The sequence below is a fragment of the Nocardiopsis flavescens genome (genome assembly GCF_900141985.1).
In the GTDB taxonomy this organism is placed as follows: domain Bacteria; phylum Actinomycetota; class Actinomycetes; order Streptosporangiales; family Streptosporangiaceae; genus Nocardiopsis; species Nocardiopsis flavescens.
The window spans coordinates 938,223-985,279 of sequence record NZ_FQZK01000001.1 but is presented as its reverse complement, the minus strand read 5'-3'; the positions used below and the strand labels follow the sequence as shown (position 1 = coordinate 985,279).

General features: G+C 74.0%; 46 protein-coding genes and 1 CRISPR repeat array (1 of these 47 only partly in view). Of the genes, 22 read left to right on the top strand and 24 right to left on the bottom strand.

The annotated features are described in order from the left end of the window. On the bottom strand, positions 1 to 1,205 hold a 1,205-nt coding region (locus BUE45_RS04475), incomplete at its 3' end, for a DEAD/DEAH box helicase (RefSeq protein ID WP_073375484.1). A 237-nt stretch (positions 1,206 to 1,442) separates the two neighbouring features. After that, positions 1,443 to 1,646, bottom strand: coding sequence for a cold-shock protein (locus BUE45_RS04470; RefSeq protein ID WP_017542737.1), 204 nt, complete (start codon positions 1,644 to 1,646; stop codon positions 1,443 to 1,445). Between the two features lie 741 nt (positions 1,647 to 2,387). On the opposite strand from BUE45_RS04470, the gene BUE45_RS04465 reads away from it, so the two are divergent. Together BUE45_RS04465 and BUE45_RS04460 are read left to right on the top strand one after the other, a co-directional pair. Continuing rightward, positions 2,388 to 2,639 (top strand): hypothetical protein, encoded by a 252-nt coding sequence (locus tag BUE45_RS04465; RefSeq protein WP_073375153.1) that lies wholly within the window; start codon positions 2,388 to 2,390, stop codon positions 2,637 to 2,639. A gap of 372 nt (positions 2,640 to 3,011) precedes the next feature. Beyond that, positions 3,012 to 4,388: a UDP-N-acetylmuramoyl-tripeptide--D-alanyl-D-alanine ligase gene (locus tag BUE45_RS04460; protein ID WP_073375151.1), complete on the top strand. Its 1,377-nt coding sequence runs from the start codon at positions 3,012 to 3,014 to the stop codon at positions 4,386 to 4,388. 3 nt (positions 4,389 to 4,391) lie between these two features. On the opposite strand, the gene BUE45_RS33195 is transcribed toward BUE45_RS04460, so the two are convergent. Continuing rightward, positions 4,392 to 4,538 carry a hypothetical protein gene (locus BUE45_RS33195; RefSeq protein ID WP_245832763.1) on the bottom strand — a complete coding sequence of 49 codons (147 nt, stop codon included), beginning with the start codon at positions 4,536 to 4,538 and terminating at the stop codon, positions 4,392 to 4,394. Between the two features lie 690 nt (positions 4,539 to 5,228). Between BUE45_RS33195 and BUE45_RS04455 the strand changes: the two genes are divergently transcribed. Next, on the top strand, positions 5,229 to 5,768 hold the full coding sequence (locus BUE45_RS04455) for a GNAT family N-acetyltransferase (protein ID WP_073375149.1): 540 nt from the start codon (positions 5,229 to 5,231) through the stop codon (positions 5,766 to 5,768). Positions 5,769 to 5,792: 24 nt separating this feature from the next. Here BUE45_RS04455 and BUE45_RS04450 read toward each other — a convergent pair whose 3' ends face one another. The 4 genes from BUE45_RS04450 to BUE45_RS04435 form a co-directional block, all read right to left on the bottom strand. Further along, positions 5,793 to 7,190, bottom strand: coding sequence for a DedA family protein (locus BUE45_RS04450; RefSeq protein WP_073375146.1), 1,398 nt, complete (start codon positions 7,188 to 7,190; stop codon positions 5,793 to 5,795). An 82-nt stretch (positions 7,191 to 7,272) separates the two neighbouring features. Continuing rightward, positions 7,273 to 7,635: a metallopeptidase family protein gene (locus BUE45_RS04445; RefSeq protein WP_084736886.1), complete on the bottom strand. Its 363-nt coding sequence runs from the start codon at positions 7,633 to 7,635 to the stop codon at positions 7,273 to 7,275. Between the two features lie 213 nt (positions 7,636 to 7,848). Continuing rightward, the gene (locus BUE45_RS04440) at positions 7,849 to 9,456 is read right to left on the bottom strand and encodes a hypothetical protein (protein ID WP_073375144.1); all 1,608 of its coding nucleotides are present in this window, start codon (positions 9,454 to 9,456) and stop codon (positions 7,849 to 7,851) included. 163 nt (positions 9,457 to 9,619) lie between these two features. Continuing rightward, positions 9,620 to 10,570 (bottom strand): NmrA/HSCARG family protein, encoded by a 951-nt coding sequence (locus BUE45_RS04435; RefSeq protein ID WP_073375142.1) that lies wholly within the window; start codon positions 10,568 to 10,570, stop codon positions 9,620 to 9,622. A gap of 202 nt (positions 10,571 to 10,772) precedes the next feature. On the opposite strand from BUE45_RS04435, the gene BUE45_RS04430 reads away from it, so the two are divergent. Next, the gene (locus tag BUE45_RS04430) at positions 10,773 to 11,132 is read left to right on the top strand and encodes a MerR family transcriptional regulator (RefSeq protein ID WP_073375140.1); all 360 of its coding nucleotides are present in this window, start codon (positions 10,773 to 10,775) and stop codon (positions 11,130 to 11,132) included. 162 nt (positions 11,133 to 11,294) lie between these two features. After that, positions 11,295 to 11,691: direct repeats of the CRISPR family, unit length 30 nt; unit sequence GTAAGCCCCGCGCACGCGGGGATGGACCGG. Positions 11,692 to 11,953: 262 nt separating this feature from the next. Here the strand turns inward: BUE45_RS04430 and BUE45_RS04425 are convergent. Next, positions 11,954 to 12,616 carry a TetR/AcrR family transcriptional regulator gene (locus BUE45_RS04425; protein ID WP_073375138.1) on the bottom strand — a complete coding sequence of 221 codons (663 nt, stop codon included), beginning with the start codon at positions 12,614 to 12,616 and terminating at the stop codon, positions 11,954 to 11,956. Positions 12,617 to 12,729: 113 nt separating this feature from the next. Here BUE45_RS04425 and BUE45_RS04420 point away from each other — a divergent pair, with 113 nt between their 5' ends. Together BUE45_RS04420 and BUE45_RS04415 are read left to right on the top strand one after the other, a co-directional pair. Beyond that, entirely contained in the window at positions 12,730 to 13,455 is a 726-nt protein-coding gene (locus tag BUE45_RS04420; RefSeq protein ID WP_084736884.1) for a hypothetical protein, read from the top strand. 125 nt (positions 13,456 to 13,580) lie between these two features. After that, positions 13,581 to 15,158 carry an alpha/beta hydrolase gene (locus BUE45_RS04415; RefSeq protein WP_084736882.1) on the top strand — a complete coding sequence of 526 codons (1,578 nt, stop codon included), beginning with the start codon at positions 13,581 to 13,583 and terminating at the stop codon, positions 15,156 to 15,158. Between the two features lie 139 nt (positions 15,159 to 15,297). On the opposite strand, the gene BUE45_RS04410 is transcribed toward BUE45_RS04415, so the two are convergent. Continuing rightward, positions 15,298 to 15,939, bottom strand: coding sequence for a TetR/AcrR family transcriptional regulator (locus BUE45_RS04410; protein ID WP_073375475.1), 642 nt, complete (start codon positions 15,937 to 15,939; stop codon positions 15,298 to 15,300). 253 nt (positions 15,940 to 16,192) lie between these two features. On the opposite strand from BUE45_RS04410, the gene BUE45_RS04405 reads away from it, so the two are divergent. The 3 genes from BUE45_RS04405 to BUE45_RS04395 all read left to right on the top strand — a co-directional run bounded on the left by BUE45_RS04405 (position 16,193) and on the right by BUE45_RS04395 (position 21,155). Beyond that, positions 16,193 to 18,448 (top strand): glycoside hydrolase family 3 C-terminal domain-containing protein, encoded by a 2,256-nt coding sequence (locus BUE45_RS04405; protein ID WP_073375133.1) that lies wholly within the window; start codon positions 16,193 to 16,195, stop codon positions 18,446 to 18,448. Between the two features lie 1,637 nt (positions 18,449 to 20,085). Further along, on the top strand, positions 20,086 to 20,544 hold the full coding sequence (locus BUE45_RS04400) for a hypothetical protein (protein WP_073375131.1): 459 nt from the start codon (positions 20,086 to 20,088) through the stop codon (positions 20,542 to 20,544). Positions 20,545 to 20,618: 74 nt separating this feature from the next. Next, complete coding sequence (locus BUE45_RS04395) at positions 20,619 to 21,155, top strand: hypothetical protein (protein ID WP_143173255.1); 537 nt, start codon at positions 20,619 to 20,621, stop codon at positions 21,153 to 21,155. A gap of 254 nt (positions 21,156 to 21,409) precedes the next feature. Here the strand turns inward: BUE45_RS04395 and BUE45_RS04390 are convergent, their stop codons facing one another. The 7 genes from BUE45_RS04390 to BUE45_RS32400 form a co-directional block, all read right to left on the bottom strand. Continuing rightward, positions 21,410 to 22,000, bottom strand: a complete 591-nt coding sequence (locus tag BUE45_RS04390; RefSeq protein ID WP_073375129.1) for a GNAT family N-acetyltransferase — start codon at positions 21,998 to 22,000, stop codon at positions 21,410 to 21,412. Next, on the bottom strand, positions 21,997 to 22,596 hold the full coding sequence (locus BUE45_RS04385; protein ID WP_073375126.1) for a TetR/AcrR family transcriptional regulator: 600 nt from the start codon (positions 22,594 to 22,596) through the stop codon (positions 21,997 to 21,999). The genes BUE45_RS04390 and BUE45_RS04385 overlap by 4 nt, the downstream gene beginning before the upstream one ends. 1,545 nt (positions 22,597 to 24,141) lie before the next feature. Continuing rightward, the gene (locus BUE45_RS31675; RefSeq protein WP_143173254.1) at positions 24,142 to 24,462 is read right to left on the bottom strand and encodes a hypothetical protein; all 321 of its coding nucleotides are present in this window, start codon (positions 24,460 to 24,462) and stop codon (positions 24,142 to 24,144) included. Continuing rightward, complete coding sequence (locus BUE45_RS32405) at positions 24,462 to 24,638, bottom strand: hypothetical protein (RefSeq protein ID WP_178378440.1); 177 nt, start codon at positions 24,636 to 24,638, stop codon at positions 24,462 to 24,464. The genes BUE45_RS31675 and BUE45_RS32405 overlap by 1 nt, the downstream gene beginning before the upstream one ends. 73 nt (positions 24,639 to 24,711) lie before the next feature. Beyond that, positions 24,712 to 24,912 carry a BldC family transcriptional regulator gene (locus BUE45_RS04380; protein WP_073375124.1) on the bottom strand — a complete coding sequence of 67 codons (201 nt, stop codon included), beginning with the start codon at positions 24,910 to 24,912 and terminating at the stop codon, positions 24,712 to 24,714. After that, the gene (locus BUE45_RS04375) at positions 24,909 to 25,142 is read right to left on the bottom strand and encodes a helix-turn-helix domain-containing protein (RefSeq protein ID WP_084736877.1); all 234 of its coding nucleotides are present in this window, start codon (positions 25,140 to 25,142) and stop codon (positions 24,909 to 24,911) included. Before BUE45_RS04375 ends, BUE45_RS04380 begins: the two co-directional genes overlap by 4 nt. A 288-nt stretch (positions 25,143 to 25,430) precedes the next feature. Next, complete coding sequence (locus BUE45_RS32400) at positions 25,431 to 25,856, bottom strand: ATP-binding protein (protein ID WP_084736875.1); 426 nt, start codon at positions 25,854 to 25,856, stop codon at positions 25,431 to 25,433. Positions 25,857 to 26,168: 312 nt separating this feature from the next. On the opposite strand from BUE45_RS32400, the gene BUE45_RS04360 reads away from it, so the two are divergent. From BUE45_RS04360 to BUE45_RS34050, 4 genes are all read left to right on the top strand, one after another. Then, positions 26,169 to 26,990: a helix-turn-helix domain-containing protein gene (locus tag BUE45_RS04360; protein WP_084736873.1), complete on the top strand. Its 822-nt coding sequence runs from the start codon at positions 26,169 to 26,171 to the stop codon at positions 26,988 to 26,990. After that, positions 26,987 to 27,160 carry a DUF397 domain-containing protein gene (locus BUE45_RS04355; RefSeq protein WP_073375121.1) on the top strand — a complete coding sequence of 58 codons (174 nt, stop codon included), beginning with the start codon at positions 26,987 to 26,989 and terminating at the stop codon, positions 27,158 to 27,160. Before BUE45_RS04360 ends, BUE45_RS04355 begins: the two co-directional genes overlap by 4 nt. A 253-nt stretch (positions 27,161 to 27,413) precedes the next feature. Next, positions 27,414 to 27,590: a DUF397 domain-containing protein gene (locus BUE45_RS04350; RefSeq protein WP_073375119.1), complete on the top strand. Its 177-nt coding sequence runs from the start codon at positions 27,414 to 27,416 to the stop codon at positions 27,588 to 27,590. A 52-nt stretch (positions 27,591 to 27,642) separates the two neighbouring features. Then, the gene (locus BUE45_RS34050; protein WP_394328503.1) at positions 27,643 to 28,020 is read left to right on the top strand and encodes a DUF397 domain-containing protein; all 378 of its coding nucleotides are present in this window, start codon (positions 27,643 to 27,645) and stop codon (positions 28,018 to 28,020) included. A 139-nt stretch (positions 28,021 to 28,159) separates the two neighbouring features. On the opposite strand, the gene BUE45_RS04340 is transcribed toward BUE45_RS34050, so the two are convergent. The 3 genes from BUE45_RS04340 to BUE45_RS04325 form a co-directional block, all read right to left on the bottom strand. Next, positions 28,160 to 28,711, bottom strand: a complete 552-nt coding sequence (locus tag BUE45_RS04340; protein WP_073375117.1) for a hypothetical protein — start codon at positions 28,709 to 28,711, stop codon at positions 28,160 to 28,162. A 143-nt stretch (positions 28,712 to 28,854) separates the two neighbouring features. Continuing rightward, a complete protein-coding gene (locus tag BUE45_RS04335) occupies positions 28,855 to 30,504 on the bottom strand; it encodes an alpha/beta fold hydrolase (protein ID WP_073375115.1) in 1,650 nt (549 codons plus the stop codon). A gap of 404 nt (positions 30,505 to 30,908) precedes the next feature. After that, a complete protein-coding gene (locus BUE45_RS04325; RefSeq protein WP_073375111.1) occupies positions 30,909 to 31,553 on the bottom strand; it encodes a TetR/AcrR family transcriptional regulator in 645 nt (214 codons plus the stop codon). 73 nt (positions 31,554 to 31,626) lie between these two features. Between BUE45_RS04325 and BUE45_RS04320 the strand changes: the two genes are divergently transcribed. Then, entirely contained in the window at positions 31,627 to 32,679 is a 1,053-nt protein-coding gene (locus BUE45_RS04320; RefSeq protein WP_245832761.1) for a hypothetical protein, read from the top strand. 174 nt (positions 32,680 to 32,853) lie between these two features. Then, positions 32,854 to 33,162 carry a hypothetical protein gene (locus BUE45_RS04315; RefSeq protein ID WP_218619485.1) on the top strand — a complete coding sequence of 103 codons (309 nt, stop codon included), beginning with the start codon at positions 32,854 to 32,856 and terminating at the stop codon, positions 33,160 to 33,162. 113 nt (positions 33,163 to 33,275) lie between these two features. On the opposite strand, the gene BUE45_RS04310 is transcribed toward BUE45_RS04315, so the two are convergent. The 3 genes from BUE45_RS04310 to BUE45_RS04300 form a co-directional block, all read right to left on the bottom strand. Beyond that, the gene (locus BUE45_RS04310) at positions 33,276 to 34,271 is read right to left on the bottom strand and encodes a phosphotransferase family protein (protein WP_073375106.1); all 996 of its coding nucleotides are present in this window, start codon (positions 34,269 to 34,271) and stop codon (positions 33,276 to 33,278) included. 16 nt (positions 34,272 to 34,287) lie between these two features. Then, positions 34,288 to 34,884: a hypothetical protein gene (locus BUE45_RS04305; RefSeq protein ID WP_073375104.1), complete on the bottom strand. Its 597-nt coding sequence runs from the start codon at positions 34,882 to 34,884 to the stop codon at positions 34,288 to 34,290. Between the two features lie 154 nt (positions 34,885 to 35,038). Further along, entirely contained in the window at positions 35,039 to 37,342 is a 2,304-nt protein-coding gene (locus tag BUE45_RS04300; protein ID WP_073375101.1) for an FdhF/YdeP family oxidoreductase, read from the bottom strand. Positions 37,343 to 37,667: 325 nt separating this feature from the next. Here BUE45_RS04300 and BUE45_RS04295 point away from each other — a divergent pair, with 325 nt between their 5' ends. Both BUE45_RS04295 and BUE45_RS32395 read left to right on the top strand, forming a co-directional pair. Continuing rightward, complete coding sequence (locus BUE45_RS04295; RefSeq protein WP_073375099.1) at positions 37,668 to 39,041, top strand: L-lactate MFS transporter; 1,374 nt, start codon at positions 37,668 to 37,670, stop codon at positions 39,039 to 39,041. After that, positions 39,038 to 39,196: an MFS transporter small subunit gene (locus BUE45_RS32395; RefSeq protein WP_178378439.1), complete on the top strand. Its 159-nt coding sequence runs from the start codon at positions 39,038 to 39,040 to the stop codon at positions 39,194 to 39,196. Before BUE45_RS04295 ends, BUE45_RS32395 begins: the two co-directional genes overlap by 4 nt. A 73-nt stretch (positions 39,197 to 39,269) precedes the next feature. Here the strand turns inward: BUE45_RS32395 and BUE45_RS04290 are convergent, their stop codons facing one another. Both BUE45_RS04290 and BUE45_RS04285 read right to left on the bottom strand, forming a co-directional pair. After that, positions 39,270 to 40,214 carry a ribose-phosphate diphosphokinase gene (locus BUE45_RS04290; protein WP_073375097.1) on the bottom strand — a complete coding sequence of 315 codons (945 nt, stop codon included), beginning with the start codon at positions 40,212 to 40,214 and terminating at the stop codon, positions 39,270 to 39,272. 471 nt (positions 40,215 to 40,685) lie between these two features. Next, positions 40,686 to 41,753, bottom strand: coding sequence for a LacI family DNA-binding transcriptional regulator (locus BUE45_RS04285; protein ID WP_073375095.1), 1,068 nt, complete (start codon positions 41,751 to 41,753; stop codon positions 40,686 to 40,688). Positions 41,754 to 41,970: 217 nt separating this feature from the next. Between BUE45_RS04285 and BUE45_RS04280 the strand changes: the two genes are divergently transcribed. The 5 genes in view from BUE45_RS04280 to BUE45_RS04260 are tightly spaced (each overlapping or abutting the next) and all read left to right on the top strand, a layout consistent with a single transcriptional unit that may run on beyond the window. Then, entirely contained in the window at positions 41,971 to 42,915 is a 945-nt protein-coding gene (locus BUE45_RS04280; protein ID WP_073375092.1) for a dihydrodipicolinate synthase family protein, read from the top strand. Next, on the top strand, positions 42,912 to 43,190 hold the full coding sequence (locus BUE45_RS04275; RefSeq protein ID WP_073375090.1) for a (2Fe-2S)-binding protein: 279 nt from the start codon (positions 42,912 to 42,914) through the stop codon (positions 43,188 to 43,190). Before BUE45_RS04280 ends, BUE45_RS04275 begins: the two co-directional genes overlap by 4 nt. Further along, a complete protein-coding gene (locus BUE45_RS04270; RefSeq protein WP_073375088.1) occupies positions 43,187 to 44,608 on the top strand; it encodes an FAD-dependent oxidoreductase in 1,422 nt (473 codons plus the stop codon). Before BUE45_RS04275 ends, BUE45_RS04270 begins: the two co-directional genes overlap by 4 nt. After that, on the top strand, positions 44,605 to 45,801 hold the full coding sequence (locus BUE45_RS04265) for an NAD(P)/FAD-dependent oxidoreductase (RefSeq protein ID WP_073375086.1): 1,197 nt from the start codon (positions 44,605 to 44,607) through the stop codon (positions 45,799 to 45,801). The genes BUE45_RS04270 and BUE45_RS04265 overlap by 4 nt, the downstream gene beginning before the upstream one ends. Further along, positions 45,795 to 47,057, top strand: partial view of an amidohydrolase family protein gene (locus tag BUE45_RS04260; RefSeq protein WP_084736870.1) — the 5' portion only. The gene runs 33 nt beyond the window's last position; 1,263 of the gene's 1,296 nt are visible here — the first part of the coding sequence; the start codon lies at positions 45,795 to 45,797; its stop codon lies off the right edge, out of view. The genes BUE45_RS04265 and BUE45_RS04260 overlap by 7 nt, the downstream gene beginning before the upstream one ends.

Genomic DNA, 47,057 nt, shown 5'->3' with positions numbered 1-47,057 from the left:
AGGGTGACGACGTTGCCGGACTCGCCGGCGCGGGCGGTGCGCCCGCCCCGGTGCAGGTAGTCCTTGTGGTCGGTGGGCGGGTCGATGTTGACCACCAGGTCCAGCCCGTCGACGTGGATGCCGCGGGCGGCCACGTTGGTCGCGATCAGCGCGGTGACGTCGCCGCGCTTGAACTGGTCCAGGGTGCGGGTGCGCTGGGGCTGGCTGCGCCCGCCGTGCAGGGGCGCGGCCAGCACCCCGCTGGCCAGCAGGTGCTCGGCCATGCGGTCCACGGCGCGCTTGGTGTCCAGGAACATGATCACCCGGCCCTCGCGGGCGGCGATCCTGGTCGCGACGGCCTTCTTCTCCGCGGGGGAGACGTGCACGACGTGGTGCTCCATGGTGGAGACGGCGCCCTCGGACAGGTCGACCGAGTGCACGACCGGGTCGTTGAGGAAGCGGCGCACCAGGGTGTCGACGTTGCGGTCCAGGGTGGCGGAGAACAGCATGCGCCGCCCGCCCGCGGGGACCTCTTGGAGGATGGCGGTGACCTGCGGCATGAAGCCCATGTCGGTCATCTGGTCGGCCTCGTCCAGGACGGCGGACTCCACCCGGTCCAGGACGCAGTCGCCGCGTTCCATCAGGTCGCGCAGGCGTCCGGGGGTGGCCACGACCAGGTGGACGCCCTGGCGCAGGGAGCGGGCCTGGCGGTGGATGGGCATGCCGCCCACGACGGTGGCGGTGCGCACCCCCACCGAGCGGGCGTAGGGCTCCAGGGAGTCGGCGACCTGCTGGGCCAGTTCCCGGGTGGGGGCCAGGACCACGGCCAGGGGGCGGCGGGGTTCGGCGGTGCGTCCGTCCATGCCGGCGAGCAGGGCCAGGCCGAAGGCGAGGGTCTTGCCGGAGCCGGTGCGGCTGCGGCCCAGGACGTCGCGTCCGGCCAGGGAGTTGGGCAGGGTGGCCGCCTGGATCTCGGACGGCGTGGTCAGGCCCTGGCGGGCCAGGGTCCGCTTGAGCGCCTCGGGCATGTCCAGCGCGGCGAAGGACTCCGCGGCGGGCAGGGCCGGGGTGACGGTGACGGGGAGCGCGAACTCGCCGGAGGGGCCGCCGCTGCGCGGACGCGAGGGCGTGCGGGGACGCGGTGCACCATGGGCGGGGCGCTGTCGGCCATAGCCCTGCGCGGGGCGGCTGCGGCTCGTGCCGGTGGTGCGGTACGGATGACTCATGTGGGGCCTTTCGCCGTCGGAGTTCGCCGGGCGGGAGGCCTTGCGGCCTCACAGGGGGAAACCGGGTATGCCGGATGGATGAAACCTGTACGCCCGCCTGGAGAATTTCCGGGGCGCAGAGAACCGTTTCTGCAAATCAAGACCGGAGAAACGGTGGAAGGAAAATAAAAAAGACGGGGTCCGGCACCTGTAGGGCGGACCCCGTCGCGGGGGAGCGCGAACTCCCCTGGATCAGGCTTAGCGCAGGGTGATGTTCTCGGCCTGCGGGCCCTTGGCCCCGGCGACGGCGTCGAACTGCACGGCCTGGCCCTCGGCCAGCTCGCGGTAGCCCGTGGCCTGGATGTTCGAGTAGTGGGCGAAGACGTCGGGGCCGCCGCCGTCCTGCTCGATGAAGCCGAAGCCCTTTTCGCCGTTGAACCACTTGACAGTACCGGTGGCCATGGTGGCACCTCTCGCTCGAAAATGAAGAAAACCGCGTATGACGATTTCCCCGTCACCGCGGTGATCTCCCAGGGAAGCGGGGCTTCCACGGGTCCACTACTGCAACTCCTCAGAGGCTAGCACACAAATTTCTTTTCTCGCGTTTATTTGATGTGTCGCACGGCACCGGAAAACCTGGTACCGAAAATGAAAAATCCCCGCCGGCCGAGGTCCGGCCGCCGCCCGCGTCACGCTGGCATGCGGGCTCCGCCGCCCCGTCAGGAACGCTTCCGGTGGGATCGGGACCCGGCTCGCCCGGGCCGCCGCATCCGCCTTCGAAGCCGGTCAGGCTCGGCGCCGACGGTCTTTCGGCGGCTCGTCGCCGCTTCCGGGGCGCCGGTCCTCGTCCGTCCGGGAGACACGGGACGGACGGGCCCCGCACCGTCTCCCCGAGGGGGCGGCGGACTCCGGGGCTCGGGCCCGCCGCCCGCCCCGGCGGAGGACCGAGCGGCACCCGCGCGATCGGTGCCGTGCGCTTCCGGGCCGAGACGGCCGCGAGGCGTGGGTTCCGGGCCCGCCTGCGTCGCCGCCCGCGCGTGTCCCCCTAGCCGAAGGGGCGGGGTGAACTGGGAAAATTATCGTGAGAACGGAGAATAAGTCGGCATTCACACCGGGTGGCAACGGGGATGCGGAGCGCACCGGTGCGGATTTTCCGGGCGTGTCGCCGCAGAGGGACACGGGGGCCGATACATCATCGAACCCATGGAAGACGAACTCCCGATCGGTGGCGATGACGGTGGCGACGACGATGTGGCGGTGCGCCTGGTGGGCGGGCCGGTCTGTTGGGACGGTGTCGTGATCGAAGGCGTCTTCGACCGCTGGGAGATCTACGAGGTGCCCCTCCCGGAGGTGGGGGCGCTGCTGGTCGTCCCCGGGGGCGGTTCCCCGCGGGCGGTGTACGAGCCCCTCCCGGACGGGGAGCGCAGCGTCTGGCACTTCACCGGCTGGGAGTAGGGGCCCGGAACCGCCCCCGGGGTGCGGGCCGCCCCGGTCGGTGCGACCGGTTCAGCGCGAGGGTGCCGCGGGCCCGCCACGCCAGGGCCGTCTCAGTCTGATACAGCCTCGGTACCCCGGTGCCGTGGTGTCCGTGTGCCGTTGCGCGACTGCGACTGCGCGCCTGGGCCGCCGTCCGCGCGCCGGGCCCCGGGAATCGGTGCGGGGACGGCGACCGCTGGGGCGGGGGCGGTGCGCGCCCGGCCTCCCGCCGCCTGCACCGCACCCGACACCCGAGCCCGACACCCGTGGCCGCAACCGGTGAAAAGCGCACTCTGGCACGGCTCCCTCGGTACGTTCGTACAGCACGCCCACCTGCCCGGAGGCCGACCCATGCAGACCACGACCCTCGCCGAGATCGCCGCCGCCACCCGTGGAAGAGTCGTGGCGGCGGATCCCGCCGCCCCCGTCACGGGGATCGCCTACGACTCCCGCCGGGTCGCTCCCGGGGATCTGTTCGTCGCGCTGAACGGCGAGGGCCGGGACGGGCACGACTTCGCCCCCTCCGCCATAGGCGCCGGGGCCGTCGCGGTGCTGGCGTCCCGCCCCCTGGATGTGCCCGCGGTCGTGGTGGACGACCCCCTGACCGCCCTGGGCGAACTGGCTCGCGCCCACATCGGCGGGCTGCCCGACCTCGACGTCATCGCGCTCACCGGTTCCTCCGGCAAGACCTCCACCAAGGACCTCATCGCCCAGGTCCTCGAACACGCGGCGCCGACCGTCTACACCGAGGGGTCGTTCAACAACGAGATCGGCCTCCCGCTCACCGCGCTGGAGGCCACCGGCGCCACCCGCCACCTGGTGCTGGAGATGGGGGCCCGCGGCCAGGGCCACATCACCTACCTCACCCGCATCACCCCGCCGCGGATCGGCGTCGTGCTCAACGTCGGCACCGCGCACGCCGGGGAGTTCGGCGGCCCCGACATGACGGCCAAGGCCAAGGGGGAGCTGGTGGAGGCCCTGCCCGCGGCGGCCGACGGCGGTGTGGCGGTGCTTAACGCCGACGACGTCCGCGTGGCGGCGATGGCCGACCGGACCGGGGCGCGGGTGGTCACCTTCGGCATGGACCGGTCCGCGCGCGTGCACGCCTCCGACGTGGCCCTGAACGAGCTGGGCCGGGCGTCGTTCACCCTGCACACCCCCGACGGCGACGCCCGGGTCGTCCTCCAGGTGGTCGGGGAGCACCAGGTCTCCAACGCCCTGGCCGCGGCGGCCGTCGCCGAGGCGGTCGGCATGGAGACGGAGGAGATCGCGAACGCCCTCTCCGCCGCGGTGCCGCTGTCGGAGGGGCGGATGCGCGTGACCACCCGTCCCGACGGGGTCACCGTGGTCAACGACGCCTACAACGCCAACACCGACTCCGTGTCGGCGGCACTGCGCGCCCTGGCGCACCTGGGCCGGGACACGAGGGGCCGCACGTTCGCACTGCTGGGCGAGATGCGCGAACTCGGCGCCGGCTCGGCCGAGGAGCACCGCAAGGTCGGCGCGCTCGCCGCGGAACTCGGCGTCGACGTGGTCGCGGCGGTCGGGACCGACGAGGCCCGCGCCCTCGCGCAGGGGTACGGGACCGGCGCGCTGGTGCTCCCGGACAAGGCGGCGGCCCGTGCCTGGCTGGGGGAGTGCAGGTTCACGGAAGGGGACGTCGTGCTCGTCAAGGGCGCGAACTCGCTCAGGCTCGGCGAACTCGCGGACGCCCTCGCCGCGACCTGACCCTCACCGGCCGCGGGCGGGGCCCACGACGATGCCGCGCCCGGCGGAGAACGCCGTGAAGACCTCCGCCGGCGGGGTGGTCGCGACCGGCGCGGGCGTGTGCCCGGACGGGGTGCGCAGGTGGAGGAGGCCGTCCCGGTGGCCGAGCACCACCCGCAGGCAGGCCGTTCCGCAGGCGTGCCCGCAGCACCGCGCATTCTCCTCGGGGGAGGCGCCGCCCGACTCCGCCCAGGCCGATCGGTGCCGGGGTCGCGGCCCTGGTGGACGATGTCCGCGATGAGGTCGGGCGAGGCGAACCGGGTGACCGGGGCGACGTGGGAGTGCAGGGTGCCGGGGGCCGTGCAGGCCGGGCACGGGGGAGTACGGACACGGCGTACTCCGGGAGTCGGTAGGGGCTGTCCCGGGAGAGGTGATTTAGGGTGGTGCGCCCGGTGGCCGGTCGTGCGCGAGGCCCGGAGACCGCTGACAGCCGAACGCGCCGTTCGGGTCGGCCCGGTGGTGGACCGGTTGGCGACCGGGATCGCGTTCTCCGCGTTGCAGGGGACCCGGTGCGGGGGTGGGGGCCACGCTCTTCTTGAGCCCGAGGGGGAGGCCGTGGCAAAGTTGCCGGAACGCCGGTTCGTCTTCCAACGAAGTCGCATAACGCGGAGATAACGACCCGCGTTTGCCCAGGTCGTGAACTGTGAGCCCCGCGCACGCGGGGATGGACCGTTCGACAGGTTCGCCCCCTGCCGGTCCACGGTGTGAGCCCCGCGCATGCGGGGATGGGTCGGACGGACTGGGCCCGGCACCCCACACCCACCGCTCCCCTCGCACGACCGTCTGTGACAGTGTTCCGGGATGACCACCGACCCAGAACCGGCCCACGACGGACCCTCCTTCGAGACCGACCGCCTGCTGCTCCGCCCGTGGCGCGTGGCCGAGGCCGCGATCCTGCGCGAGCTGTGGGCGGAGCGCGATCCGCGGGTCCCGCCGCACCGCCGCATCGACGCCGGCGGGAACCCCACGCTCGCCGACCTGGAGGACTCGCTGCGCACCGACCGGCCGTCCACCCTCGGCATGCTCGCCATCGAACGCAAAGACTCCCACGACGTCGTCGGCTACTGCGGGCTGATCGACAGCCGGCACGGAGCGCCGGGAGAACCCGAGCTGGCGTTCGAGCTGCTGTGCCGGGCCTGGGGGCACGGCTACGCCACCGAGGCCGCGGGGGCGGTCCTGGACTGGGCGAGGTCCTCCGGCTACGAACGCCTGTGGGCGACGGTCCGGGAGTGGAACACGGCCTCCCGCCGCGTCCTGGCCAAGGTCGGCTTCGCCGAGACCGGACGCAGGGAGGAGGACCCGGTCCACGGGGCCATGCTGTTCACCACGCGTCGGCTCTGACCCGCGCGGCCCTCAGGACGGTGCCTACGGCCCCTGTACCGGCGACCCCTTCCCCGCGCTTCGTCCCCGCCCGACCAGCGCGGACCAGGTGTCCCCCAGGGTCAGTACCAGCGCCGCCGCCAGTCCGCCGAGCACCCACCCGCCGAACACGTCGGTCGCCCAGCCCGCGCCCAGGTACGCCACCGCGGCTCCGGCCAGGCCCGCCCACAGCACCGCCGCCGTCCACCAGGCCACCGCCCGGCCCCAGGTCCGCACCCGTCCGCCCGCCGCATGGGCGGTCACCGCGGCGACGGCGGTCGTGCACGCCACTCCCAGCGCCGGAAAGCCGCCCGGCGCGGAGGCCGCGACCACCGCCTCCCCGACCGGCGGCGGAGCGCGTCCGACCAGGGCGGCCACCGCAAGCCCGGCGCCCGCCGCGACGGCCCACGCCCCTGCGGCGCGTGCGGCGCCGCGCAGCCCCGAACGGGTGAGCAGCGCCCCCGTCCCGGCGAGGACGAGGGCGCCCCACACGCCGGTGGCCCGGTACACCGCGAGCAGCACCCGCGTGGCCTCGCCGTCCCGGTGCGCGGAGAGCCAGTGCAGGACCGGCCCGTCGCCGCGCACGGACTCCTCTCCCACGACCACGTCCTGGAGGAGCGAGCCGAAGAGCCAGCCCCCGGCCACCACCAGGACCGCGCCCACGGTCAGCTCCAGCCCCAGGACGGTGTGCGGGCGAAACCTCCCGGCCAGCCACTCCACCCCGCGTTCGTGGCGGGCGAGCACCCGGCGCACCCCCGGCCGCTCCGCCTGGCGCACGGCCCAGGCGCGCACGCGTTCGGGGTGGCGGGCGACCCACCGGGCGACGGCCACCACCGCCAGGACCGTCACCAGCGCCAGCAGCACCAGCACCACGGCCTCGCCGAAGATCCGTTCCACCCGCCGCCAGGAGTCGCCCGCCAGGTAGCCGACCAGGGTGACGGTGCCCGCCCACAGCACCCCGCCCAGGGCGTTCCCCAGGAGGAACCGCCGGTAGTCCAGGCCGGTGGCGCCCGCCAGGGCGGGGACGAGGGCGCGGGCGAACCCGACCCAGCGGCCGAGGAACACCGCGTGGACGCCGTACCTGCGCACGAAACCCTCCGCCCGTGCCCAGCGGGTGGGGCCGATGGCGCGCCCGAGCCTGCCGGTCGTCAGCCGCGGGCCCAGCCGCCGCCCGACGTGGAATCCCACGGAGTCGCCGGCCACCGCGCCGGCGATCCCGCAGGCGGCGACGGCGAACGGGTCCGCGTGGCCCAGCCCCGCCACGACGCCGGCCAGCAGCAGGCCGGTCTCCCCGGGAACGACCAGTCCGGCGAAGGTCGCCGCCTCGGTGAAGGTGAGGGCGAAGGCGACGGCGTAGACCACGGCGACCGGTACGGCCAGGAGCCACGCCTCCCACCCCGCCACGGTGCGGCTCCCTCCGGTCGGCGGCGGGGGCCTCCCCGGAGACGGGCGGCCCGGCCGGCTCCGGTCCCGCCAAGCGCGGCCGTCAGTAGCCCAGCTCCCGCAACCGCTCCTCGCCGATGCCCAGCGCGTGCCCGATCTCGTGCCGCAGGACCATGCTCACCTTCGCCTCGACCTCCTCCCGGGAACGACACACGCGCAGGATCGGCACCCGGTACAGCTCGATGCGGTCGGGCGGACTGCCGGGGACGCGCCGACCCCGCCGCGTGCGCGGCACACCCACGAAGCACCCCAGGAGCAGGCGTCCGGGACCGGGGGAGGAGGACGGACGGTCGCCGACGAGCAGCGCGACGTCGGCCATGGACCGCTGCACCCACGGGGGGAGCGCGGCGTAGGCCCGGCTCACCAGCTCCTCGAACGCGTCGAGGTCCATCGCCTCGCTGTCCATGCGCCGTCACCTCCGTGGAGCGCCCCCGCACGGACCGGGGACCGGACCCGCGGGACGCGGCCACCGGACGCGCGGACCGCCGCCGGGCGGGACCGCGGGCCCCGTGGGTGGAACGCCGGGGCCGGGCCGCGCTCTTCCCCGTTCCCGGGGGAGGCGCGTCGGACGGCCGCCCGGCCCGGCCCGGGCGACCCGGGCCGGGGCCGGTGCCGGGGCTCAGTCCATGAGGCGGTCGAAGATCCCGCGCAGGTCCGCCGCCGAGTAGTCGGAGTTGTACTCGCCCGGCACCGAGTCGAAGTAGTAGTAGTCGTACTCCAGTTCGGCGGGGCACGGGTCGCCGATCTCCGCGGTGTACTCCTCCACCGGCTCGCCGCTGCGCAGCTCGAAGGCCTGGACGGTGAACGCGCTGGCGTAGAAGTCGACACTCGCCACGTCCTCGAACGGGAGCGTCAATTGGTCCGCTCCCGGCTCGTAGGTGCAGGTCTGCTGGTACCCGCCCTTCTCGGGGCCCTCCACGCAGACCACCAGCACCGTGTCCCGGGCGGTGTCGGCCTGCCAGGAACCCGGGAAGTCGTACTCCTCGGGGTCCAGCCCGGTCAGGTGCATGGCGTGCGGTCCCTTCCCCTCGTACGCGGGTGCCGCCGGGAACGCGGCCGGGTGCGCGCAGTACTCCCCGGTGGCGAGCAGGCCCTCGGCCGAGCGCTCCGCCAGGGGGTGTTCGGGGTGGGCCGCCAGGAAGTCCCGGCGGGCCGCCGCCTCCTCCTCGGAGCCGGCGAGCCGGCCGAGGTCGTCCGCGCAGCGGAACAGCCGGACCGGCGCGCGCTCGGCCTGGGGTTCCATCGCCCGGACCAGAGCGGGATCCTCCCACTCCTGCGCGAGCAGCCGGTCGTCGATCTCCCGGGCCCGGCACGGGGGGATCTCGTCGAGGGCGGCGAGGAACGACTCCGCGACGGCGCCCGCCCGACCGCTCTGGCCGGGGGAGGACTCCAGTGTCTCCGAGAGCTGCGCGAAGGCCTCCTCCACGGTGTCCAGCGAGGGGGCGGGGGCCTCCAGCGCCTCATGGGTGCCCTCCTGCTCCTTCGCGCTCGCGATGACCCCGGCCAGCAGGAGGTCGGCGCGTTCGGGGCCCGCGCCGTCCCAGAGTGCGCCCGGCATGGCCTGGTACTCGTCCAGCATCCGGGCCGCGTCCGACCGGTCGGGGGTGTCCAGGGCGACGGAGAGCCGCATGCAGGCCCGCTCCTGCGCGGCGCCGCGCTCGGCGGCCGACCCGTGGACGAGTCCGTGGGCGGGGACGAGCCACCGCAGGGAGGCCAGCGCGCGTTCGCAGTCGCCCCCGGTGTGCGCGGCCTCGGCGTCGCGCAGGACCGCCCAGGTGTCGAGCCGCAGCCACGCGAACGCGACCAGGAGCACGCAGGCGGCCGTGAGCAGCCGGGTGCGCCAGGGCGGTCGGCGGGTGCCGTCGTGCCGGTCCGTGCTGTGCTCCCCGACCGCGCCGTCCTCCTGGAACGGGTCCCCGCTGTGGGGGCGCGTCAGACGCCAGGCGTGCAGGACCGTGCCCGCCCACACGAGCCCCAGCAGCACCCTCGATGCCGTGACGTGCGGGAACAGGGCGACGAGTGCTATCAGGGCGAGTGCTGTGACGCAGGCGGCCAGTGCGAGACGGCGGCGGCCCAGCAGGAGGTAGCCCAGACCCAGCAGGGTGGCGTTGCCGAGCAGCACGGAGGGGCGGTCGGGACGCGAGGCGGGGCCGGGGGTGCCGTCGGGGGCGGTGACGGAGTCGAAGTCGGTCTCGGGCGAGGGCGGGATGTGCTCGGGTTCCGTCATGGGGGGCTCCGGCGGTGACGAGGGGGTGACCGTGGGTTCTCAGACAACCAGATCGGCGCCGGATCCCCCACCGGAACGCCCTCACGGCTATCGCGGAGACCCCGTCCCGGGATGGGCGCCCGGCCCGTCACCCCGCCGGGGCGCCCCCGTCTCCCCGAACGCGTCACCGGTGCCCGCCCGCGTCCCCGGGGCGCAGGGCCTCCTCCAACAGGCCGGCGCCGGGGCCCGCCAGCCAGCGGTCGAAGGACAGCAGGAAGGGGAACTCGGCCCGCAGCGTGTCGAGGTCCGCGCTCCCCGCGAGCCTGCCCCCGGCGAGTTCCGCCAGCCGGCCGAGGGTCTCCTCCCGCGCCAGCAGTGCCTCCGGCAGCCGGCTGTAGCGGATCGGCCGACCGGCCGCCCTGGCCAGGTGCCGGGCCATGTCCTCGCCGGTCAGCGCGTCCCCGGCGATCTCCAGCGTCCGGCCGACGTACCGCTCGGGCGCGCCGAAGACCGCGGCGGCGACCCGGCCGATGTCGCGTACCGCGATCACCTGGTGGCTCTGGTCGGGCCCCATGAGAAAGGACATCCGCCCCCGGTCGAGGCCCGTGTCCGGTGCGACCAGGAGTTCCATGAACGTCGCGGGCCGCAGGACGGTGGCGGCGATGCCCAGGCCCCGGATGTGGGACTCGACGCGCATCTTGGTGTCCAGGTGCGCGACGCCCGTCGGGGTGGCCCCCACGACGCCCGCCGAGCTGTACACGAGATGGGCGACGCCGCTCTCCCCGGCGATGTCGGCGACGGTCGTCCCGAACCGCACCTCGTCCTCGTTGCTCACGACGGCGCCCGCCTGGCCCGCGTTCGGCTGGACGCTGAAGACGCCCTGGGCGCCGGAGAAGGCCGCGCGCAGCGACCCGGGGTCACCGAGGTCGCCGGGGACGGTCTCGATCCCGGCGGCGGCGAGGGACCGCGCCCGGGACCCGGCCGGGTCCCGCACGAGGGCGCGCACGTTCCAGCCGTCGGCCCGCAGCGCCGCGGCGACCGATCCGCCCTGCTGTCCCGTGGCTCCCAGGACGACGACGGTCCCGGTGGCGGCGGTGCGGCTCTCGTCGGTGGAGTCGGTGTTCTCGGTGGGCATGGTCGGTCCGTTCTGCCAGGTGGGAAGTGGATAGGGGAGGGGTGGCGGAAGTTCCGCATGAGGGCGGGGCGTGCGAACGCCCGAGGGGTGCGGCGGCGATCCGGAGTTCCGTGGAAGCCGCTCGCGGCCCGCGTTCGCTACGCTAAAACCTGACACCGGCGTCAGGTGCAAGTCGGCTGGGGAACCGCTTCGGGGGGGCGGGGTGCGGATCGGAGAGGTCGCCGCCAAGGCGGGCGTCAGCGTCAGGTCGCTGCGCTACTACGAGCAGCAAGGGCTGCTGCACTCCACGCGAAACGCGGGCGGTCAGCGCCGGTACCCGGCCGGGGCCGTCGAGCAGGTCCGGCTGATCCAGGAGCTGTACTCCTCCGGTCTGCCCAGCAGGGCCATTCGCGAGCTGCTGCCCTTCGCCGAATCCGGTGAGGTGCCGGAGGAACTGGTGGAGCTGCTCGCGGCCCAGCGCGACCGCCTGGACCGGCGGATGACGGACCTGAGGGACATGCGCGAACGGTTGAACGGGTGCATCGCCGAGGCACGCGGATCCCGGCCGGGCGCCTCCGGCTGACGGCAGCGGTTCCGAGCGGGGATGGGTGGGTGTGGCGGCTCTGCGCCCGGCCCTTGAGCCGGTGCTGTTCCCCGTGGCAGAGTTGCCCGGAACGAGGGTCGGTCTCTCTCCGGATTCGCATAACGCGGAGATAACGTCTCACGTTTTCGCAGGTCGTGAACTGTAAGCCCCGCGCACGCGGGGATGGACCGGGCACTCGCCACGGCCCTGGAGGCCGCTGGCCGTAAGCCCCGCGCACGCGGGGATGGACCGGCGTGGATGGTGTTGGCGGCCACGGGCACGTGGTAAGCCCCGCGCACGCGGGGATGGACCGGAGATCCCCGCCCCCGTGGTCGGTGAGCACCAGTAAGCCCCGCGCACGCGGGGATGGACCGGCGATGTCTGCGAGCGGGTCGCCGGGGTCGGGAGTAAGCCCCGCGCACGCGGGGATGGGCCGATCCCGGCCTGGGTCGCGCCCAGCTTCATGGAGTAAGCCCTGCGCACGCGGGGATGGACCGTAGTCCGGCGCCAGCGGCTCTTCGCAGGTGTTGTAAGCCCCGCGCACGCGGGGCTGGACCGCAGGACCCGCTGCCCCCGTGCGAAACGCTCCTGGCTCGTGTGGCCGAGGTGCGCCTTGGAGTCCGCGCTCGTCGGTGTCGTCCGCGTGGGTCCCGGCCCCCGGTGGCCCGGGCCTGCCCGGGGGTCTCGGACGGGTGTGTCGCGCACGGGCGGCGTTCGGCGTCGGCGCGGAGCGGACCGGCCGGATCAGCCGGTACGGGTACACCGCGCCGGTGGGCGTCGCGGGGTTCGGCGCGCACCGACGCCGAGGTTCCGCACCCCGGTCAGCGCCGCACCGGCGCCTCCCGGTCGGCTTCCGGGACCCCCGCTTCCCCGCCGGTCACTTCCCCGGCGGGCGGGTAGGCGTCGCGCAGGCGTTGCAGGGTCGCCGCCACCACGGTGCGGACCTCCGTCTCGTGCAGCGGCGCTGAGAACAGCGCCGAGCTGAACGAGAAGCCCTCGACCAGGGTGAACAGCAGCAGCGCCTCGCGGTGCAGTGCCTCCTCGTCGATCCGGCGGTCGGCCAGCGCGTCGCGCAGCAGCGAGCGGACCACCTCCTCGCCCGCACGGGACGTGGCCGCGATGTCGGCCGCCAGCTCCGGGTCCGTGCGCGCCATGACGCGGTACTCGACGAGTGCGGCGTTCTCCCGGCGCTCCTGCTCGCTGGTCGGCGCGGCGAAGGCGATCGCGTCCACGATCCGGGCCACCGGCTCGGCGGACATCGTCGTGTCGCGGCGCGTGACGCGCTGCATGAGGACGCCCAGCGTGAAGCGCATGACCTCGCGCAGCGTGTCTCCGAAGTAGTGCCGGATGCTCCCGATGGCCAGCCCGCTGCGTGCGGCGATCCGGGCGAGGGTCACCGAGCGGATCCCGTGCTCGGCGATCTCGTCGATCACGGCGTCGGCGACCTGCTCCCGGCGGACGTCCGGGTCGACTCTCTTGGGCATGGCGCCATCCTAGTCGCTTTCTGGCATGCGTGTGCTACTTTTTATGGCATGGAGATGCTAAATAGATGTCGCGGCGGCGCCCCGACCCGGATCGGCCCCGGGCGGGATCGGACATGAACGACCGGTACGACCCCTGGACCGGTGCGGGGTCCGAGGACCCCCACGGCTTCGACGGACCCGACGGACCCGATGGCCTCGACGGGCTGGGCGGCCTCGACGGCGACGCGGGCGCCTGGTCCGCACCGGACCCGGCGCCGGGCGCGCCGCTGCCGCCGTTCCGCCCCTCCCTCGCGCTGGAGCGCACACGGTTCGCGATCGGCCTGGACGACGCCTCGACGGCGACGGTCGACGTCGACCACACGTCGGGCCGGGCCTCGCTCTACCGGGACGGACGCCATGTCCGGACCGCGGACATGCCGGTCCGGTTCCCGGTCGGAACCGCTGGCATCGAGGTCGCCGCGAGCAGGTACGGCATGCAGCGGATCCACCTGGTCGGCGCGGACGGCGGCCCGCGGCGCCTGGAACCCGCGCCGGGGACGCCCGAGCACTGGCGCGCCCGGCTCTCCCGTCGGCACCCCGGGGTGGGGCGCGCCCTCGCCGTCGGCGCCGTCGTCGTGCTGGCGGTCAACCTGCTCCTCCTCGCCCCGCAGCTGCTGGAATCGGCCACCCACCTGCCGCTCTGGGCCGACCGCCTCACCCCGTTCGTCTCGCCCGTCGACCTGCCGGCCTGGGCGAACACCGCTCTCACCGCCACCGCCGCCCTCGCGGGGATCGAACGGGCCCTCACCTTCCGCCACCACCGGCTCCTGGACGCCGAGACCGACGGGATCGCGGACTGACACCCCCGCGGCGACCGGCCGCACCGCTGCCCGCCACCGGGCGTCCCGGCACCCCTGACCCGAGAGAACGCACAGCCGACCGCCGCCCCCTCGTCCGCGACCGGGGCCCGGAACAGGAGCAACGCATGCGATCACACCCCCGGCCCCCCGCCCGACCCCGGCACCGCACGACGGTGCTCGCCGCAGCCGCCGCGGCCGTGCTCCTCCCGCTCGCCGGGTGCGCACCCGCCGCTCCGCCACCGGACCCCGGCGCGGACCCCGGCCTCGGCTCCTACCTCGGACAGGACCTCGCCTGGAGCGGGTGCGAGGACACCGCCACGAACGCGGCCGACGCCGAGCTGTTCGCGAACCCGGCGCTGGAGTGCGCCTCGGTCGAGGTGCCGCTCGACTACGACGATCCGGACGGTGAGAGGGCACGGATCGCGCTCCTGCGCCTGCCCGCCACGGGTGCGTCCGAGGGGTCGGTGCTGGTCGACCCGGGCGGCCCCGGTGGGTCCGGCACCACCTTCGTGGCGTCCGTCCTGCCACTGTGGCAGGCGAGCCCCGTCGCCGAGCGCTTCGACGTCGTCGGCTTCGACCCCCGCGGCGTCGGGTCCTCGACCCCGGCCCTGGACTGCCACACCGACGAGGAGTACGACGCGGGCGACGTGCCGCGGTTCGGCGCGGTGTACGAGGTCACCAGCGCCGAGGAGGCGGCCGAACTCGCGGAGCGCTGCACCGAGGGCTCCGGCGGCGTCGAGAACCTCGTCAACGCCGGGTCGGTGAACGTCGTGCGCGACATGGACGTCATCCGCGACGCGCTCGGCGACGAGAAGCTCACCTACCTCGGCTACAGCTACGGTTCCGAACTCGGCGCCATGTACGCCGTGGCCCACCCCGAAAGGGTCCGCGCGATCGTGCTCGACGGCGCCGTCTCACCCGATCTGACCGCGAGCGGGTTCCGCCTCTCCTCGTTCGCCGGCCTCCAGGCCCGGTTCGACGACCTCGCCGCGTTCTGCGCGGACTCGCCCGACTGCGTCCTGGGCCCCGACCCCGCCGCCGCGAACGACCGCCTGCACGAGATCGTCGAGCCGCTCGTCGAGACGCCGGCGCCGACCGCAGACGGCCGGAACCTGAACGTCTGGGACGTGTACCTCGGCATCAGCGGCGGCCTGTACTCCGAGGCGAAGTGGCCCGAGGTCGTCTCCGCCCTGGCCGCGCTCGACGCGGGCGACCCCGAGGAGGCGCTCGCCCTGCGTGACACCTTCTACGCCCGGACGGCGGACGGTGCCTACGGCATGGACTTCGACACGAACATCGCCGTGCGCTGCATGGACGCGCCCCGGCTGACACCGCGGGAGCAGACCGCGCTGGCACGCGAGGTCGGGGAGGTCGCGCCGATGTTCGACCTCGACGTGTTCACCGCGGGGAGCTACCACAGCGAGTGCGAGGCGTGGCCCGAGCCGCCGACCCGCGGCGAGCCCTGGCTCGACGGGGCCGAAGGCCTCCCCGAGACGCTCGTCGTGTCGGTCACCGGCGACCCCGCCACGCCCCACGAGGGCGGCGTCGCGATGGCGCGGGCCCTGGGCGCGGGCCTGCTCACGGTCGAGGGTAAGCAGCACGGGGCCTACCTGCTCGGCGGCAGCGCGTGTGTCGACGACGTGGTCGAGGCCTACCTCCTCGACCTCCGATCCCCGCCCGCCGGCGCCCGGTGCAGCCTCTGACCGTCCCGGCCCGGGGCGCGGCGGCACCGCGGCCGGTGCCGCCGCCCCGCCGCTCCGGCCCTCCCCGCCGTGCCGCACGCCGGTCCGCGACCCCGTCGGTGCGCGGCGGGGGCCGGGCCCGCGGGTCCGCCCGCCGGGGTCAGAGCCCGGCGGCGGGGTCCAGGAGCGCGGCCCGGCCCTCCATCCAGTTCTGCCCGGTCAGGCGCCGGAAGATCTGGACGAGGTCCTCCCCGAAGTCGAAGGAGGGGTCCAGCAGCCACTGGGCCTGGAGGCCGTCCCAGGCGGCGACGAACTGACGGGCCACCCCGGCGGGGTCGAGGCCGGGGTGGGCCGTGCCCGCCCGCTGCCGGTGCCGGACCACCCCCGTGAAGTGCTCCACCGCGCTGCGGTGGTGCCGGGTGATGAACTCCTGCGCCGGGTGGCCGGGGGAGGTGGCCCTGCCCAGGAGCACGGTGTGCAGCCGCATGATGTGCGTCCGCTCCATCGTGGTCTCCACGAACCCGCGCAGGTCCTCCAGGTCCATGCCGGGGTCGGAGGTGAAGGGGCGCAGCCCCGCCTCCTCGTCGGACAGCTCCAGGGCGGCGACGAGCAGGTGCTCCTTGGTGGGGAAGTGGTACAGGGCGGTGGCCTCGCTCGTCCCGACCCGCCGGGCGATCCCGGCGGTCGTCACCCTCTCGTGGCCCTCCTCCAGCACCGTGTCGAGCACCGCGCGGGCGATGCTCCGGCGGCGCTCGGCCGAACGTGCGTAGGGGCCGCGGGGGCCGGAGGGGGCGGTGCTCATGGTGATCACTCTAGGCCGACCGGAAAACCCGAGTCCACTCAGCTTCTTCGGGCGAAGCGCTCCTTGTCCTGGCCATGAGCGCGGATGTACGCTCTAGCCCACCTTCGAAAACCTGTGTGCACTCAGTTTTCCCGCGCCCGTGCCGACGGTCCGCCCCCGGGCCCGGCGGGCACGCCCGCGCCCGTCCCCGGCGGGGGCGGGCGCGGGGCCGCGCGCCGGAGCGGATCCGCCACCGAGACAGAGGAGTCCCACCGTGACCACACCACCCGAGACCGGCCCGCACGGCCTCACCCTGGAACAGCAGGCCGCGCTGGGCAGCGGCGCCGACTTCTGGACGACCGAGCGGGTCGGCGGGGTCCCCTCGATCGTGCTCACCGACGGCCCGCACGGCGTGCGCCGCCAGGCCGGGGCGACGGACCACCTGGGCCTGTCCGCCAGCCTGCCCGCGACCTGCTTCCCGCCTGCCGTCGGGCTGGCGCAGAGCTGGGACCCCGAGCTGGTCGGCCGGGTGGGCTCCGCGCTGGGCGCCGAGGCTCGCGCCCTGGGGGTCGACGTCCTGCTGGGGCCGGGGATCAACATCAAGCGGGATCCGCGCGGCGGCCGCAACTTCGAGTACTTCTCCGAGGACCCCCTCCTCACCGGGACCCTGGGCGCGGCCTGGGTGCGCGGCCTCCAGGACAACGGCGTGGGAGCCTCCCTGAAGCACTTCGCCGCCAACAACGCCGAGCACGACCGCATGCGCTCCAGCTCCGACGTCGACCCGCGCACCCTGCGGGAGATCTACCTGCGGGCCTTCCAGCGGGTGGTGCGCACGTCCCGGCCGTGGACCGTGATGTGCTCCTACAACCGCATCAACGGCGTCTACGCCTCCGAGAACCACTGGCTGCTCACCACGGTCCTGCGCCACGAGTGGGGCTTCGAGGGCGTGGTCGTCAGCGACTGGGGCGCGGTCGCGGACCGCCCGGCCGCCGTCGCCGCCGGACTGGACCTGCAGATGCCCGGCGACGGCGGCGCGAGCGACGCCGCGCTCGTGGCCGCGGTCCGGGACGGCTCCTGCCCGGTCGGGGCCGTCGCCGCCTCCGCCTCCCGGGTGGCCGATCTGGCGGCGCGGGCCGAGCGGAGCCGTACGCGGGCCCACGGGGCGGGGCTGGAGGAGTCCCGCGCCCAGGAGCACCACGCCCTCGCCCGCGAGGTCGCGGCGCGCTGCGTGGTCCTGCTCAAGAACGACGGCGACCTGCTGCCGCTGGCCCCGGGCGGATCGGTCGCGGTCATCGGCGAGTTCGCCGCCGAGCCCCGCTACCAGGGCGGGGGCAGCTCGCACGTGAACCCGACCCGGCTGGACGTCCCCCTGGACGAGATCCGCGCCCTGGCCGGTGCGGACGCCGTCACCTTCTCCCAGGGCCACACCACCGCCGCGGCCACCGAGGAGGAGGTGCGGGAGCTGCGCGGCGAGGCGGTGCGCGCGGCGGGCGCGGCCGACACGGCGGTGGTCTTCCTCGGGCTGGCCGCCCACCAGGAGTCCGAGGGCTTCGACCGCGACCACATCGACCTGCCCGCGGAGCAGCTCGCACTCCTCGCCGCCGTCACCGGGGCCCAGCCCCGCACCGTCGTCGTGCTCTCCCACGGAGGAGTGGTCGCGCTCGCGCCGGTCGCGGACCTGGCTCCGGCGCTGCTCGACGGGGCCCTGCTGGGGCAGGCGGGCGGCGGAGCGATCGCCGACGTGCTCTTCGGCCGGGTCAACCCCTCCGGCCGCCTGGGTGAGACGGTGCCCCTGCGCCTCCAGGACACCCCGGCCTACCTGAACTTCCCCGGGGAGAACTCCGCGGTGCTGTACGGCGAGGGGCTGTACGTGGGGTACCGCTGGTACGACGCCCGCGAGACGGAGGTGGCCTTCCCCTTCGGGCACGGTCTGTCGTACACGGAGTTCGCCTACTCCGACCTGCGGCTGGAGCAGGGGGCGGACGGGATCACCGCGCACCTGACCGTGACGAACACGGGCGGGCGGGCCGGCCGCGAGGTCGTCCAGTTCTACGTCTCCAAGCCCGGGTCGCGGGTGTCGCGCGCTCCCAGGGAACTCAAGGGCTTCACGTCCGTGGCCCTGGAGCCGGGGCAGGGCGAGCGGGTCTCGGTGCTGCTCGCCCGGGAGGACCTGGCCTATTGGGAGGTCCGGGCGGACCGCTGGATCGTCGAGGGCGGTGAGTACACCGTGTCGGCCGGGGCGTCCAGCCGCGACCTGCGGGTCTCCGCCCCGGTGGAGGTCGAGGGGGACGAGCTGCGCCTGCCGCTGACGCTCGACTCCACGCTCGGGGAGGTGATGGCGGACCCGAGGGCCGCAGCGATCCTCGCCGAGCACCTGCCCGCCCCGCAGGGCGACGACGCCGGGCAGGCGATGGGGGTGGACATGGCCCGCATGATGGAGTCGATCCCCCTGGGGCGCATCGCTGCCCTGGGACAGGCCGACCTCGCCTCGCTGCAAGCGCTCGTCGACGGCATCAACGGGGAAGGCTGAGGGTAAGGGCCGGTCCCGGGGGCCGCGCGGCGGGCCGGCCCGCCGCACGGCGACGGGTCCGCACCGTCCCGCGGTCGCCCGGCCGGAGGGAATCGCTGCCGCCCAGGGTCGAGCGGGGTGGGGCGGTGGGAACTCTCCCCGCTGCACCAGTGGGGGTTGCCCACCCGCCTGGAGCCTTCAGCCCCAGCCGGAGGGTGTCGCTCCCGCCGCAGGTCGCGCGGGGTAAGGCCGCGCGCTCCCATCCGGCCCGGCCACAGGGGGTGTCGGGACACGCTCCCGCATGCCTCGCCCGAGGGGGTGGGACGGACGTGGAGGTTTCCAGGAGGGTCACCCGTTGGGGAGGGCGGTCTGTGGTCGCGCCCGGCCAGAACCTTTGGTTTCCAGGACGGTCACCGCTTGGGAAGGTACAGACCGGCGGAGCCGGATCCGCCCCCACGATGTGAGGGGCGGCAGACCACCAGGTAAGAGCGTTGGTTGCACGTCCGGGGTGGTGGGGGTGTGCTGTCCGGGGGCGGGTCCGGGCGAGGCCTGCCCCGCCCGACCATGCGGGAACGGAGGAAGGGTCCGACCGGGGTCGCGCGGTTGCTCCCGACCTCGCTTGGAACACCAGCCCCAGACGTAGTAACCAGCACCCAAGTGCCCTCCCGCACCACGACGCACCGAGGCCGCGAGCACGCAGGTGCGCGCGGCCCTCACCCCCGCGTGGTCGAGCGAGCAGGCACGCGCGGCCTCACCCCGCGCGACCTGCCGTGGGAGCGACACCCTCCGGCTGGGGTCGGGGGCTCCGGGCGGGTGGAGAACCCCCAGTGGTGCGGTGGGAGGGTGTTCGCGGCCTTCACCCCCATGCGCCCGGGGAGGGAGGTACGCCCACCTGAAACCCCCTGGAGTCGGGGCATGGATCAACGCTGACCGGCTGTGTCCGGGGCCCAGAGACAGTGCACGTTTCACCCCCTATGGCGTTGGGAGGGCATGGGTGTGCTCTACGTACGGGCCGCTCCTCGCGCGCCTGGTCCTTTGCAGGGGGCATTCCTCCCGCCGCTGGGTCTGAGCTGGGATCGCCTCGCTCGACCCAGCCCCGGATGACACCCCCACCACCGGCGACGTGCGCCCAACGCACCGCCCCTGCGCTCTGCCGCCCGTCGACTGCGCCGGGGCCAGGTCCACGCTCCGCTGGCCGCCGTTCCCAAGCGGCCGAGCTTCTGGAAAACTCCGGTCGAGCTCTCACCCCCGCGACCTGAGCAGGGAGCAACGCTCTACGGCTGTGGCCGGGCACCCCGATCGGGTGGAAAACCATGTGGCGCAGGCCCCCGGTCCGCCGACCGGCAGTGGCCGGGCGCTCCGGTTCCGCCACAACACCCTCGACCCCGACGATTCGCGTGACGTACTGTTCGACGGATGGGCCGACGGACCGAAAGGGGCGGGGCCATGACCCGGCGGAAAGACAGGGAGCCCCTTCTCCTGCGGGCCGCGGAGAGGCCGCTCCTGGGCACCGTGCCCCGTGCCCCGTTCCTGCGCGAGGACACGGCAGGGGGGCTCCCGGCATGAACACGGCGTCCACGGATGGCCGGGACCGGGCGCCGACGCCACGAACGCGGACGCGGATCCGTCGCTGGTCGCGGTGGCAGGACGTCTCCGCGGTGGTCCTGCTGATCGGCACCGTGGTGTTCGTCGCGGCGATCCCCGTGGGCATCTGGCTCTGGATCGCGGGGACCGACCGGCCCGAGGTCTTCTACTGGCTGTGCGGCTCCGGCGTGGGGGTACTCCTCATCGGCACCGCCATCGACGCGGTCTCGGGTCCCCGGCTCGCCGACGCCCGGTTCGCGGACGGACACCGCACGGTCGGCGTGATCGAGGAAGTGGTCGAACTGCCCTGGAACGACGTGGACGGCAACCCCACCTTCGACCTCGCGGTCCGCGCCACGCCACCGGGGCGGGCCGTGCTCCGGCGCACCCTTCACTGGGGTGCGGGGGACGCGTCCGGTCCGGACGAGGGCTGGGTGGGGCGGGCGGTCCGCCTGCGCCACAACACGTGCGACCCCGACGACCGGTCCGACGTGCTCTTCGACGGCTGGCCCGACACGGAGGACGGCCGGTGATGGGGAACGGGCGCTCCCGCGGGCCGTCCCGGTCGGCAGACCCCCGGACGGCCGGGAGCAGTCTCGCCGCCGGCGTGATCGACGACGCGACCGAGGACGGCCCGAGCGACGTGCAGGGCCCCGACATGCTCTCCATCACCGCCGAGGTGCCGGGTCACGGGGTGCTGCGCCGGAGGGTCGTCTGCCCGCTGTCCATGCCCGGCAGCGGTCGTCGGCTGGTCGGCCGGGCCGTCGGGTTCCGTCACCGAAGGCTCGATTCCGACGACGTGGACGACATCGTCGTCGTCCGGTGGCCGGACGAGGTCGCCGAAGCCCTGGAACCGTTCCGCCCCCAGGGTCCCGGAGCGTTGCGCGCACGGGCCTGGAGGTTTCTTGCCGGGTGCGGCGCGGTGACCGCGGTGGGCGGCATCCTGCTGACCGTGGTGCTGCTCATCGGCATCGTCTCCACCGGCGGTGAGCTGTTCGCCGACCTTCCCCCCGGGTTCCGGCCGGGCGTGGCGCTGGCGGTGAGCGCGGGTGCCGTCGTGCTGGGGCTGTGCGCGTTCGCGTTCTGCGAGACACGCATGAGCCGCGCGCTGTCTTCACCGGACCCGCGCCGGGCTCCGCGGTGACGTGCGGGGGAGGGGCGTGACGTGGGACGGCCGGCGGACGTGACCGGTCCCGTCCCCGGCCGGTCGTGACGGGCCGCGCGACCCCGAGGCCCTGGAGAAGTACCCGAAGGCACCGGAGGGGTCGCCGAGCTGATACCGGCCTTGGACGGCGCGGTCGGCACCACCGGGGTCACGGGCGCGGGGCGGCTCCACGACCCCGGCGGCCGGGAGGGTGCACGGTCGTCCCGCCGCGGTGCCGGCCCGTTCCCGCCGGCTCAGGCCTGCGTCAGCTTGAGGGACACATAGGAGTCGATCCCGGTCCAGCGGGTGTGCTTGACCTTGCGGCGCCGGTACTCGGTGAAGCCGAGTGTGGCGTAGAGGGACAGGGCCGCGGTGTTGGTGTCGGCGACGTCGGCCAGCACGTATTCGGTGTGGCCGGGCAGCGCGAGCAGGTGGGTGATGACCGCCGTGGCCACCCCCTTGCCGCGGTGCTCCGGTGAGGTGGCCACGAACTCGATGGAGGCGGTGCCCTCCTTGAGGTCGGGCACCGAGCCGGTGAACTCCGAGCGGAACACCAGGTCGCCGATGGTGCCGCGCACCAGGCCCAGGTGGCGCCGCAGTTCCGCGCCCCGGTGGCGGACCGAGGGGCGCACACCGTCGGTGCACGCCGCGATGCCGGCGGGTCTGCCGTCGATGAGCGCCACGTGGAACTCCTCTAGGACCAGCATGTGCTCGAAGGCGTTCACGAGGCGGCGGTGGTCCTTGGACAGGCTCGTGAAGTCGTCGGCGAAACCGTGGACGAACACCTCGGTGATCGGGCGCCGGTACTCCTCGCCGAGTTCGGTGGCCGCAACGACGGTGATCATCGGTCATCTCCTGTCAGGAATCCCACGAGCACGTCCGCGGTGGGGAGGGTGAAGGCGGCGTTCCGCGGCAGCGCGGCCAGGCCGCCGACGGCGGCGAAGTAGCAGGTCGCCAACTCCTTGGGGTCGCCGTCCCGGAAGCAGCCCGCGCGCTGGCCCCGCGCGACCAGCCTCTCGATGGCCCCGACCAGCGCGATGTGCTGCCGGATGAGTTCGCGGACCTCGTCAGGCGGGTCGGGAAGGGTGAACGCCTGGTTCATGAGCTGGAAGAACTCGCCGAACCCCGCGTCGGACCGCAGGTCGGTGAGCATCCCCTCGGTGAACTCGCGTATCGCCTCCTCAGGGGAAGAAGCGGTGTCGAAAGCCCGGGCCGCGTGCCGGAGGCCCTCGGCGCCCTGGGCGACGAGTTCGGCGAACAGCGCCTCCTTGGTGGGGTAGTGGCGGTACAGCACGCCCGTGCTCAGGCCCGCCTCCCGGGCGATGTCGCGCACGCTCGTGGCGGCGTAGCCATGGGAGGCGAAGAGGCGCAGCGCGGAACGCGTCACGCGCTCCCGGGTGGCGGCACGCAGCGCCTGGTTCTGTTCTTCGGTTCTGGGCATCGCCGTCCCTGTGTTTTTTGAATGAACTGATGTTCATCCTAAAGCATGCGGCAGGAGCCCCGTGCCCGAACGGGCTCCAGGGAGTCGTTCCCCTTCTTGGAGCCCCCGGCCACGACCGGAGGGCGCCGCTCCCACCCCAGGCCGCGCGGGGTGAGGCCGCGGGTACCTGTCGGCCGCGCAACCGGGGGTCGTCCACCCGCTTGGAGCGCTCGACCACGGCCGGAGGGCATCGCTCCCACGCCGGGTCGCGCGGGGTAGGGCCGCACACACTTGCCCGGCCCGCCGCAGGGGGTGTCGGGGCACATTCCCGCGTGCTCCGCTCCAGGGGGTGAGACGGACGTGGAGGTCTCCAGGACGGTCACCCGTTGGGGAGGGCGGTCTGTGGTCGCGCCCGACCAGAACCTTTGGTTTCCAAGACGCCCGCCGCTTGGGAAGGTACAGACCGGCGGAGCCGGATCCGCCCCCACGACACAACGGGCGGTAGACCACCGGGCAGACGCGTGGGGCGCATGTCCCGGGTGGTGGGGGTGTGCTGTCCGGGGGCGGGTCCGGGCGAGGCCTGCCCCGCCCGACCATGCGGGAACGGAGGAATGGTCCGACCGGGGTCGCGCGGTTGCTCCCGACCTCGCTTGGAACACCAGCCCCAGACGTAGTAACCCGCACCCGGCCGCCTTCCGTCACCCCGAGCGAGCAAGGGGTGTACGTCTTGAGCCCGCGGTGCGCCTCGTGGCACAGTTGCTCCGGGCGTAGGTTCTGACTCCTCGCGTTCGCATAACGCGGAGATAACGGCTCGCGTTTTGCCTGGTCGTGAACTGTGAGCCCCGCGCACGCGGGGATGGACCGCCGAAGGAGCCCCAACCCCATGACCTCGAAGCGTGAGCCCCGCGCACGCGGGGATGGACCGGCATTGACACCACAGACAATCTGCGGCCCAGGTCGGCGCGACACCCTCCCGCTGGGGTTGAGCACTCCGGGCGGGTGGGCAACCCCCGGAGGCGGGGCGGGGCAGGTACGCGCGGCCTTCACCCCCGTGTGTCTGGGGAGGGAGGTACGTCCTACCGAAACCCCCTGGAGTCGGGGCATGGATCAACGCTGACCGACTGTGCCTGGGGCCCGAAGACAGTGCACGTTTCACCCCCTATGGCGTTGGGAGGGCATGGGTGTGTTCTACGTTCGGGCCGCTTGTCGCGCCCACCGCCCTTTTCAGGGGGCATTCCTCCCGTCTCAAGGGCTGGGGTGGGATCGCCTCGCTTGACCCAGCCCCGGATGACACCCCCACCACCCCGGACGCGCGCCCAACGCGCAGCACTGCAAATCTGCCGCCCGCCGACTGCGCCGGGGCCAGGTCCACGCTCCGCTGGCCGCCGTTTCCAAGCGGCTGAGCTTTTGGAGAACTCCGGTTGAGCTTTCACCCCCGCGACCTGAGCGGGGCGCGACACCCTCCGGTTGTGGCGGAGGTCGCGGTCCGCTGACCGGCTGTGGCCGGGCGCTCCGGTCGGGTGGAAGACCGTGTGGTGGAGGTGCCGGTACGGAACCGGGTCGCGATCAACGGTGGTTTTTTCGATGGTGGTGCCAGCGGCGGACGAGGGCGGCGAGTTCGGTCCACTCGCCGCTCTCGTCCATGGCCTCCTGGGAGGCCGGGCCCTCTGGTGGAGCGGTTTCGGGTTGCCGGTCGCTGCGGTCGGTGGATCCGGTGAACCCGGTGAACCCGGTGGCCCCGGAGAAGCCGGGCAGCAGGGCCGGGGGAGGCCGTGGTGTGGTGCGCGGGTGGGGGTTGATGGGCAGTCCCCAGCGGGCCGGTGCGAGGCCGGTGGTGACGGCGGCCGGGGCGGGGTCGGGTGGTGGCCTGTCGGAGTGCGGGCGCATCAGCCGATCCCGTGGGACGGGCAGCCGGTGATGTCGGTCTGCTGTTCGGGGCAGTCGTTCTTCCAGCAGGGGTGGGGGTTGCGCGGGCTCGGGGCGTGGTCGCGGGCGCGTTGTTCGGGGGTGCGGCGGTCGGGTTCGCGGTCATCGTCGGAGAGGAGGGGGAGCGCTGTGCCCATGGGCCTTTCGGTTCTGTTCTGCGTCGGTCGGTGCGCCGGGGTGCCGGTCCGTGTGGAGGGCTCCGGCCTGTGGTCAGGTGGGCCGTTTGACGGTCTCGGGGACCAGGAGGGCTTCGACTTCGGCGCGGTGGAAGCGGCGGTGTCCGCCCGGGGTGCGGAAGGAGGTGAGTTTTCCGGTGTCGGCCCAGCGGGCGACGGTGACCGGGGTGACACGGAGCATGTGCGCGACCTCGCCTGAGGTGAGGGGTTCGGGGACCTGCTGTGGGCGGTTCACGGGGTGGCTCCTGCCTGTCGGAGGAGGCGGTCGACGTCGGTGCGCAGGAAGCGGTGGTGTCCGCTGGGGGTGCGCACGCCGGGGAGTTTGCCGCGCAGCACCCAGCGGGTGACGGTTTTGGCGTCGACGCCGAACAGGGCGGCGACCTCGCCGGGGGTGACCAGCTCCGGCAGCGGAGGGTCTACCGGCGGGGGAGCGGGGGAAGCGGGCGGGCGTTTGGGCGTGGTCATGGAGTTCCTTTCCGGTGACCGGGGGACGGGAGGGGCCGCCCGGGGTCTCGTTGCGTGCGGGGGCGTGGTGGGGTCGCAGCGCCCGCGGGGGTCGGTGGTGCCGGTGCGGGCGCTGCGACCGGATCGGAGGCAGCGGAGAAGGCAAGGGGGTGGGGCGCCCGGCACGGGGGACCGGCGCCCCCACCGTTCGGGGCCGCCCTGGCGAGCGGCCCCGGCGGGTGCGGCGGCGGGAAACCCGGGGGCGGGAACCGCTCGGGAGCCGCCCCGGGGTGCGTCGCCGCCGCACGCTCAGCGGGGGTGTCTGTCCACCAGCGCCCGCACCGTGATCGGGGTCCCCGCGCCGCCCTGCCAGTCCCAGTACAGGGCCAGGTCATCGACGGTGCGCAGCCCTCCGCCACCGGGCCCGGCGACGGGGAAGGTGCACACCCCGGACGGGGCGGGGACCGTGCCCTGGTCGGTCACCGAGACCGCGATGTCGAACCGGCAGCGGTGGATGCGCAGCTCGCACTGCCCCTGGGGCAGGCCGGACCGGGTCCACCGGTGGGCGTTGGCCACCAGTGCCACGGCGATGCGGGCGACCCGGTCGGCGCACCCGGCCCGCTCGTCCACGTGGTCCCACGCCCACCGGTACACGTGCGCGGTGTACCAGCCCTCATCGGCGGGGTCGGCGCTGGGAAGGTCGATCGCGCTGATCCGCGCGTTTTCGGTCCGCACCCGGCGGGGCAGCGGCGGGTGCTGCCCTGGCCGGCCCGCAGGACTGGCGGTAAAGTGCATTCGTCTCACCTCGGTTCAGTCGGGGTGGGGCATCAGCCTCGGTGGCCGGTTACGACGGCCCCGAGGCTTTTCCATTGCCGACGATCCAACTCTTGGGAAAGCGCAGATCCTCCGTCGGCACTGGTGTCACCATGCCCGACCTGCGCACATGCGGTCCAGAGAGGGGCTGGTTTTGGGGCAGGATTGCCGCAACCACAGGCCAACTTCTTGCGACTAGCTTCGGCGTATTAGATTTTGTGGTTTTCTGTTGTAATGGCAAAGAAGAAGCTTGTGAACGGCGCAGCCGTGTCACTATTCGCCCGCGAAGTGTTCATGAAGCGAACAGAGTCCGGTATGTCCCAAAAAGAATTTGGCGACCTGATTGGGGTTTCTGGTCAACAGATCGGCGCGATCGAACGCACTGAACGGCCTCCTACCAGGCAGTTCGCAGAGTTGATGGACCACAGGCTCGGGACCGGTGACTACTTCCAGGAGCTCTGGTCATCCACCAAGCTCCTGGGCCATCGCCGGACGCTGCCGAAGTACATCGACCTGGAAGCCAAGGCGACTGGCATCCATCAGTTCCACCCGCAACTGGTTCCTGCGCTGTTGCAGACCGAGGACTACGCGCGGGCCGTGCTACGAGCCGGGTTCCCACCCAAACCCCACAGTGAGGTTGAGGAACTTCTCATCGCCCGTATGCGCCGACAGAAAATCCTTGACAGGACCAACCCTCCGTTGGTGCAGTTCGTACTGGATGAGGGAGTGCTGTGGCGGACGGTCGGTGGCGCTGAAGTGATGGGAACCCAGTTGACCCGCATCCTGGAGCGGCTGGACGAGCCATTCGTCTCCTTGCAGGTGATCCCCTACGATCAGGGGGCCTACTCGGCGATGGAGGGCGGTTTCACCGTCCTGCAACTGTCGGCGGTTGATTCCGCGTTGTACTCGGAGAACGCGGAGACCGGCCAGATCTACAATGATCCCCAGGTGGTCGCGAACGCCACTGGCAGGTTCAACTCGTTGATGGCAGCGGCCCTCTCTCCTGCGGCGAGCCGAAGGCACCTGCTGGATCGACGGAAGGAAGTAGTGCGGTGAACACCGTAGACGGCTACCACAAGTCTTCTTACAGCGGCGAGTCCGGCCACTGCGTAGAGGTCGCGGAGGGACCCCGGACTCGCGTGAGGGACACCAGGAACAGGACCCTGGGTCACCTCGAATTCGAGGCCTCGGAGTGGGCTGTGCTCCTGAGCGCCCTCACGAGGTAGAGCCACCGGCACAGAACCGGCCCCCGCCAGGCATATTGGCGGGGGCCGGTTGCGTGTCACTGCCCCTTGAGCCTACTCGTCGGACACCTTTAGAGCCATGACCAAGGTCAGCTATTCACACACCTCGACAGGATTCACTGCCGTTGGGTGGCTGAGTTGGAATGTCAGGATCTCCCTAGGATCTTTGAACCTCGTAGTGCAGGGGCACACTCTGGGTCGACTCACTTCGGATCGCAGAGAAGGCGGTCGGGCAATGACCGAAGAACGTGTCTGGCACAAGTCCAGCTACAGCGCTGGCGGGGGTGACTGTGTGGAGGTCGCCGAAGGCGAAACCACCCTGGTCCGCGACACTCGGAACCGCGAGCTGGGACACCTGGCGTTCGCCCCTCAGGAGTGGGCCGCCCTCCTGCGCACCCTCGGCGCCAGGTAGTACCGGTTCTCCAGGACATGAAACGGTCCCCGCCCATCGCACCTTTCCAAAGGTGGGGTGTTGCAACGACTACTGGAACCCGAGTCGGTCTGGCGGGGGCCGACCCTGTGTCGCCTCGCTGGTTGGCTGCTCAACGGGTTCCCGCCAGGTGTCAGGACCGAGTTTCAGGAGATCCGGGCAGCCTGTGAGCCCTGCTCGGGAGAACACGTCCAGAGACGGTCTCGCTTCGGATCGTGTGGGAGGTGGTCGGGCCATCGCTGAAGAACGTGCCTGGCACAAGTCGAGCCGTAGCAATGGAACAGGCGGAAACTGTGTGGAGGTCTCCGAAGGCGCGGAAACGCTGGTCGGGGACACGCGGCACCGCGAACTTGGGCACCTCGGATTCACTGCCGGGGAGTGGGCCGCGCTCCTGCGCGCTCTCGCGCGGTAGAGCCGTCAGCACCGTCAGCGCGGCACCGGCCTTCGCCCCAGGGCGGAGGCCGGTCGTCCATCACGGGTCTCTTCGGCACGGCGTTCGGAGTGGGCGGGCGCCGTTGGTGTAGCAGGACGGTGGGGGAGGACCCCGGCCCTCACCCGTAGGGCTTGAACAGCACGTCGCGCTTCATCCACGACTCACGGAGCAAGCCGCTCTCCACCCCTCCCTCCCCCCGGACGACCCGCAGCAGAAAATCCGTGGTCGGCAGCTCGTACCTCTCCCACACCTCGCCCTCCCGGTCCGAGATCCGGATCGGGTACGCACCGACCTCCGCCCCCGCCCCCACCTCCGGCGGGACCTGCCAGTAGAGCGTCAGCCCCGTGCCGGTCGAGGCCCAGGGCAACAGCCTGTCCCCGGGCTCCAGATCCTCCGGTGCCCCCGTGATGTCCTCCTCGAACAGGAACAGGAGCTGCTCGAACTCCGACGCCGCCTGTTCGAGGTCGACGTGGGCGAAACCGGCCCCGGGCCCCGGAACGTTGAGTCTGATGTAGTCCAGCCACAGCCCGCCGCCCCCCGCGTCGAGCAGCTCCCGGTAGTCCCCCGGGACGGCCGCCCCGATCGTGTTCTCGACCCCCGCCCAGTCGAACGGGGCGGCCACCGGCTCCAGGCGCGCCGCCTCGATCAGCTGCCGAACACTGCTCGTCATCCAGCTTCCTCCCTCGGAGTCGCCGCCACTGTTCCACGTCCGCCCGGCCCGCGCCGGACCCGGGCCCGCAGCCGCACGGCACGGGGGCCGGGAGCGTGGTTCCCCGCTCCCGGCCCCCCGCCTTCACCACCTTCTACCGCGGGCTACTCCCGGGCGTCCGCGCCGCGGATCCGGCTCACGACGTCGGCGAGCGTGTCGGCCCCGCTCTGCGGCAGCGCCTCCAGCAGCGCCGTGTCCTCCTCGACGTCCACCGGGGCCGCCGCGCACCGGGTGCCCTCCGCGGGCAGCCGCTCGTGGACCAGGTATTCGTCGACGACCTCGGTCGTGCACTCGGTGCGGCCGTAGACGGCGTGCCCGGTCCCCTCGTAGGTCACCAGCACACCGTCGTCGCCGAGCTGCTCCGCCAGGTTGACCGCCCAGTTGTACCCGGTGGCCGGGTCGTGCAGCGAGTTGATCACCAGCAGCGGCTCACTGCCGCTCGCGTCGGCCGGGGCCTGGGGGTTGCGCACCTCCTCGTGCCCGAGGCAGGACGCGACGTCGTCGACCGCGAGCATCCCGTAGCGCACGTCGGGGGCGACCTGCCGCTGGTTGCCGCGCATCAGCGCGCTCCAGTCCCCGTAGCCGCGCACCGGAAGCGCGTAGTCGTTGCACAGCACCGCCGGGTAGGCGTAGGGCACCAGTTGGTCGGCGGACCCCTCGTCGGCCTGCGCCGACCCGCCGGCCGCCGCGTCCTGCGGCCCCAGCGGACCGCTTTCCTCCTCCGGGAACCCCGCGCCTTCCGGGAACTCGACGCCCTCCGGGTCGTCCAGCCACGCCAGCGTCGAGGCGAAGTCGTGCCAGTCCGGCCCGTAGCCGGAGGAGAACGCCATGCCGATGAGGTCCTCCGCCGTCACCACCCACGGGTCCTCGGGGATCTCCGGGACGATGAGCTCGCCCGCGTCGGCCCGCTTGAGCAGGTCCGTCCACAGCGCCCGCGGGTCCTGGCCGCTCAGGGCGCACTGGGTGCTGCCCTCGCACCAGGCGACGAACGCGTCGAAGACGTCCTGCGCCGCCTCGGCCTGGGTGGACAGGTACTCGCGGGTGTCGAGGTCGTGGTCCATCACGCTGTCGAGCACGATGGCGCGGACCCGGTCCGGGTAGGCCTGGGCGTACTGCTGGCCCATGAGCGTCCCGTAGGAGACGCCGAAGAACGTCAGCCGCTCGTCGCCCACCGCGGCCCGGATCGCGTCGATGTCGTGCACGACGCTGAGCGAGTCCACGTGGTCGTACAGCGGCCCGGTGTTCTCCCGGCAGTCCTGGCGCAGCACCTCGTTGTAGGCCGCGCGGGCGTCGAGTGCGGCCCGGTTCTCGAACAGGGGGCCGGGGTTGTCCTGGAGGACGTCGAGCGAGCACACGACCGGGTTGCTGCGGCCGACCCCGCGGGGGTCGAAGCCCACGATGTCGAACCTGGCCAGGACCTCGGGGCTGAAGACCTCCGTCGCGTAGAGCGCGAAGTCCACGCCCGAGCCGCCGGGCCCGCCGGGGTTGATCACCAGGGAGCCGATACGCGCCTCGGGGTCTCCTGCGGGGATGCGGGCCAGGGCGAGGTCGATCGCCTCCCCGTCGGGGTCGTCCCAGTCGAGGGCGACGGCCAGGGTGCCGCACTCGGCTCCGGCGACCTCCTCCTCGCAGGCTCCCCAGTCGATGCTCCGGACCGGGGTTTCGGGGCGGGGGTCGGCCAGGGCGGGCGGCGCCATGAGGGGGACGGCCAGTCCCGGTACGAGGATGAGGGGGAGCAGCGCTCCACGCTTCATTCACTTCTCCTTGGGGGGTCGGTGCTCGTGGGCGGAGGGTCGTCCGCGGAGTACCGCGGACGACCGGGATATCGCCGTGCGAGCGGGGGACGGTTCCCCGCATACCCCGGAACCGCCGGGGGACACCGCCCGCCGGCCCGGTTTCCGCCCCGCCCTCGGGCACGCGAAAAGCCGTCGCGGGCCCACCGCCCCCGGCGTCCGGTGCGGTCCGCCCTGTCTCCGTCGGCCCGCCGGTCCGGTACCGCGCCCGCACGGGCGCGCGAGGCCGGCCGCGCTCCGGTGGGCGTCGACGCCCGCTCCCGGCACACCGGGAGCACCACCGCCTGCGCGGGAACGGTGTTCCCGCCGCGGGAGGCGGCCGGACGCCTTCCCGGCGGCGGGGGAGGACCCGCCCGCGGCCTCCGCTAGGCTCGGCCGCCGCCGCGCTCGGCGGCGTCGAGCGCGGGCGCGAGCGGCTCCAGCGCCTCGCGGAGCCGGTCGGGCAGCGAGCCCGAGGGCACCACGAGCCCTCCGGCGCGGCCCTCCCCGGCAGGCGCGCGCAGCCACTCCTCCAGCGCGATGCGCACCGCCGCGGCCACGCTCGCGGCCAGGACGCGGGCCGTCGCGGTCCCGTCGACCCCCGGCCGCGCGGCGATCACCGCGGTGAGCGGCGGCGCGATGGCGTCGGAGCTGTCGAGGAACGCCTCTCTGAGCGCCCCGCGCGCGGTGACCAAACGCAGCACCTCGCGCTCGCGTCCGCCGGTGTCGGTGTACTGCTCGACCACGGCCTCGGTGACCGCCCGCGCCAGCGGCGTCCGGGCCCCGCGCGCCGCGACCGCCTCCGCGACCCGCGCCTCGCGGTCCGCCGTGACGGCGGAGACGATCGCCTGTTCACGGCTGGCGAAGTAGTTGTTGTAGGTGCGAGGCGAGACTCCTGCCGCCTCGGCGATGTCGTCGACCCGGACGTGGTCCGGCCCGCGCTCCACGGCCAGCCGCAGTGCCGCCTCGCGCAGCGCCTCACGTGTGGCCCGCTTCTTCCGTTCCCGCAACCCCGGGGGTGGTGTCGTCACGGGACCAGTGTTCCACATGCGCCTGCGCTCACGAAAGCTTGCGTGCCCGCAAATTTTCTGCCAGCCTCTTCGCATGAGAGCACGAGGCATGACCTACGACACCGGGTTCGTCGTCCACGGACGCACGTCCCGCGAGCACTTCGACCCCGCGGTGGTCCGCCGCGAACTCGCCGTCATCCGGGACGACCTGCACTGCAACGCGGTCCAGGTCACCGGCGGCGACCCGGACCGCCTGGAGCTGGCGGCCGGGGCCGCCGCCGACCTCGGCCTGGAGGTCTGGTTCTCGCCCTATCCGCTGGAACTCGAACCGGAGCGGATCCTCGCGCTCCTGCGCGACTGCGCCGGGCGGGCGGAACGGCTCCGGGCGCGGGGGGCGGACGTCGTGTTCGTGGCCGGGGTCGAGCTGAGCGTCATGAACCCCGGATTCCTGCCCGGCGACACCCCCGCTGAGCGCGTCCAGGGGCTCATGGACCCGCCCGGACTCCGGGCCGAGGCGATGCGCGGGCTCGGGGCGCGGGTCAACGCGTTCCTGGGCGAGGCCGTGGCGGCGGTGCGCGAGCGCTTCCACGGGCGGCTCACCTACTCCTCCATCCAGTTCGAGCAGGTGGACTGGGAGCCCTTCGACTTCGCGACGTTCGAGCTGATCCGCTCGGCGGAGGTCGCCGACCGCTTCCGGGAGGGGGTGCGCATCCTGGCCTCGGGCGCCAAGCCGCTCGCCGTCACCGGGTTCGGGACCGCCGCCTACCGCGGGGCGGGGGACCGGGGCGGGCGGGTGCTGGAGGTGGTCGAGCACGACCCGGTGACCGGGGACCCCGTGCGCCTGGACGGCGTCCACGAGCGGGACGAGGAGGGGCAGGCGGCGTACCTGCGCGAACTGCTGGAGGTCTTCGAGGCCGAGGGCGTGGACAGCGCGTTCGTGTTCCTGTTCTCCCTGCCCGGCTACCCGCACCGCCCGGACGGCGACCCCCGGGACGACCTGGACCGGGCGGGGCTGGGCATCGTCAAGATCCTCGAAGGGCGCCGGGGGACGGCCTATCCCGACATGGAGTGGGAGCCCAAGGCGGCCTTCGCGGCGGTGGCCGACTGCTACGGCCGGTGGGAGGGTGCGCCCGAAGTGTCCGAATGATGAGTAAATGATCTACATCGTCCAGGTGGCGGACCGGCAAGCGAAGCAGAAGCACACCCGGGAACGCCGCGGGTTCCCCGGCCGGTCCGCGTGGACGCCCGGCCACGGGGGCGGGCGCCGCCGGCCGTACGGAAACGGGTGGAGGGTTCCGGGCGGGCGCTCCATACTCGACGGATGGAGCAGGAACCCCCGCTGGTGCGCGCGGTCCACCCGGAGCTGATCGGTGTGCTCGTCCCCCTGCTGGAGGCGGAGGGCGAACGGGACCTGGCGGTCGTCGCCCACGACCTGCGGCTGGTGCGGCCGTGCGGGTGCGGGGACGGCTTCTGCCAGAGCTTCTTCACCTTCGACCACTCTCACGGGGAGGCGTTCGGGCCCGGGCACCGGATGGTGGCGCTGCTGCCGGAGACCGGCATGATCAACCTCGACGTGGTGCACGGCCGGATCGTGTACGTCGAGGTCCTGGACCACCCGCCCCTGAAATGACGCCGGGGTGCGCCTCCGCGCCGCGACGCCGGGAAGGACCCGCGCCCGGCCGCCCGACCCCGCCCGTGCGGGTGAGGGCCGGGCGCGGGGGACCCGGCGGGGGCGGGCCCGGCCTATCCCGCCGGGGCCTGCGAGACCCGGGCGAACGCCTCCTCCAGGTGGGGGCGCAGGTACGCGCGCAGGCGCCCGGCCTCCTCGTCGGGGACGCCCCGGGTGGCGGGCTCGACGTACATGACCAGGTACAGGTACACCCGGTACAGGGCCAGGCGGCGCAGCAGGTCCGGGGTGAACTCCAGCTCCCCGCCCGCCTCCCGGTACCCCTGCGCGAACGCGGCGTCCTCCCGGATGTCCCCGAACAGCGCCAGCGAGGCCAGCTCGGCGACCGGGTCGCCCCAGAAGGCGCGCTCGGCGTCGATGATCCCGCCCAGGACCGGTGCCTCCGGAGCGCCGTCCACGAGGATGTTGCCGTCCCACAGGTCGAAGTGCACCAGCACCGGGGTGCGCACCGCTGCCAGCAGGTGGCGGTGGTCCCGGACCAGGCCGCGGACGCGGTCGGGGTCCCAGGGCAGCGCGACCCCGTGGCGCCCGGCGTCGTCCAGGAGCGCCCCGGCCATGGCCGCGAACGCGTCCGGCCAGGTCGCGGCGGTCAGGGCGGGCCGCCCGGGGTAGCCGAAGGCGGGGCCGGTGAGGGTGTGCAGGGCGGCGACGGCGCGGCCCAGCGCGCGGCGGACGGCGGCCACGCCCTCAGGGGACAGCCCGGCCCGCACACCCTCCATCGGGGCTCCCGGCAGCCGGGTGACGAGCAGCCGGTGGCGCTCGGGCTCACCGGGCACGGGGTCCAGGTGCAGGGGATCGGGGACGAGTCCGCCCAGCAGGGGGCGGGCCAGCGCGTACACGCGGGCCTCGGTGTGCAGGAGGCGGTGCTCGTAGGTCAGCCGCGGGCGCTCCGCCGGGGGCTCGGTCTTGAGGACGGTCTCGGAGCCGCCGGTGTGGGTGAGCAGGTGGACGGTGTTGTACGTGCCCCCCGCCATCGGGGTGCGCGAGTGGACGGACACGTCGGGGTGCGGGGCGGGGCGGTCGTGGGGGCCGTCGTCGGGGTGGGGTGCCAAGGGCCACGTCCTCGGGTCAGGAGATGCCGTACTTGTCGGGGGTGCCGTGCGGGGTGGGCTCGCCCGGGGAGGTCTCCAGCCCCAGGGCCTTCTCGACGCCCTCCAGTGCGGCGGCCAGCCGCGGGGCGTTGCGCCGGTAGAGCCGGGGGTGGGGGCGGCCGGAGAAGTCGGCGCGCAGCCAGATGTTGTGGCGCACCGCCACGGTGACCTCCAGGAACCAGGGCGCCAGGTAGACGGTGGCGTCGACCAGCCCGTGGGCGCGCTGCTCCGCGCCCTGGGCGTCGGTCCAGGAGCCGGGCCCGGCCAGGGTGAGGGCCTGGGGTTCGGCGTCGGGGAGTCCGGCGGGGCGTCCCACGGGCACCCGGTCGGCCATGGCGGCGGGGGTGAACTCCTCGGCGGGGTCGATGTCCATCAGGGAGGCGAACCCCGAGTACCCCTCGCCGGGGCGCAGCCAGGACACCCGCAGGGTGCGCGGGGTGCACAGGCCCTCGCCGGCCAGGACGTCGGCGGCGGTGTGCAGCCGGGCGCAGGCGTCGGCCAGGGTCAGGTCGTCGGCGTCGGAGGAGACCTCCCAGGACCAGGAGGCGACGGGGGCGGGGGCTGCGGTCAGCATGGGGGCTCTCGGGTCGGCGGTCGCGGGCCGCCCGGCCGGGCCGGGCGCGGTTCCAGTGTGGCGCGGACGGCGCCCGGCCGCTCCCCGACACCCCCGGGGGCCCCGTGGCGGCGGTCCGCGGGGACGGGACCCGTCCCCGCGGACCGCCGTGCGGTCACAGGCCGCTGTCGGGCTCGAACCTCACCACCACGGACTTGGACGTGGGGGTGTTGCTGATGTCGGCGGTGGAGTCCAGCGGCACCAGCACGTTCGTCTCGGGGTAGTACGCGGCGGCGCCGCCCCGGGCGGTGGGGTAGTGCACGACCCGGAAGTGCGGCGCGCGGCGCTCGCGGCCGTCGGACCACTCGCCGACCAGGTCGGTGTAGGAGCCGTCGGCCAGGCCGAGCTCGGCGGCGTCCTCGGGGTTGACCAGCACCACCCGGCGGCCGTCGTGGATGCCCCGGTAGCGGTCGTCGAGCCCGTACACCGTGGTGTTGTACTGGTCGTGGGAGCGCAGGGTCTGGAGCAGCAGGCGGCCCGGGGGGACCTCGGGCGCGTAGGTGCCGTTGGCGGTGAAGTTGGCCTTGCCGGTGGCGGTGGGGAACTCGCGGCTGTCGCGCGGGCCGTGCGGCAGGGTGAACCCGTTGCGCTTGCGGGCCCGGGCGTTGAAGTCCTCGAAGCCGGGGACGACCGCCTCGATGTGGTCGCGGACCACGTCGTAGTCGGCGAAGGAGTCCCAGGCCACGGGCGCCTGGCCGAACAGGCGGGCGCCCAGGTCGCGGACGATGTCGACCTCGGCGCGCATGCCCTGGGCCAGCGGCGGCAGGACGCCGTGGGAGGCGTGGACGCGGCTCATGGAGTCCTCGACGGTGATCCAGCGGTCCCGGCCCTCGTGGATGTCGCGGTCGCTGCGGGCGAGCGCGGGCAGGATGAGGGCGCGGGTGCCGGTGACCACGTGGGACCGGTTGAGCTTGGTGGACACGTGCACCGTCAGGCCCACGCGGCGCATGGCGTCCTCGGTGACGTGGGTGTCGGGGGTGGCCGCGACGAAGTTGCCGCCCATGGCGAAGAACACGCGGACCTCGCCGCGGTCCATGGCGCGGATGGCGTTGACGGTGTCGTGGCCGTGCTCGCGGGGCGGGGAGAAGTCGAACTCGGCGGCCAGGGCGTCCAGGAAGGACTCGGCGGGGCGCTCGAAGATGCCCATGGTGCGGTCGCCCTGGACGTTGGAGTGCCCGCGCACGGGGCACACGCCGGCGCCGGGGCGGCCGACGTTGCCGCGCAGCAGCAGGAAGTTGACGACCTCGCGGATGGTGGGGACGGAGTGCTTGTGCTGGGTCAGGCCCATGGCCCAGCACACGACGGTGCGCTCGGAGGCGATGGCCATGGCGGCGATCTCCTCGATGAGGGAGCGCTCCAGGCCGGTGTCGCGCTCGACGCGGGCCCAGAACTTCTCGTCGGGCTCGCCCAGGAGCGTCTTGGCGAACAGGTCGAAGCCGTGGGTGTGGGCGTCGATGAAGGCCTGGTCCAGGACGGGGGAGCCGTTGTCGTCGGCCTCCAGCAGGATGCGGTTGATCGCGGAGAAGAGCGCGAGGTCGCCGCCCAGGCGGATCTGGGCGAACACGTCGGTGAGGGGGGTGCCGCGGCCCAGCAGCCCGCCGGGGTGCTGGGGGTTGCGGAACTCGCGCATCCCGGCCTCGGGCAGCGGGTTGACCGTGACGATGCGGGCGCCGTTCTTCTTGGCGCGCTCCAGGGCGGTGAGCATCCGCGGGTGGTTGGTGCCGGGGTTCTGCCCGGCGACGATGATGAGGTCGGCCTGGTGGAGGTCTTCGAGGGAGACGCTGCCCTTGCCCACGCCCAGGGTCTCGCCGAGGGCGGACCCGGAGGACTCGTGGCACATGTTGGAGCAGTCGGGCATGTTGTTGGTGCCCAGCTGGCGGGCGAGGAGCTGGTAGGCGAAGGCGGCCTCGTTGCTCGTGCGCCCGGAGGTGTAGAAGACGGCCTGGTCGGGGTTGTCGAGGGCGCGCATCTCGTCGGCGACCAGCTCCATGGCCGCGTCCCAGCCGATGGGCGTGTAGTGGTCGGCGCCCTCCTCCAGCAGGAGGGGCTCGGTGAGGCGGCCCTGCTGGCCGAGCCAGTAGCCGGAGCGCTCGGCGAGTTCGCTGACGGGGTGCTCGGCGAAGAAGGCGGCGGTGAGGGGCCGGGAGGTGGCCTCCTCGGCGACGGCCTTGGCGCCGTTCTCGCAGAACTCGGCGCGGTGGCGCTTGTCGCCCTCGGGCCAGGCGCAGCCGGGGCAGTCGAAGCCGCGCTTCTGGTTGACGGCGAGCATGGCGGGCAGTCCGCGCCGCACCCCGGCGTGCTCCCCGACCTGTCGGACGCTGTTGAGCACCGCGGGCAGACCGGCGGCGGAGGTCTTGGGCTGGTCGATGCGCGGACTGTCCTGGGCGGTGTCCGCGGGCACGGGGCGGTTGCGTCTCATGCCCGTATTGTCGCACCTCCGGGGGGTGGGAGCCAAAAGGCGGGTGGCCGCGGGCGTGCGCGGGGTTCCAGGGTCAAGGCCTTGACCATCGCCGGTTCGGGCCCGATGCGCGATCGAGATGCCGGTGCTCTTGGAAATGCGGATCGGCCCGTGTTAATCGGGGTCGCCGCTGGTCGCCGGGTTTCTCCTTCCAGGGGAAATGCGTATTTGATTCCCGTCGCCCGGAGTGTGAGGATGTCCCGTGCCCTGCCAGCGGAAAGGCCGGGTGAACTGGTCGGACCGGGGGCTGGACCGCCGGACGGCCCCGCAAGCGTGAGGATGAGGCCTGGTGTCGTTTCTCGACAGGGAGAAGAGCGTCGCCCCACCGGGGTACAGCCGCTGGTTCGTGCCGCCCGCGGCTCTCGCGGTGCACTTGTCCATCGGCCAGGTGTACGCGTTCAGTGTGTTCAAGGCGCCGTTGGTGGAGCGTTTCGATTCGTCGTTGACGGCGATCGGCGTGGTGTTCAGCATCGCCATTGTCATGCTGGGGCTGTCGGCCGCCTTCGGCGGCAAGTGGGTGGAGGCCAACGGGCCGCGCAAGGCCATGTTCGTGTCGGGCCTGTGCTGGACGACCGGGTTCGCGGTGGGCTCGCTGGGCGTGGCCACCGGGCAGCTGTGGCTGCTGTACCTGGGGTACGGGGTCATCGGCGGCATCGGCCTGGGCATCGGGTACATCTCGCCGGTGTCCACGCTGATCAAGTGGTTCCCGGACCGGCCGGGCATGGCCACCGGGATGGCCATCATGGGCTTCGGCGGCGGCGCGCTCATCGCCTCGCCGCTCTCGGCCGAGCTGCTGTCCCGCTACGCGGACACCCCGGCCGAGGCGATCGTCCCGTCGTTCCTGACGCTGGGCGCGGTGTACTTCGTGGCGATGATGCTGGGCGCGCTGGTCATCAAGGTGCCGCCGGCGGACTGGAAGCCGCAGGGCTGGGAGCCGTCCCCGGCGGTGGCGGCCACCGCCGCGGGCGAGGGCGTGAGCGTGGAGCGGGCCTTCCGCACCCGCCAGTTCTGGCTGCTGTGGATCGTGCTGTTCTGCAACGTGACGGCGGGCATCGGCATCCTGGAGCAGGCCTCGCCGATGATCCAGGACTTCTTCGCCGAGGTGGGCCCGGCCGAGGCCGCGGGCTACGTCGGCGTGCTGTCGCTGTGCAACATGCTCGGCCGCTTCGTGTGGTCCTCCACCTCCGACGTGCTGGGCCGCAAGCGCACCTACATCGGCTACCTGGGCGTGGGCGCGGTGCTGTACCTGCTCATCGCGGTGGCGGGCACCGGCTCGGTCGTGCTGTTCGTGGCCCTCACCGGCGTCATCCTGTCGTTCTACGGCGGCGGGTTCGCGACCATCCCCGCCTACCTCAAGGACCTGTTCGGGTCCTTCAACGTCGGCGCCATCCACGGCCGGCTGCTCACGGCCTGGTCGGCCGCGGGCATCGCCGGTCCGCTGATCGTCAACGTGATCGCCGACCAGCAGCTCGCCGCCGGCCGGTCGGGCGCGGAGCTGTACACGTTCTCCCTGGTGCTGATGGTGGGCGTCATGGTGGTCGGGTTCGTGGCGAACATGCTGGTCAAGCCGCTGCCCGCGACGGCCGCGGCCGGGGTTCCCGCGGACGCGGAGCCGGACGCCGGCGCGCGGGTGCAGCAGACGCAGGAGAGCGGTCGGTGAGCGCCGTACGGAAGGAGGGTCCGATGGAGTCGGAGCGGACGGGCGGTGCCGGGGTGGCCAAGGCCACCGCGCTGTTCCTGTGGGTCGTGGTCGTCCTGGCCCTGGGCTACGGGGTGGTGCGCACGGCCATGCAGGCGGCGGCGCTGTTCGCCTGAGCGGTCCCCGGGCCCGTCCCCCCGCGCCGAGCGGGAGGGCGGGCCCTTCGCGTGCCCGGCCCCGGGCGCGGGGTCAGGGGGTGTCGAACAGGGAGCTGACGGACTCGCCGTTGTGGATCCTGCGGATGGCCTCGGCCAGGGCCGGGGCGATCGAGAGCACCCGCAGCTTGGGCGTGGCCTTCTCCGGGGCCAGCGGCACCGTGTTGGTGCACACGATCTCGGTGACGTCCTCCATCGCGCCCAGCCGGTCCAGGGCGCCGTCGGTGAACAGGCCGTGGGTGCAGGCCACCCGGATCGAGCGGACCTTGCGCTCGCGCAGGCGCTCGATCAGCTCCACGACGGTGCTGCCCCGGGCGACCTCGTCGTCGAGGATGATGACGTCGCGGCCCTCGACGTCGCCGATGACGGAGGTGATGCTGACCTTGTCGTCGCTGAACCGCTGCTTGGCGCCCGCGGCGACCGGGGTGCCCAGGCGCCGGGCGAACGCGGAGGCGGCCTTGGCGTTGCCGAAGTCGGGGGAGACCACGACGGTGTCGGACAGGTCGTCGCCGCGGAAGTGGGCGGCCAGCTCGGACAGGGCGTGCAGGTGGTCGACGGGGACGCTGAAGAACCCGTGGACCTGCGGGGAGTGCATCGTCATGGTCAGGACGCGGTCGGCCCCGGCGGTGGAGAGCAGGTCGGCGACCAGGCGGGCGCCGATGGAGATGCGGGGCGCGTCCTTCTTGTCGGAGCGGGCGTAGGCGAAGTGCGGCATGACGACGGTGGTGCGGGCCGCCGAGGCGCCGCGGGCGGCGTCGAGCATCAGCAGCAGCTCCACCAGGTTCTCCTGCACGGGGGGCACGAGCGGCTGGATGATGAAGACGTCGCGCTCGCGGCAGTTGTCCTGGAGCTGGACTTCGAGGCAGTCGTTGGCGAACCGGGAGACGCGGGTGGGGGAGAGCGGCCTGCCGAGGTCGTGGCAGATCTCCCGGGCTATCTCGGGGTGGGCGCTGCCGGAGAAGATGACGATGTCGCGCACGGATGTCCCTGTGTCGTGGGGCGGGTGGAACGCCCTGAGGGTACTACCCGGGTTTTCGCAGGCCGCGGGCCGGTCGCCCGGTGAACGCCCCGGTGGGCGCGCCGGCGCCGGGGGCGGGCGCCGGGGGGCGTGGCCGCGGCGGGTGGGCCGCCGTGGGTATGCGCATGGGTCGTGTGCGCCGCCTGGGGCGGGCGGTACGCACGGGGCGCGCTCCCTCGGGTCGGTGCCGCCGGGCGGGGGCGTCCGCCGTGTTCCACCGGGTCGGTGCCGCCGGTCGGGGCGGTCGCCCGGTGTCGGGCGCGGGCGCCGTACGGGGGCGGGCGGGCCGCCGCGGGTATGCGCCTGGGCCCGTGCGCACCGCCGGGGGCGGCGGTACGCGGGGGGCGTGCTCCCTCGGGCCGGCGCGGCCGGTGTCGGGGGCGGGGGCGGGGCCCGGGGACCCGCTCCTTCGGGTCGGTACCGGGGGGCGGGTCAGCCGCGGGTGCCGCCGGCCGGGGGCGGGGGCGGCGCGGGCAGGGGTGAGGTGCGCGGCGGGGCGCAGGAGCTGCGCTCCACCAGGTCGGCGCCGACGCGGTACACGCGGCCCGGTCCCGGCCCGGGGCCGGGGGATTCGCGCATCTGGCGCAGCAGCAGGTCGAAGCACAGGCGCCCCAGCTCGTCGGCGCCGTTGTCCACGACGGTGACCGGGGGCTGCCAGCTGCGCAGCCAGCTGATGTCCTCGTAGCAGATCAGGGACAGGTCGTCGGGCAGGCGGATGCCGCGGCTGACGAGGGTGGGCAGCACCCCGAAGACGGCCTCGTGGTTGGCGGCGAACAGGGCGGTGACGTCGGGGCGCCGGTCCAGGAGGGCGCGGGTGCCCTCGGCGCCGAAGGCGGGGGTGAAGGGGCCGCGCTCGACGAGTGCGGGGTCGGTCTCCAGGCCGTGCTCGCGCAGTGCCTGCTCGTAGCCCGCGAACCGCTCGCGGCCGGAGTTGGCCGAGGCCAGGCCGCCCACGAAGCCGATGCGGGTGTGGCCCAGCTCCAGCAGGCGGCGGGTGGCGGCGTGGGCGCCCTCGCGGTCGGAGGCCAGCACGGAGGGTGCCCGGCCGCCCTCGGTGCCGCGGATGACGTTGACCGCGCCGGTCCCGGCGCCCATCAGCTCGTCGACCAGGTCGGAGTTGCGGCCGGTGCCGATGACGACCACGCCGTCGACGTTGTGCTCGGAGAGCATGCGCAGGACGGAGCGCTCCTTGGCGGGGTCGGCGTCGGTGATGCACAGCAGCACCTGGTAGCCCTCGGCGGAGGCCCGGCGCTGCACGACGTCGGCGATGGTGTGGAACGAGGCGTTGATGAGGTTGTTCATCACCAGCCCGATGAGGTGGGTCTGGCGCGAGCGCAGCGCGCTGGCGGTGCGGTTGGGCCGGTAGCCCAGGCCGCGCGCCGCGTTCTCGACCGCGGCGCGCGTCTCCTCGGAGATCAGCCCGGAGCCGCTCAGGGCCCGGGAGGCGGTGCTCCGGGAGACCCCCGCGGCCGTGGCTACGTCCTTGAGTGTGACCGCCATCTTCTCCCCTCGTCGTGCACGGTAATGGGATCGGTTGCATACATCTTAACGCAGAGCCACGTCAAGGCAACCCCCAAGCCATGCGACCGGGACGTTACAGCAGGTGAAGTTCATATTTCCCCCTTGACTTTGCCGGGTTGTGGTGTGAACCATAATGCAACCGATCCCACACGGATGACCTGGGGCGCTTCGGAAACCCGAGACGGAAGAGGCATGCATGGACCGCACCGATGTGAACTGGCGGGGCTACTGGCCCGCGGCGCCCACGCCCTTCGACGCCGACGGCGCCTTCGACGCGGCGGCCTTCGAGGAGCTGCTCGGGCTCTACGCCGACCAGGGCGTCCACGGGGTGCTGGTCAACGGCAGCACCGGTGAGTGGTTCAGCCAGAGCCGCGCCGAGCGCGAGCGGGTCGCCGCGACCGCCGTCGCCGCCGTCGCCGGCCGCTACCCCGTCGTCGTCGGCGTCACCGCCTACACGCCCGCCGAGGCCGCCGACCTGGCCCGGCACGCCGCCGCGGTCGGGGCCGACGGGGTGCTCGCCACCCCGCCGCCCTACGTCCACCCCCGCTCCGAGGAGATCCTCGCCTTCTACACCGCCGTCGCCTCCGCCACCGACCTGCCCTTCATGGTCTACAACTGGCCGCGCGGCGTGGCCGTGGACATGGCCGCCGACCAGGACCTGGTCCGGCGCCTGTGCGACCTGCCCACCGTCGCGGCCTTCAAGGACAGCACCGGGGACTGGCTGCGCATGCTCGCCACGGTGGAGTCCGTCGGCGACCGGGTCCGCGTGTTCGGCAGCTTCCTGCACCGCCGCGGCCTGGCCGTCCTGCGCGGGCTGGGCGGCGACGGCAACATCGACGGCGGCGGCCTGGGCGCGCCCTTCGCCGTCCCCGCCTACGAGGCCGTCCACGCCGGTGACGCGGCGCAGGCCGTCGCGTGGATCGACCGCTACACCGCGCTGTCCTCGGCGCTGGTCACCCCCGACTACAGCGGCCGGATCGCCTCCCCGATCTCCCAGCTCAAGGCCGCCATGGCCCTGCTCGGCCAGCCCGGCGGCACCGTCCGCCCGCCGCTGCTGCCGGTCACCGGCCCCGCGGACCTGGAGCGCCTGCGCGCCGCCCTGGACGCGGCCGGGCTGGAGCCCGCCGGCGGTGCGCGGTGACGCCCCGCACCGCCGCCGCCCAGGTGGAGGTGACCGTGGACGGGCGCCCCGTTTTGGTCCGCCCCGGGACCAGCGTGGCCGCCGCGCTGCTGGAGCAGGGGCGCTGGGACTTCCGCGTCGACCCGGTCTCGGGCCGCGACCGCGGCCCCTACTGCGGTATGGGCGTGTGCCTGGAGTGCGAGGTCACCGTCGACGGGCGCGCCCACGTCCGCTCCTGCCTGGAGCGGGTCCGCGCGGGCATGCGCATCGACACCGCCGCCGGGGAGGACGCATGAGCGCCGACACCTTCGCTCCCTCGCTTCCCGCCGCCGCGGAGCTGAGCGCCGACGCCGCCGTGGTCGGCGCGGGCCCCGCCGGGCTGGCCGCAGCCCTGGAGCTGGCCCGCGGCGGGCTCGACGTCCTGCTCCTGGACGAGCAGGCCGAGCCCGGCGGGCAGTACTACCGCCGTCCCGGCCCCGAGGTCCTGGACGCGGTGGGCGACCACCGGCCCGAGGGCGGGCGCCTGGTGGCCCGGGTGCGCGCCGCCGGTGTGCGCGTCCTGTCCGGGCACACGGTCTGGGGGGTGGACGACGACCGCCGCACCCTGCTGGCGGCCTCCCCCGGGGGCGCGGCCCTCCGCGTCCGGGCGCGGTGGGTGGTCGCGGCCACCGGCGCCTACGAGCGCTCCGTGCCCTTCCCCGGCTGGCAGCTCCCCGGCGTCGTCACGCCGGGCCTGGCCCAGCACATGTCCGCCGAGGGCGTCCGGCTGGGCCGGCGCGCCGTCGTCGCGGGCTCGGGCCCCTTCCTGCTGCCGGTGGCCTGCGCGCTCCTGGAGCGCGGGGTGCGGGTGGCCGCCGTCGCCGAGGCGGGCCGGCCCTACACCCCGGGCCCGGCCGCCCTGGGCGCCCTGCGCTTCCCCGCCCGCCTGGCGGAGCTGGCCTCCTACGCCGCCCGCCTGGCCCGGCACGGGGTGCGCCTGCACCAGGACACCGTCGTGGCCCGCGCCCACGGCGCGGACCGCGTGGAGGCGGCCACCCTGGTCCGCTTCTCCGACCCCGGCGAGGTCGTGGCCCGCCACGACGTGGACCTGCTCTGCGTCGGCTACGGGTTCCGCCCGCAGGCCGACCTGGCCCAGCTGCTGGGCTGCGCCGTGGACCGGGACCCGGCCACCGGGGACACCGTGCCCCGGCTCACCCCGGCCGGGCGCGCCTCCGTCCCCCACGTGTACGTGGTCGGCGAGGCCGCCGGCGCGGCGGGCGCGCCCACCGCGCTGGCCCGCGGGCGCGCCGCGGCGCTGGACATCCTCGCCGCGTCCGGGCGCGCCCCGGACCGGGGCGAGCGCCGCAGGCTGGCCGTGCGCATGGCCTCCCTGGCCCGCTTCACCCGGCTGACGGCGGCCCTGTACCCGGCGCCCGCGGAGCTGGTCCCCGCGCTGGCCCGGCGGCTGCCCGGGTCCGCGCTGGTGTGCCGCTGCGAGTGCGTCACCGCCGGCGCCGTGCGCGGGGCCGCCGCCGCGGCGGGCGGCTCCGACGTCCCCGCCGTCAAGGGCGGCACCCGCGCCGGGATGGGCCTGTGCCAGGCCCGCGAGTGCGGGCCCGCCCTGGAGGCGCTGCGCGCCGACGGCCCCGGCACCGGGGCGGTCCCCGCCCGGGTGCCGCTGCGCCCGCTCCCGCTCGCCGCCGTGCTGGGACCGGCCCCCGGGGAGGACGCGTGAGCGGCTACGACGCGGTGGTCGTGGGCGCCGGGGTGCTCGGCGCCGCCACCGCCCTGGAACTGGCCGAGGCGGGCCTGTCGGTGCTCGTGCTCGACCGGGGCGCCCCCAACCGCGAGGGGTCGGGCACCACCGCCGGCAACCTGCACATCCAGGCGGTGCACACCCGCCGCCCCGGGCAGGCCGTCCCGCTGGACAGTGAGGGCCTGCTCCCCGCCCAGAAGGCCGCCGACGGCCTGTGGGCGCAGGCCGAGGAGCGGCTCGACGCGGACCTGGAGGTGCGCAGGAACGGCGGGTTCATGGTCGCCGAGACCGCCGAGCAGCGCCAGGAGCTGCGCACCAAGCACGTGTGGGAGCGGCGCGCCGGGCTGGAGACCGAACTCCTGGACGGCGACGCCGCCCGCGCGGCCCTGCCGCTGCTGGGGCCCACGGTCACCGCCGCCACCTGGTGCCCGCACGACGGGTACGCCAACCCGCTCAAGGCGGCCCCCGCCTACCTGGCCGCGGCCGGCCGCCGGGGCGCCCGGGTGGAGGCCTTCACCCCCGTCACGGGGCTGGAGCGGCGCGGCGCGGCCTGGCGGGTGCGCACCCCGCGCGGGCACCACGACACCCCGGTGGTGGTCAACACCGCCGGGCCCTGGATCAGCGACGTCGGCGCCCTGGCCGGGGTGGACCTGCGGATGTCGCCGGTCGCCATCCAGATGCACGTCACGGTCCGGGAGCGGCCGGTGCTGCACCACCTGGTGCAGCACATCGGCGAGGGCATGTCCGTCAAGCAGGTCACCGCCGGGAACCTGCTGCTGGGCGGCGGCTGGCCCGCCCGCCGCATGGACCTGGACGGGCGCAGCTCCGCCGGCGTCGCCGGGCTCGCGGGCAACGTCGCCCAGGCCGCCCGCATCCTGCCCTTCCTGGCCCGCCTGCGGCTGCTGCGCATGTGGGCCGGGCCCCTGGCCGCCACCCCCGACGAGATGCCGGTGATCGGGCCGGTGCCCGGCCGCGAGGGCCTGTACGTCGCGGGCGGCACCTACGCCTTCACCTTCGCCCCCCTGTGGGGGGAGACCCTGGGCCGCATGATCCGGGGCCAGAGCCCGCGGATCGACGTCTCCGCCTTCGCCCCCGACCGGCTGACGGCCCCCGCCGGGGGCGCCGACACCGCCGTCCCCGCACACACCGAGAAGGGAACCGCACCGTGCTGAACCACAACCGCGCCCGACCCGCCGCAGGGCAGGAGGGCTCCGACGCCCCCCTGTGGCTGACCGACGCCCACGTGGTCGACGTCCTCACCGGCTCGGTGGCGCGCGACCGCACCGTCGAGATCCGCGACGGCCGCATCGCCCGCATCGGCGACGACGCCCCGCCGCCCGGAGCCGCCGTCCTGAGCCTGGGCGGGCGCCACCTGATGCCCGGCCTGATCTCGGTGCACACCCACCTGTCGGTGCTGTACCCCTTCGACGCCGCCGACTACGGCGAGAACCCCGCCACCACCGTCCTGCGGGCGGCGGCCCGGGCCCGCGACGCGCTGCGCGCCGGGGTCACCACCGTGCGCACCCTGGGTGAGCAGAACCGCGCCGACCTGCTGCTGCGCGACGCCGCCGCCAAGGGGTGGGCCCCGGCCCCGCGCATCATGGGCGGCGGCCAGGCGGTCTCCACCACCGGCGGCCACGGCAAGGGCGGGCTGAGCGTGTTCGCCGACGGCCACGACGCGTTCCTCAAGGCGGCCCGCACCGAGCTGGACGCCGGCGCCGACCACATCAAGATCTTCATCACCGGCGGCATCGCGCACCTGGGGGAGACCTTCAACGGCTCCCAGACCTCCGAGGAGGAGATGCGCGCCGCCGTCCGCGCCGCCCGCGAGCACGGCACCTACGTCGTCGCCCACGCCGGCGGCTCCGAGGCCATCACCGAGGCCATGGCCTGCGGGGTCCGCGGCTTCGAGCACGGCTACGACCTGGACGAGGCCACCGTGGCGGAGATGGCGCGGCGCCGCGTCTTCCTCACCCCCACGCTCACCGTGACCCGGTGCCCGGACTGGATGCGCGCCCACGACTTCTCCGAGTGGCAGATCGAGCTGGCCATGCGGGTGGGTCCCCGGCACCTGGAGAGCATCCGCCGGGCGGTGGCGGCGCGCCGCACCGACCCCCTGGACCCCGAGGCGCCCGGGATCACCATCGTGACCGGCACCGACTACCCGCCGGGCGAGCCCATGGACGGCACGGTCACCCAGGTGCGGGAGATGGAGTTCCTCACCCTGGCCGGGCTCTCCCCGGTGGAGTCGCTCCAGGCCGCGACCGTCAACGCCGCCCGCCTGGTCGGCCTGGAGGACGAGATCGGCCGGGTGGCCCCGGGCTACGCCGCCGACCTCATCGCCGTCGGCGCCGACCCCACCTCCGACGTCTCCGCGCTCCACGACATCCCCCTGGTGATCCAGGCGGGCGGCGTGGTCCGCGACGAC

Coding starts and splice junctions, on each gene's coding strand:
- BUE45_RS04470 (WP_017542737.1), bottom strand. CDS start 1,646: ATGGCCACCGGTACTGTCAAGTGGTTCAACGGCGAAAAGGGCTTCGGC.
- BUE45_RS04465 (WP_073375153.1), top strand. CDS start 2,388: ATGGAAGACGAACTCCCGATCGGTGGCGATGACGGTGGCGACGACGAT.
- BUE45_RS04460 (WP_073375151.1), top strand. CDS start 3,012: ATGCAGACCACGACCCTCGCCGAGATCGCCGCCGCCACCCGTGGAAGA.
- BUE45_RS04455 (WP_073375149.1), top strand. CDS start 5,229: ATGACCACCGACCCAGAACCGGCCCACGACGGACCCTCCTTCGAGACC.
- BUE45_RS04445 (WP_084736886.1), bottom strand. CDS start 7,635: ATGGACAGCGAGGCGATGGACCTCGACGCGTTCGAGGAGCTGGTGAGC.
- BUE45_RS04440 (WP_073375144.1), bottom strand. CDS start 9,456: ATGACGGAACCCGAGCACATCCCGCCCTCGCCCGAGACCGACTTCGAC.
- BUE45_RS04435 (WP_073375142.1), bottom strand. CDS start 10,570: ATGCCCACCGAGAACACCGACTCCACCGACGAGAGCCGCACCGCCGCC.
- BUE45_RS04425 (WP_073375138.1), bottom strand. CDS start 12,616: ATGCCCAAGAGAGTCGACCCGGACGTCCGCCGGGAGCAGGTCGCCGAC.
- BUE45_RS04420 (WP_084736884.1), top strand. CDS start 12,730: ATGAACGACCGGTACGACCCCTGGACCGGTGCGGGGTCCGAGGACCCC.
- BUE45_RS04415 (WP_084736882.1), top strand. CDS start 13,581: ATGCGATCACACCCCCGGCCCCCCGCCCGACCCCGGCACCGCACGACG.
- BUE45_RS04410 (WP_073375475.1), bottom strand. CDS start 15,939: ATGAGCACCGCCCCCTCCGGCCCCCGCGGCCCCTACGCACGTTCGGCC.
- BUE45_RS04390 (WP_073375129.1), bottom strand. CDS start 22,000: ATGATCACCGTCGTTGCGGCCACCGAACTCGGCGAGGAGTACCGGCGC.
- BUE45_RS04385 (WP_073375126.1), bottom strand. CDS start 22,596: ATGCCCAGAACCGAAGAACAGAACCAGGCGCTGCGTGCCGCCACCCGG.
- BUE45_RS31675 (WP_143173254.1), bottom strand. CDS start 24,462: ATGCGCCCGCACTCCGACAGGCCACCACCCGACCCCGCCCCGGCCGCC.
- BUE45_RS32405 (WP_178378440.1), bottom strand. CDS start 24,638: ATGGGCACAGCGCTCCCCCTCCTCTCCGACGATGACCGCGAACCCGAC.
- BUE45_RS04375 (WP_084736877.1), bottom strand. CDS start 25,142: ATGACCACGCCCAAACGCCCGCCCGCTTCCCCCGCTCCCCCGCCGGTA.
- BUE45_RS04360 (WP_084736873.1), top strand. CDS start 26,169: ATGGCAAAGAAGAAGCTTGTGAACGGCGCAGCCGTGTCACTATTCGCC.
- BUE45_RS04350 (WP_073375119.1), top strand. CDS start 27,414: ATGACCGAAGAACGTGTCTGGCACAAGTCCAGCTACAGCGCTGGCGGG.
- BUE45_RS04340 (WP_073375117.1), bottom strand. CDS start 28,711: ATGACGAGCAGTGTTCGGCAGCTGATCGAGGCGGCGCGCCTGGAGCCG.
- BUE45_RS04335 (WP_073375115.1), bottom strand. CDS start 30,504: ATGAAGCGTGGAGCGCTGCTCCCCCTCATCCTCGTACCGGGACTGGCC.
- BUE45_RS04320 (WP_245832761.1), top strand. CDS start 31,627: ATGAGAGCACGAGGCATGACCTACGACACCGGGTTCGTCGTCCACGGA.
- BUE45_RS04315 (WP_218619485.1), top strand. CDS start 32,854: ATGGAGCAGGAACCCCCGCTGGTGCGCGCGGTCCACCCGGAGCTGATC.
- BUE45_RS04305 (WP_073375104.1), bottom strand. CDS start 34,884: ATGCTGACCGCAGCCCCCGCCCCCGTCGCCTCCTGGTCCTGGGAGGTC.
- BUE45_RS04300 (WP_073375101.1), bottom strand. CDS start 37,342: ATGAGACGCAACCGCCCCGTGCCCGCGGACACCGCCCAGGACAGTCCG.
- BUE45_RS04285 (WP_073375095.1), bottom strand. CDS start 41,753: ATGGCGGTCACACTCAAGGACGTAGCCACGGCCGCGGGGGTCTCCCGG.
- BUE45_RS04280 (WP_073375092.1), top strand. CDS start 41,971: ATGGACCGCACCGATGTGAACTGGCGGGGCTACTGGCCCGCGGCGCCC.
- BUE45_RS04270 (WP_073375088.1), top strand. CDS start 43,187: ATGAGCGCCGACACCTTCGCTCCCTCGCTTCCCGCCGCCGCGGAGCTG.